Annotated in this window: 32 protein-coding genes (1 of these 32 running past the window's edge); 19 read left to right on the plus strand and 13 right to left on the minus strand. The window is 63.0% G+C overall.

The window, feature by feature from the left end:
* The 3 genes from BLO80_RS05305 to BLO80_RS05315 all read left to right on the plus strand — a co-directional run.
* On the plus strand, positions 1 to 5,533 hold a 5,533-nt coding region (locus BLO80_RS05305; protein ID WP_139196915.1), incomplete at its 5' end, for a non-ribosomal peptide synthetase.
* Entirely contained in the window at positions 5,533 to 18,021 is a 12,489-nt protein-coding gene (locus tag BLO80_RS05310; protein WP_256574130.1) for a non-ribosomal peptide synthase/polyketide synthase, read from the plus strand. The genes BLO80_RS05305 and BLO80_RS05310, both read left to right, overlap by 1 nt.
* A gap of 103 nt (positions 18,022 to 18,124) precedes the next feature.
* Entirely contained in the window at positions 18,125 to 19,087 is a 963-nt protein-coding gene (locus tag BLO80_RS05315; RefSeq protein WP_092331500.1) for an alpha/beta hydrolase, read from the plus strand.
* Positions 19,088 to 19,323: 236 nt separating this feature from the next.
* Here BLO80_RS05315 and BLO80_RS05320 read toward each other — a convergent pair whose 3' ends face one another.
* The 5 genes from BLO80_RS05320 to pvdM form a co-directional block, all read right to left on the minus strand.
* A complete protein-coding gene (locus tag BLO80_RS05320) occupies positions 19,324 to 21,774 on the minus strand; it encodes a TonB-dependent siderophore receptor (RefSeq protein ID WP_092331498.1) in 2,451 nt (816 codons plus the stop codon).
* 104 nt (positions 21,775 to 21,878) lie between these two features.
* The gene (locus tag BLO80_RS05325) at positions 21,879 to 23,528 is read right to left on the minus strand and encodes a cyclic peptide export ABC transporter (RefSeq protein WP_092331495.1); all 1,650 of its coding nucleotides are present in this window, start codon (positions 23,526 to 23,528) and stop codon (positions 21,879 to 21,881) included.
* A gap of 281 nt (positions 23,529 to 23,809) precedes the next feature.
* Positions 23,810 to 24,685: a dihydropyoverdine dehydrogenase gene (locus tag BLO80_RS05330; RefSeq protein ID WP_092331492.1), complete on the minus strand. Its 876-nt coding sequence runs from the start codon at positions 24,683 to 24,685 to the stop codon at positions 23,810 to 23,812.
* 33 nt (positions 24,686 to 24,718) lie between these two features.
* Positions 24,719 to 25,999, minus strand: coding sequence for a pyoverdine-tailoring periplasmic protein PvdN (locus BLO80_RS05335; RefSeq protein WP_092331490.1), 1,281 nt, complete (start codon positions 25,997 to 25,999; stop codon positions 24,719 to 24,721).
* Positions 25,996 to 27,366 (minus strand): pyoverdine-tailoring dipeptidase-like protein PvdM, encoded by a 1,371-nt coding sequence (pvdM, locus tag BLO80_RS05340; protein WP_092331487.1) that lies wholly within the window; start codon positions 27,364 to 27,366, stop codon positions 25,996 to 25,998. Before pvdM ends, BLO80_RS05335 begins: the two co-directional genes overlap by 4 nt.
* A 332-nt stretch (positions 27,367 to 27,698) precedes the next feature.
* On the opposite strand from pvdM, the gene BLO80_RS05345 reads away from it, so the two are divergent.
* Positions 27,699 to 29,315 (plus strand): pyoverdine maturation tyrosinase PvdP, encoded by a 1,617-nt coding sequence (locus BLO80_RS05345; protein WP_092331485.1) that lies wholly within the window; start codon positions 27,699 to 27,701, stop codon positions 29,313 to 29,315.
* A gap of 92 nt (positions 29,316 to 29,407) precedes the next feature.
* Here the strand turns inward: BLO80_RS05345 and BLO80_RS05350 are convergent, their stop codons facing one another.
* From BLO80_RS05350 to BLO80_RS05365, 4 genes are all read right to left on the minus strand, one after another.
* The gene (locus BLO80_RS05350; protein WP_092331482.1) at positions 29,408 to 29,734 is read right to left on the minus strand and encodes a DUF6124 family protein; all 327 of its coding nucleotides are present in this window, start codon (positions 29,732 to 29,734) and stop codon (positions 29,408 to 29,410) included.
* A gap of 702 nt (positions 29,735 to 30,436) precedes the next feature.
* Positions 30,437 to 31,831 carry an efflux transporter outer membrane subunit gene (locus tag BLO80_RS05355; RefSeq protein WP_092331480.1) on the minus strand — a complete coding sequence of 465 codons (1,395 nt, stop codon included), beginning with the start codon at positions 31,829 to 31,831 and terminating at the stop codon, positions 30,437 to 30,439.
* Between the two features lie 10 nt (positions 31,832 to 31,841).
* Positions 31,842 to 33,812 (minus strand): MacB family efflux pump subunit, encoded by a 1,971-nt coding sequence (locus BLO80_RS05360; RefSeq protein WP_092331477.1) that lies wholly within the window; start codon positions 33,810 to 33,812, stop codon positions 31,842 to 31,844.
* Positions 33,813 to 34,961, minus strand: coding sequence for an efflux RND transporter periplasmic adaptor subunit (locus tag BLO80_RS05365; protein WP_092331475.1), 1,149 nt, complete (start codon positions 34,959 to 34,961; stop codon positions 33,813 to 33,815).
* Between the two features lie 458 nt (positions 34,962 to 35,419).
* On the opposite strand from BLO80_RS05365, the gene BLO80_RS05370 reads away from it, so the two are divergent.
* The 8 genes from BLO80_RS05370 (at position 35,420) to BLO80_RS05405 (ending at position 45,796) form a co-directional block, all read left to right on the plus strand.
* The gene (locus BLO80_RS05370; protein ID WP_092331472.1) at positions 35,420 to 35,902 is read left to right on the plus strand and encodes a sigma-70 family RNA polymerase sigma factor; all 483 of its coding nucleotides are present in this window, start codon (positions 35,420 to 35,422) and stop codon (positions 35,900 to 35,902) included.
* Positions 35,903 to 36,048: 146 nt separating this feature from the next.
* Positions 36,049 to 37,383, plus strand: a complete 1,335-nt coding sequence (locus BLO80_RS05375; RefSeq protein WP_092331469.1) for a lysine N(6)-hydroxylase/L-ornithine N(5)-oxygenase family protein — start codon at positions 36,049 to 36,051, stop codon at positions 37,381 to 37,383.
* Between the two features lie 341 nt (positions 37,384 to 37,724).
* Positions 37,725 to 40,931, plus strand: a complete 3,207-nt coding sequence (locus BLO80_RS05380) for an ATP-binding protein (protein WP_092331468.1) — start codon at positions 37,725 to 37,727, stop codon at positions 40,929 to 40,931.
* Positions 40,932 to 41,198: 267 nt separating this feature from the next.
* A complete protein-coding gene (locus BLO80_RS05385) occupies positions 41,199 to 41,633 on the plus strand; it encodes a PleD family two-component system response regulator (protein WP_092331465.1) in 435 nt (144 codons plus the stop codon).
* 114 nt (positions 41,634 to 41,747) lie between these two features.
* Positions 41,748 to 42,362 (plus strand): response regulator transcription factor, encoded by a 615-nt coding sequence (locus tag BLO80_RS05390; RefSeq protein ID WP_092331505.1) that lies wholly within the window; start codon positions 41,748 to 41,750, stop codon positions 42,360 to 42,362.
* Positions 42,363 to 42,587: 225 nt separating this feature from the next.
* A complete protein-coding gene (locus BLO80_RS05395; protein WP_092257820.1) occupies positions 42,588 to 43,454 on the plus strand; it encodes a pirin family protein in 867 nt (288 codons plus the stop codon).
* A 184-nt stretch (positions 43,455 to 43,638) separates the two neighbouring features.
* Positions 43,639 to 45,081, plus strand: coding sequence for a mechanosensitive ion channel family protein (locus BLO80_RS05400; protein WP_092331463.1), 1,443 nt, complete (start codon positions 43,639 to 43,641; stop codon positions 45,079 to 45,081).
* 274 nt (positions 45,082 to 45,355) lie between these two features.
* Positions 45,356 to 45,796 carry a carboxymuconolactone decarboxylase family protein gene (locus BLO80_RS05405; RefSeq protein ID WP_060741412.1) on the plus strand — a complete coding sequence of 147 codons (441 nt, stop codon included), beginning with the start codon at positions 45,356 to 45,358 and terminating at the stop codon, positions 45,794 to 45,796.
* A 12-nt stretch (positions 45,797 to 45,808) separates the two neighbouring features.
* Here the strand turns inward: BLO80_RS05405 and BLO80_RS05410 are convergent, their stop codons facing one another.
* Positions 45,809 to 46,573 carry an AraC family transcriptional regulator gene (locus BLO80_RS05410; RefSeq protein WP_092331460.1) on the minus strand — a complete coding sequence of 255 codons (765 nt, stop codon included), beginning with the start codon at positions 46,571 to 46,573 and terminating at the stop codon, positions 45,809 to 45,811.
* A 98-nt stretch (positions 46,574 to 46,671) separates the two neighbouring features.
* On the opposite strand from BLO80_RS05410, the gene BLO80_RS05415 reads away from it, so the two are divergent.
* The gene (locus BLO80_RS05415) at positions 46,672 to 47,817 is read left to right on the plus strand and encodes an MFS transporter (RefSeq protein ID WP_092331457.1); all 1,146 of its coding nucleotides are present in this window, start codon (positions 46,672 to 46,674) and stop codon (positions 47,815 to 47,817) included.
* Between the two features lie 253 nt (positions 47,818 to 48,070).
* Here the strand turns inward: BLO80_RS05415 and BLO80_RS05420 are convergent, their stop codons facing one another.
* Together BLO80_RS05420 and BLO80_RS05425 are read right to left on the minus strand one after the other, a co-directional pair.
* Complete coding sequence (locus tag BLO80_RS05420) at positions 48,071 to 48,943, minus strand: LysR family transcriptional regulator (protein WP_092331455.1); 873 nt, start codon at positions 48,941 to 48,943, stop codon at positions 48,071 to 48,073.
* Positions 48,944 to 49,040: 97 nt separating this feature from the next.
* The gene (locus BLO80_RS05425) at positions 49,041 to 49,781 is read right to left on the minus strand and encodes an SDR family NAD(P)-dependent oxidoreductase (protein ID WP_092331452.1); all 741 of its coding nucleotides are present in this window, start codon (positions 49,779 to 49,781) and stop codon (positions 49,041 to 49,043) included.
* An 892-nt stretch (positions 49,782 to 50,673) separates the two neighbouring features.
* On the opposite strand from BLO80_RS05425, the gene BLO80_RS05430 reads away from it, so the two are divergent.
* The 5 genes from BLO80_RS05430 to BLO80_RS05450 all read left to right on the plus strand — a co-directional run bounded on the left by BLO80_RS05430 (position 50,674) and on the right by BLO80_RS05450 (position 57,242).
* Positions 50,674 to 51,324 carry an isochorismatase family protein gene (locus BLO80_RS05430; RefSeq protein ID WP_092331450.1) on the plus strand — a complete coding sequence of 217 codons (651 nt, stop codon included), beginning with the start codon at positions 50,674 to 50,676 and terminating at the stop codon, positions 51,322 to 51,324.
* Between the two features lie 462 nt (positions 51,325 to 51,786).
* Positions 51,787 to 53,499: a sigma-54-dependent Fis family transcriptional regulator gene (locus BLO80_RS05435; RefSeq protein ID WP_092331447.1), complete on the plus strand. Its 1,713-nt coding sequence runs from the start codon at positions 51,787 to 51,789 to the stop codon at positions 53,497 to 53,499.
* 619 nt (positions 53,500 to 54,118) lie between these two features.
* On the plus strand, positions 54,119 to 54,811 hold the full coding sequence (locus BLO80_RS05440) for a hydrolase (RefSeq protein ID WP_092331444.1): 693 nt from the start codon (positions 54,119 to 54,121) through the stop codon (positions 54,809 to 54,811).
* Between the two features lie 83 nt (positions 54,812 to 54,894).
* A complete protein-coding gene (locus BLO80_RS05445) occupies positions 54,895 to 55,167 on the plus strand; it encodes a XapX domain-containing protein (protein WP_092331442.1) in 273 nt (90 codons plus the stop codon).
* A 74-nt stretch (positions 55,168 to 55,241) separates the two neighbouring features.
* Positions 55,242 to 57,242, plus strand: coding sequence for an amidohydrolase (locus BLO80_RS05450; RefSeq protein WP_092331439.1), 2,001 nt, complete (start codon positions 55,242 to 55,244; stop codon positions 57,240 to 57,242).
* Between the two features lie 133 nt (positions 57,243 to 57,375).
* On the opposite strand, the gene BLO80_RS30170 is transcribed toward BLO80_RS05450, so the two are convergent.
* Entirely contained in the window at positions 57,376 to 57,507 is a 132-nt protein-coding gene (locus BLO80_RS30170) for a hypothetical protein (protein WP_256574133.1), read from the minus strand.
* A 110-nt stretch (positions 57,508 to 57,617) separates the two neighbouring features.
* On the opposite strand from BLO80_RS30170, the gene BLO80_RS05455 reads away from it, so the two are divergent.
* Positions 57,618 to 57,671, plus strand: the 5' end (the start) of a protein-coding gene (locus BLO80_RS05455) for a sigma-70 family RNA polymerase sigma factor (RefSeq protein ID WP_092331437.1). The gene runs 447 nt beyond the window's last position; the window shows 54 of its 501 coding nt (coding positions 1–54); the start codon lies at positions 57,618 to 57,620; the stop codon falls past the right edge of the window.

The following is a 57,671-nucleotide window of genomic DNA, read 5'->3' on the forward strand; positions in this document are numbered from 1 at the left end:
ACTGATCAACATGTACGGCATCACCGAAACCACCGTGCACGTGACCTACCGTCCGCTGTCGCTGGCGGACCTGGAGCAGGACGCCAGCAGCCCCATCGGCGAACCGATTGCCGACCTGTCGTGGTACTTGCTGGACGGCGACCTCAACCCCGTGCCGAAAGGCTGCGTCGGTGAACTGTACGTCGGTCGCGCCGGCCTGGCCCGGGGTTACCTGAACCGTGGCGATCTCACTGCGTTGCGCTTCATTCCCGATCCGTTCGGCGACAGCGGTGCACGCTTGTACCGCACCGGCGACCTGGCGCAGTACCGCAGCGATGGCGTCATCGAGTACGTCGGCCGCATCGACCACCAAGTGAAAATCCGCGGGTTCCGCATCGAACTGGGCGAGATCGAAGCGCGCCTGAACGCCCTGGCGGCGGTGCGCGAAGCGCTGGTGTTGGCCCAGGAAGGGCCGAGCGGCCAGCAACTGGTGGGCTATGTGATCCCGGCAGATCCCCACGAGGAGCAAGCCGGTTTGCGTGACCGGATCAAGGCCCAGCTCAAGGCCGATCTGCCGGACTACATGGTGCCGACGCACTTGCTGTTCCTCGAACAATGGCCACTGACCGCCAACGGCAAGCTCGACCGCAAGGCCTTGCCGAGCGCCGACGCCAGCCAGGTCCAGCAGGACTACGTGGCACCGCGAAGTGAGCTGGAGCAACAGATCGCAGCGATCTGGCAGGACGTGTTGAAGGTGGAGCGGGTCGGCTTGCGCGATAACTTCTTCGAGCTGGGCGGTGACTCGATTGTCTCCATCCAGGTGGTCAGCCGCGCCCGTCAGGCGGGCATCCGCTTTACCCCCAAGGACTTGTTCCAGCACCAGACCGTACAGACGCTGGCGAGCGTCGCCCAGACCGGTGGGCAGGCGCCGGGCATCGATCAGGCGCCGAGCCAAGGGTCCACGCCGCTGTTGCCGATCCAGCAGGCGTTTTTCGCCGAGGCGATTCCCGAGCGTCACCACTACAACCAGTCGGTGTTGCTGAAACCGGCCAGCCCGTTGCAAGCGTCCGTGGTGGAGCAGGCCTTGCAGGCGTTGGTGCTGCACCACGACGCCTTGCGTTTGTCCTTCAATGAAACCGCCGCAGGTTGGCGCGCCGAGCACCGTGAGGTGGCGGCGCAACAACAGGCTTGGGCGGGCCAGGGTTTGCTGTGGCAGCGTGAGGTGGCCGATGCCAGCGCGCTGGAAACCCTCGCCAATCAGGCCCAGCGCAGTCTCGACCTGCACGCCGGGCCACTGTTGCGCGGCGTCCTGGCGACCCTGGCCGATGGCAGCCAGCGCCTGTTGCTGGTGGTTCATCACCTGGCGGTGGACGGCGTGTCGTGGCGGATTCTGTTCGACGACCTGCAAACCGCCTACCAGCAACTGCTCGCCGGCCAAGCGCTGCAACTGCCGGCCAAGACCAGTTCGGTCAAGGTGTTTGCCGAGCAGTTGCAGGCCCATGCGCGCAGCGCGCAATTGCAGCAGCAATTGGCCTACTGGCAAGGGCAACTGCACGACGCGCCGACCGACCTGCCGTGCCTCGACCCCAAGGCGATCGGGAAAAACCGCGAGGCCGTCACCGTTCACACGCGACTGGATGCGCACTTGACCCGGCAGTTGCTGCAAGAGGCGCCAGCGGCCTATCGCACCCAGGTCAACGACTTGTTGCTCACGGCCCTGGCCCGGGTGATCTGCCGCTGGACCGGCCACGACAGCCTGTTGCTCCAGCTCGAAGGCCATGGCCGCGAAGAGCTGTTCGCCAATGTCGACCTGACGCGCACGGTGGGGTGGTTCACCAGCCTGTTCCCGGTCCGGTTGTCGCCGGCGGTGGAACTGGCGGATTCGATCAAGTCGATCAAGCAAGGGCTGCGGACGATTCCCGACAAAGGCGTGGGCTTCGGTGCCCTGCGTTACCTGGGCGACGACGCCAGTCGGGCGGCCCTGGAGGCGTTGCCGGTGCCGCGCATTACCTTCAACTACCTCGGCCAGTTCGACGGCAGTTTCGATCAGGCCCAAGGCGCCTTGTTCAGCCCGGCCAGCGAAAGCGCCGGTGACGAGCAAAGCCCGCTGACCACCCTGGGCAATTGGCTGACGCTCAACGGCCAGGTGTTCGATGGCGCGCTGCGGTTGGGCTGGACGTTCAGTGCGCAACAGTTCGAACCGGCGACCATCCAGGGCTTGGCCGATGACTATGCCCGTGAGCTGGCGCTGTTGATCGCCCATTGCTGCGACCCGACGAGCCAGGGCATGACGCCGGCGGATTTCCCCTTGGCCGGCCTGACCCAGGCACAACTCGATGGCCTGGCGCTGTCGGCGCGCGGGGTGGAAGACCTTTACCCACTGGCGCCGATGCAGCAGGGCATGTTGTTCCACAGCCTGTACGAAGCGGGCAGCGGCCAGTACATCAACCAGATGTGCCTGGACATCGAAGGCCTCGACCCACGGCGTTTCGAGGCAGCCTGGCAAGCGGCGGTCGATGCCCATGACAGCCTGCGTAGCAGTTTTGTCTGGCAGGGCAGCGAGCGCCCGGTGCAAGTGGTGCACAAGCAGGTGCGCGTGCCGTTTACCTCGCTGGACTGGAGCTCCCGCGCCGATGTCGGCCAGGCCCTGGCCGAACTGGCGGACGCCGAGCGCGAGCAGGGTTTCGACCTGGCCTGCGCACCGTTGCTGCGCCTGGTGCTGGTGCGTACCGCTGAGCAGCGATATCACCTGATCTACACCCATCACCACATCCTGATGGACGGCTGGAGCAACTCGCAGTTGCTCGGCGAGGTGCTGCAACGCTACGACGGCCAGGCCCTGCCACGCCCGGCCGGGCGGTATCGGGACTACATCGCCTGGCTGCAAGGCCGCGACGCCCAGGCCAGCGAAACCTTCTGGCTGGCGCAATTGCACAGCCTGGAGGCGCCGACCCGTCTGGCCGAGACCCGTGTCGCGCCGCTGCAATCGGCATTGGAAAGCAGCCACGCCAGCCACTATCACGACCTGACGCCTCAGCAGACCCAACGCCTGAGCGAGTTCGCCCGCCAGCAGAAAGTCACCCTCAACACCGTCGTCCAGGCGACCTGGCTGTTGCTGCTGCAGCACTACACCGGGCACGCCACCGTGGCCTTCGGCGCCACCGTGTCGGGACGTCCGAGCGAGCTCAAGGGGGTTGAGCAGCAGATCGGCCTGTTCATCAACACCTTGCCGGTGATCGCCAGCCCGCGCCCGGAGCAAGCGCTGAGCGCACTGCTGCAACAGATTCAGGGCCAGAACGTGGCCTTGCGCGAGCACGAGCACACGCCGCTGTTCGAAATCCAGCGCTGGGCCGGGCAGGGCGGTGACGGTTTGTTCGACACCTTGCTGGTGTTCGAAAACTACCCCGTGTCCCAGGCCCTGCAAGAGCAGGCGCCCTCGGGCTTGAGCTTCGGCAGCGTGGCCAGCCAGGAACAGACTAATTTCCCGTTGACCCTGGCCGTCAATCTAACTGACATCCTGAGCCTGCACTTCACCTATGCCCATGCTGCTTTCCCTACACACACCGTCGAGCGCCTGGCTGAGCAGGTGGCACACGTGCTCGCGCAGATGGTGAGCCTGCCGGCCGACGGTCGTGTGGGCGACATCCAACTGCTGGATGCGGTGACCCGCGACAGGCTGCTGCACGACTGGAACGCCACCTCGGTGGTGGAGCCGCCTCGGCGCCCGGTCCATCAATGGATCGAGGCCCAGGCCCGAAGCACCCCCGACGCGATCGCCCTGGTCAGCGAGCAGGAGACGCTCACCTACGCCCAGCTCAATACCCAGGCCAATCGCCTGGCCCATGGCTTGATCGAACGCGGCATCGGCCCCGACGTGCTGGTGGGCCTGGCGCTGTCGCGCAGCGTGCAGATGGTGATCGGCTTGCTGGCGGTGCTCAAGGCCGGCGGCGCCTACGTGCCACTGGACCCGGCCTATCCCCGGGATCGCCTGGCGTACATGGTCGAGGACAGCGGCATCGCCTTGCTGCTCACCGAGACCGATGTGCTGCCGCTGTTCGGCGACGCTGCCGTGGCCGCGCTGCTGTTGGATCAGCCCGGGCAATGGCTGGCCGGCTACAGCGAGCGCGACCCTGGCGTGGCCATCGACGGCGATCACCTCGCTTATGTGATCTACACCTCCGGCTCCACCGGCAAGCCCAAGGGCGTGACCCTTCGTCATGCCGCCCTGAGCAACCACATGGCGTGGATGCAGGGTTGCCTGAAACTGACGGCCGCCGACCGCGTCCTGCAAAAAACCGCGATCAGTTTCGATGCCTCGGTCTGGGAGTTCTGGCTGCCGTTGATGAGTGGCGCGCAACTGGTGCTCGCCAGCCCGCACCTGAACCTCGACCTGACCACCCTCTGGGCCGACGTGGCGCGGTGGCGCATCAGCGTGCTGCAAATGGCACCCTCGCTGTTGCAGGCCTTGCTGCCACTGGCGACCCGCGCGCAACTGGCCTCCCTGCGCCTGCTGCTGTGCGGTGGCGAAGCCCTCAGCGTGCACCTGTCGCGCCAGGTCATGGCGCTGTTCGATGGCGAACTGCGCAACCTGTATGGCCCGACCGAAGCGACCATCGACACCAGCAGCCATGCCGTGGTGCGCGGCAGCGAAGACGACGCCGAGCGGATCATCGCCATTGGCCGTCCCATCGATAACGTGCGCACCTACGTGCTGGACGCGGCGCTACAGCCTTGCGCCGTGGGCGCCGTGGGCGAGTTGCACATCGCCGGTGATTCCCTGGCCCGTGGTTACCACCAACGACCGGCACTGAGCGCCGAGCGCTTCATTCCCGATCCGTTCGCGCCAGCCCCGGGCGGCCGCCTGTATCGCACCGGTGACCTGGCCCGTTATGGCGCCGACGGGGTGATCGAGTACCTCGGCCGGATCGACCACCAGGTGAAGATCCGTGGCCTGCGTATCGAACTGGGGGAAATCGAAGCGCGCCTGCAGGCCGATGCCGATGTGCGCGATGCGGTGGTGCTGGCGCGGGACGACGTGAGCGGGCCGAACCTGGTGGCCTATCTGGTCGGCCAGGACAGCCCTCTCGACCAGGGCAGCCTGGGCGAGCGGCTCAAGGCGCGACTGGCGGCCCAGGTGCCGGACTTCATGGTGCCGACCCATTGGGTGTTCCTCGACCGCTTGCCGCTGACCCCCAACGGCAAGCTCGATCGCAAGGCCTTGCCGGCACCGGACACCCGCGCCCTGCAGCCGGCATACCTGGCACCGCAGAGCGACCTCGAATGCCGGGTCGCGGCCATCTGGCAAGACGTGCTCAAGGTCGAGCAGGTCGGGCTGGGCGACGACTTCTTCGAGCTGGGCGGGCATTCGCTGCTGGTGGTGAGCGTGGTCTCGCGCCTGCAACTGGAACTGGGCCTGACCTTGACCCCGCAACTGATTTTCCAATTCCCGGTACTCGGCGCGTTCGTGGCGCAACTCGAGCCTGCCGGCGAACCCATGAGTACGTCGAAATTGAGCAAGCTTGAAGCGCTGCTCGATGAATTTGAGGAGGTTTGATGGACACCGCTGTCGCACAACGTATTGCCAGGCGCTTCATAACGCTGCCGCTGGAAAAACGTCGCTTGTACTTGCAGAAAATGCTCGAAGAGAACGTTTCCCCGGCGAACCTGCCGATCCCGCCTGTCAGTGCCGAGTTCGACACACTGTCGTTGTCGTTTGCCCAGGAACGCCAATGGTTCCTCTGGCAGTTGGACCCCGAGAGCGCGGCCTACCACATGCCCACGGCCCTGCGCTTGCGCGGGCCGCTGGACATCGCTGCGCTGGAGCAGAGTTTCACGGCGTTGGTGGCCCGTCACGAGAGCCTGCGCACCACCTTCCAGCCCCATGGCGAGCAGGTCGTGCAGCAGGTGCACGCGGCGGCGCCAGTGCGTTTGCAGGCAGGCACCCTGGAACGGTTGCCGGACGAGACGCAGCTGCGCCAGTTGATCGAAGGGGAAACCCGCCAGCTCTTCGACCTGCAACAGGGGCCGCTGTTGCGCACGCGCCTGCTGCGGTTGGCGGCGGATGATCATGTGCTGATCGTGACCTTGCACCACATCGTGGCCGATGGCTGGTCGATGCAGGTGATGGTCGAGGAACTGGTCAACGGCTACGCCGCCTTCAGCCAGGGCCACGCGCCGCAATTGCCGGCGCTGCCGATCCAGTACACCGACTACGCCATCTGGCAGCGGCACTGGATGGAAGCGGGCGAACGCGAGCGTCAATTGGCATACTGGACCGCCCGCCTGGGCGGCCAGCAACCGGTGCTGGAACTGCCGACCGACTTCCCGCGTCCGGCGGTGATGAGCTATCGCGGCGCGCGGCTGGAACTGGCCATCGACGCGGTACTGGCCGGTGATCTCAAGCACATGGCCCAACGCGAAGGCGTCAGCCTGTTCATGCTCCTGCTGGCCTCGTTCCAGGCGCTGCTGCATCGCTACAGCGGCCAGAACGATATTCGCGTCGGCGTGCCGACGGCCAACCGCAACCGGGTCGAGACCGAGCGCCTAATCGGCTTTTTCGTCAACACCCAGGTACTGGACAGCAATGTCCAGAGCCAGGATTCGTTTGGCACCTTGCTGCAACAAGTCAAACAGACAGCCCTGGGCGCCCAGGCTCACCAGGAGCTGCCGTTCGAGCAACTGGTCGAGGCGTTGCAGCCTGAGCGCAACCTGAGCCACAGCCCGCTGTTCCAAGTGATGTTCAACCACCGGACCCAAGGCCCGGCGGGCGAGGGGCCGGTCGGTGCATTGAAAGTCGAGGAACTGCGCTGGGATTCGCATACGGCGCAATTCGACCTGACCCTGGAAACCGTGGAGCACAGTGAAGGGCTTTCGGCAGGGCTGATTTATGCCACCGACCTGTTTGGCGCCGAGACAATCGCGCGCCTGGCAGGGCATTGGCAGAACCTGTTGCGGGCGATCGTGGCCGACCCGACGCAGCGCATCGGTGAATTGCCGTTGCTCGACGCGGCCGAGCGCCAGGCCCAGCTCGACAACGGCCAGCGCACCCCGACGCCGGCGCCCGAGGCGGGTTTTGTTCATCAACTGTTCGAAAGACAAGCGGCGCGCACCCCGGACGCCCCGGCGCTGGTCATCGACGGCGAGCGCTGGAGCTACGGCCAACTCAATGCCCGGGCCAATCAGTTGGCGGGCAAGCTGCAGAGCCTCGGCGTGGGCCCGGATGTCCTGGTGGGCATCGCCGTGGAACGCAGCGCGCACATGTTGGTGGGCCTGCTGGCGATCCTCAAGGCCGGCGGTGCCTACCTGCCGCTGGACCCGGCGTTCCCCCAGGACCGCCTGGCCTACATGATCGAAGACAGTGGCATCGAGCTGCTGTTGACCCAAAGTTCATTGCTCGACCAGCTACCGCTGTCCTGTGGGAGCGAGCTTGCTCGCGATGGCGGTGGTTCAGTCAATATTGATGTTGAAGGTGAGGGCCTCATCGCGAGCAAGCTCGCTCCCACAGGGGATGGGATTGGCGTTAAGACATTGGTGTTGGACCAGGAGGGTGACTGGCTCGACGGCTATGCCTGCGACGCGCCGGCGCCGCGCCTGGATGCGGAGCACCTGGCCTACGCGATCTACACCTCCGGCTCCACCGGCAAGCCCAAGGGTGTGATGGTGCGCCACGGCGCGCTGACCAACTTCGTCGCGAGCATGGCCCAGGCGCCGGGCATGACGGCCCAGGACCGGGCATTGTCGCTGACCACGTTCTCGTTCGATATTTTCGGCCTGGAAATCTACGTGCCGCTGATGGTCGGCGCGTGCATCGTGCTGACCGGCCCGCACGTCGCCCAGGACCCGTACGCGGTGCTGGCGCTGATCGCGGCCGAGCAGGTCAACGTGGTGCAGGCCACGCCGTCGACCTGGCGCATGTTGCTGGACAACGAGCACGCCCAGGGTTTGCGCGGCTGCAAGTGCCTGTGCGGTGGCGAGGCGCTGCCCCAGGAACTGGCCGTGCGCATGCTCGCCCTTGGCGGTGAAGTGTGGAACCTCTACGGCCCGACGGAAACCACCATCTGGTCGGCCTTGCACCCGTTGCAAACCCAGGCCGCGCAACCCTGGCTGGGCGGGCCCATCGACAACACGGCGCTGTACATCGTTGGCGCCGACCTGATGCCGGTGCCCTATGGCGTGGCCGGTGAATTGCTGATCGGCGGCCAGGGGCTGGCCCGTGGTTATTTCCAGCGTCCGGCGCTGACCGCCGAACGTTTCGTGCCCCATCCGTTTGTCGCCGGCGAGCGCCTGTATCGCACCGGTGACCTGGCGCGCCAGCGGGCCGACGGCATCCTCGAATACCTCGGGCGCATCGACCATCAGGTGAAGATTCGCGGGTTCCGCATCGAACTGGGCGAAATCGAAGCGCGCCTGCTGGAACAGGACAGCGTGCGCGAAGCGGCGGTGCTGGCCCAGGAGGCACCGGGCGGCCAGGCGCTGGTGGCGTACATCGTTCCAACCGCCGAACTGAATGACCTGGACGCCGCCGCCCAGAGCGCCCTGCGCGACAGCCTCGCGGCCCGGCTCAAGGTCAACCTGCCCGACTACATGGTGCCGGCGCACATGGTGGTGTTGCCACGCTTCCCGCTGACACCCAACGGCAAGCTGGATCGCAAGCAGTTGCCCAAGCCCGATGCCAGCCAGTGGCAGAAAACCTACGTCGCGCCGCAGACAGCCGTGCAGCAGGCGGTGGCGACGATCTGGGCCGATATCCTCAAGGTGCCGCGGGTGGGCCTGGACGACAATTTCTTCGAACTGGGCGGCCATTCCTTGCTCGCCACCCAGGTGATGTCGCGGATTCGCCAGCAACTGAATATCCAGGTGCCGTTGCGCCTGTTGTTCGCCCATAACAGCCTGCGGGCGTTTGTCGAGGCCATGGGCACGGCATCGGCGCACGATGAACCGGGCATCCCACGCATTCCTCGCGACCCGCCGCTGGCGCTCTCGTTCGCCCAGCAACGGCAGTGGTTCCTCTGGCAACTGGACCCCACCAGCAGCGCCTACCACATTCCGGCGGCCCTGCGTTTGCGCGGCGCCCTCGACCGTGCGGCGCTGCAACAGAGCTTCGATGCACTGGTGGCGCGTCACGAGAGCCTGCGTACCCGCTTCGTGCTCGACCATGAGCGTCCCGTGCAAGTGATCGACGAACCAGCGCCGCTGGCCTTGGCGGTGGAATCGCTCGAAGCCAGCGTCGATGAACATGCCTTGCGCGGCTTGATCGAAGCCGAAACCCGGCAACCGTTCGATTTGCAGCGCGGTCCGTTGCTGCGGGTCAAGTGGCTGCAACTGGGCGCCGAGGACCATGTGCTGATCCTGACTCAGCACCACATCGTGTCCGATGCCTGGTCGATGCAGATCATGGTCGACGACCTGCTGCAGTTGTACGCAGGCTTCAGCCAGGGCCAGCCCGTGGCGCTGGCGCCGCTGTCGATCCAGTACGCCGACTACGGCCACTGGCAGCGGCAGTGGCTGGCGGCGGGGGAGCAGCAGCGTCAACTCGACTACTGGATCGAGCAGTTGGGCGGCGAGCAGCCGATTCTCGAACTGCCGACCGACCATCCGCGCCCGGCCCAGCAAAGCTATCGTGGCGCACGGTTGCCCATCGTCATCGAACCGTCCCTGGCCGAAGGCCTCAAGCGCTTGGCCCAGCAGCACAACAGCACGCTGTTCATGCTCTTGCTCGCCGGCTTCCAGGCCTTGCTGCACCGCTACAGCGGCCAGGACGACATCCGCGTCGGCGTGCCGATCGCCAACCGTAACCGGGTGGAAACCGAGCGTCTGCTGGGCTTCTTCGTCAATACCCAGGTGCTCAAGGCCGACATCGACGGCAACCTGCGATTCGACCAGTTGCTCGATCAGGTCAAGCAACGGGCCCTCGGCGCCCAGGCCCACCAGGACCTGCCGTTCGAACAGCTGGTGGAGCGGCTGGAGCCGGCGCGCAACCTGAGCCACACGCCACTGTTCCAGGTGATGTTCAACCATGCCAGCGATGCCCGCCGTGACCTGTCGGCATTGCCGGGCCTGAGCCTGGAGCAACTGACCTGGGACTCGGGCACCGCGCAGTTCGACCTGACCCTGGACACCTTCGAGTACGCCGATGGCCTCAGCGCCGCGCTGACTTACGCCAGCGACCTGTTCGAGCCGAGCACCATCGCCCGCCTGGGTGAGCACTGGCTGAACCTGTTGCGCGCCATCGTCGCCAACCCGACCCAGCGCATCGCCGAGCTGCCGATGCTGGACAGGGCGCAGCGGCGCCTGATCGTCGAGGACTGGAACCGCACCTACGCCGACTACCCGAACCATCTCCCGGTCCATCATTTGATCGAAGCCCAGGTCGAGCGTGATCCCCACGCCGAGGCACTGGTGTTCGAAGGGCAGTCGCTGAGCTATGCCCAACTCAACGCCCGCGCCAACCAGTTGGCCCACGCCTTGATCGAGCGCGGCGTCGGCCCGGACGTGCTGGTGGGCATCTCGGTGCAGCGCAGTGTGGAAATGGTGGTCGGGCTGCTGGCGATCCTCAAGGCCGGTGGCGCCTACGTGCCGCTGGACCCGGAATACCCACCGGAACGCCTGGCCTACATGATCGAGGACAGCGGCATCGAGCTGCTGCTGACCTGTGGGAGCGAGCTTGCTCGCGATAGCGGTGGTTCAGTCGATAGTGATGTTGAAGGCGAGGGCCTCATCGCGAGCAAGCTCGCTCCCACAGGAGGGGACCGTGTCACCACGTTGCTGCTGGATGGGGATGACGACTGGCTGCGTGACCATTCCACCGACAATCCGCCTGCCCGGGCCGTGGCGCAGAACCTGGCCTATGTGATCTACACCTCCGGCTCCACCGGCAAGCCCAAGGGCGCCGGCAACAGCCATGGCGCACTGACCAACCGTTTGTGCTGGATGCAACAGGCCTATGGCCTGGAGGCCGGCGACAGTGTCTTGCAGAAGACGCCGTTCAGTTTCGACGTGTCGGTCTGGGAGTTCTTCTGGCCGTTGATGACCGGCGTGCGCCTGGTCGTCGCGGCACCGGGCGATCATCGCGATCCGCAGAAGCTGGTCAGCCTGATCGAACGGGAAAACATCACCACCCTGCATTTCGTGCCGTCGATGCTGCAGGCGTTCGTGCTGGATGCCAACGTCAGCCGTTGCACCCGCCTGACCCGCATCGTCTGCAGCGGCGAAGCCCTGCCGGTGGATGCCCAGCAGCAGGTGTTCGCCAAGTTGCCCAATGCCCGGCTGTATAACCTGTACGGCCCGACCGAAGCGGCCATCGACGTGACCCATTGGACCTGCCGCGACGAAGGGCGCGATGCGGTGCCGATTGGCGAGCCGATTGCCAACCTGATGACGTACATCCTCGACGATGAACTGAACCCGGTGCCGAGCGGCGTCAACGGCGAGCTGTACCTCAGCGGCCAGGGCCTGGCCCGCGGTTATCACCGCCGTCCCGAACTGACCGCCGAGCGTTTCGTCGCCAGCCCGTTCATGGCCGGCGAGCGGCTGTACCGTACCGGTGACTTGGCGCGCTATCGCCCGGACGGGGTGATCGACTACATCGGCCGGATCGACCATCAGGTGAAGATCCGCGGGTTCCGCATTGAATTGGGTGAGATCGAAGCGCGCCTGCTTGAACAGGCGGCGGTGCGAGAAGCGGTGGTGGTGGCCCAGGACAGCCGCAGCGGCAAGGTGTTGAGCGGCTACGTGGTCGCCCAGGCCGATGACGCCAGCGACTGGCCGCTGTTGCGCGAAGCGCTGCTGGCCCATTTGCGCCTGAACCTGCCGGAGCACATGGTGCCGACACACCTGACCCGCCTGGAACACATGCCGCTGAGCCCGAACGGCAAACTCGACCGCAAGGCGCTGCCGGCACCGGACCTGGCCGAGCGCCAGGAAGCCTTCACGGCACCGGTCAACGCCATCGAGCGGGCACTGGTGGACATCTGGCAAGGGGTGCTTGGCGTCGAGCGGGTGGGCACCGCCGACAACTTCTTCGCCTTAGGCGGCGACTCGATCAACTCGATCCAGGTGGTCAGCCGGGCGCGTGCCCAAGGCATCGGCCTGACCCCCAAAGACCTGTTCCTGCACCAGAACATCCAGGCCCTGGCGCGGGTCGCCACGGCGGCCGACGAAGGCGTGATCGACCAAGGCCCGGTCACCGGCGACAGCCTGCTGGTGCCGATGCAGCATTGGTTTTTCGCCAGTGATATCCCGCACCGCGACCACTGGAACCAATCGGTCCTGCTGACCCCGCGCGAACCCTTGGACATCGCCCACCTGCAACAGGCCCTCCAGCACGTGGTGGCCCATCACGATGCCCTGCGCCTGCGGTTCACCGAGGCCGACGATGGCCGCTGGCACGCCAGCCATCAGGCTGTGGATAAGCAGCCGCTGGAGATCTGGCAGCGCACCGCGCAGGACGCCGTCGAGATCATCGCCATCGCCGACCAGGCCCAACGCAGCCTCGACCTGCGACACGGCCCGTTGCTGCGCTGCAGCCTGATCGCGGTGCAGGACGGCAGTTCGCGCCTGCACCTGGCGATTCATCACCTGGTCATGGACGGCGTGTCGTGGCGGGTGTTGCTGGAAGACCTGCAAAACGTCTACCGCCAGTTGAGGGCGAACCAGGCGCCGGCCTTGCCGGGCAAGTCCACGGCGTTCAAGGCCTGGGCCTCTCAGTTGCAGGACTACGCCCACAGCGAAGCCCTGAACAAGGAACTGGATTACTGGGTCGGGCAACTGGACCAGCCTCTGCCGCCGTTGCCACGGGCCCGTCCCGAGGGCAGCCAGGCCGCGGCCCATGGCCGTTCGGTGAGCACACGCCTGGATGCCACCCAGACCCAGCGTTTGCTCAAGCAGGCGCCGACGGCCTATCGCACCCAGGTCAACGATTTGCTGCTCAGCGCCCTGGCGCAAGTGGTCTGCCAATGGACCGGGCAACCGGCCTGCCTGGTGCAACTCGAAGGCCATGGCCGCGAAGAGCTGTTCGACGGCATCGACCTGAGCCGCACCGTCGGTTGGTTCACCAGCCTGTTCCCGGTGTTGCTGACGCCGGCCAGCGACCCGGCCGAGTCGATCAAGCGGATCAAGGAACAACTGCGGGCGGTGCCGAACAAGGGCCTGGGCTACGGCGTCCTGCGTTACCTGGGGGCCGAAGCGGTCCAGCAGCGACTGGCAAAACTGCCGCCAGCGCGCATCACCTTCAATTACCTGGGGCAGTTCGACCAGAGCTTCGATGAGCAGGCGCTGTTCGTGCCGAGCGAGGAGGGCAGTGGCGCCGGGCATGGCGATGACGTGGCCCTGGGCAACTGGCTGACCATCGATGGCCGGATCTTCAACGGCCAGTTGTCCCTCGACTGGACGTTCAGTGACGATGTTTTCGACGCGGCCACGCTCCAGTCGTTGGCCGATGCCTACGCCGTGGCGTTGCAACAACTGATCGATCACTGCTGCACCGACGGGCACTTGGGCCTGACACCTTCCGACTTCCCGCTGGCGCGCCTGAGCCAGGCGCAACTCAATGGCCTGCCGGTGCCCGTGGCGCAGGTGGAGGACATCTATCCGCTGTCGCCGATGCAGGACGGCATGCTGTTCCACACCCTGGCCGACGACAGCTCCGGCTTGTACATCAACCAGATCAGCTTGCCGGTGCATGGCCTGGACACCGAGCGTTTTGCCCGGGCCTGGACGTCGGTGATCGAGCGCGAGGACATCCTGCGCACCAGTTTCCACTGGCAGGATGGCTTGAGTGCGCCGGTGCAAATCGTCCATCGCCACGTCGAGTTGCCGTTGCAGATTGAAGACTGGCGTGGACAGGACATCAGCGAGCAGGCAATCAGCGCCCGGGCGACCGCCGACTACCTGGCCGGTTTCGACCTGAGCCGCGCGCCTTTGCAACGGGTGTTATTGCTGCGCCTGGAAGACGATCGCTACCAGATGATCTGGACCTGCCATCACATCCTCATGGACGGCTGGAGCAGTTCGCGGTTGTTCGGTGAAGTGTTGCAGTTCTACGCCCATGGGCAGGTGCCCAGCCGCAATGGTCGCTACCGCGAGTTCATCGAGTGGCTGCAACGCCAGGACCAGGGCGCGCTGGAGCGCTTCTGGCGCAGTCGCCTCGACACCTTGGAACAGGCGACTTCCCTCAACCAGGCGATGTTCCCGCGGCATGTCGAGGCATTGCCGGGGCACGAGGCGCTGTATTCGCGTTGGAACGTGGCACAGACCGCTCGCCTGCAACAGGCCTGCCGCGCCTTGCAGATCACACCCAATACCTTGATCCAAGGGGCGTGGCTGCTGTTGTTGCAACGTTTCACCGGGCAGAACACCGTGGTCTTCGGCGCCACCGTCGCCGGGCGTCCGGCGGGGCTGGTCAACGCCGACAACATTCTCGGCCTGTTCATCAACACCTTGCCGGTGATCCAGACCCTGGACCCCGAGCAGCCGCTGGATCAATGGCTGCAACAGCTGCAGGCCTACAACCTGGACCTGCGTGAGCATGCCCATGCGCCACTGGCGGACATCCAGCGCTGGTCGGGCCTGGGCGGGCAGGGCTTGTTCGACAGCATCATCGTGTTCGAGAACTACCCCATCGACGAACGCCTGGGCGACCAGCGGGAGACCGGCCTGAGCTTCGGCGAGTCACGCAATCATGACGTGACCAACTTCCCGATGGACCTGGCGGTCAACCTGGGTGAAACGCTGTCCATCGAGTACCTGTTCCTGCGTAATGCCTTCAGCGTCGACGCGGTGGAGCGAATCCGCCGCACCCTGGAAGACACCCTGGAAGCGATGATCGATGCGCCCCACGTGTGCCTGGGCAACCTGCAGCGCTTGTCGCTGGAACAGTGGCAGGCCTTCGCACACTGGAGCGCGGCGCCGAACGGCTGCTATCAGGCGCAGTTGCTGCCGGAGCTGATTGGCCGGCATGCCCAGTCGCGTCCGCAGGCCACGGCGCTGGTGTGTGGCGACGACTCGATGGACTATGGCGAACTGGAGCGTCGGGTCAACCGCCTGGCCCACCGCTTGATCGAACTTGGCGCCGGCCCGGAAGTGGTGGTCGGCGTGGCCCTGGAGCGGTCGGTGGACATGGTCGTGGCGCTGCTGGCGGTGATGAAAAGCGGTTCGGCGTATGTGCCGCTGGACATCGATTATCCACCCGAGCGCCTGGCGTTCATGATCGAAGATTCGGCCATGGCGCTGTTGCTGACCCACAGCCGGGTGCAGGCGCGCCTGCCGGAACTCGACGGTCTGGCGCGCCTGGCCATCGACGGTTTCGACAGCCGTGGCTACAGCGACTTGCCGCCCCACAGTGGTTTGCTCGGCGGCAACCTGGCCTACCTGATCTACACCTCGGGCTCCACCGGTCGCCCCAAAGGCGTTGCCGTGGCGCACGGGCCGATGAGCATGCATTGCCAGGCCATCGCCGGGCTGTATGACATGGACGAATACACCCGCGAACTGCATTTCATGTCGTTCGCCTTCGACGGCGCCCATGAACGCTGGCTGAGCACGCTGTTCAGCGGCGGCACCCTGGTGATTCGCGACGGCGCGCTGTGGACGCCGGAGCAGACCTTCGACGCCTTGCATCGCCACGGCATTACCATCGCCTGCTTCCCGCCGGCCTACCTCAAGCAACTGGCCGAATACGCCGCCAACAGCCAGTTGGCACCGCCGCCGGTGCGGGTGTACTGCTTCGGCGGCGATGCGGTGCCGGACCAGACCTTCGAGCAAGTGAAGGCGGCGTTGCGTCCGCACTTCTTCACCAACGGCTACGGCCCGACTGAAACCGTGGTCACGCCGATGCTGTGGAAGGTGCCGGCCAGCGAACGTTGCGAAGCCGCCTACGCGCCGATCGGGCGTGCGGTGGGTGAGCGCGCCTTGTATGTACTGGACGACAACCTCAACCCATTGCCGCCGGGCATTGCCGGCGAGTTGTACATCGGTGGCGCGGGCATCGCCCGTGGTTATCACCGCCGCCCGGACCTGAGTGCCGAGCGCTTCGTGCCGGATCCGTTCGGCCAGCCGGGCGATCGCCTGTACCGCAGCGGCGACCTGGTACGCCAGCGCGTCGATGGGGTGCTCGATTACGTCGGCCGTATCGACCACCAGATCAAGGTGCGGGGTTTCCGCATCGAACTGGGGGAAGTGGAGGCCAGCCTGCGGCAACTGGCCGACGTCAGCGATGCGGTGGTGATCGCCCGCGACAGTGCCTCGGGCAAGCAACTGATCGGCTACGTGGTCACCCCCGACGGCGTGGCCATCGGCGATCGGCTCAAGGCCGAGCTGCGGGCGCAATTGCCGGATTACATGGTGCCGGCCCAGGTCATCTGCTTGGAGGCGTTGCCGGTCACCCCCAACGGCAAACTCGATCGCCAGGCCTTGCCGGAGCCGGAATTCAAGGGCGCCGAGTATGTGCCGGGGCGTAACCGCGATGAGCAATTGCTGGCCGAAATCTGGGCCGAGGTGTTGCAAGTCGAACGGGTGGGCATCACCGACAATTTCTTCGAGTTGGGGGGGGATTCGATCCTCAGCCTGCAAGTGGTCTCGCGGGTGCGCAACCATGGGGAGCTGAAGATGGAGCTCAAGCTGCGGGACCTGATGCGCGGCCAGACCATCGAGGCGATTTTCGACCAGCGTTCGAACACGTTTGCCGTGACCGTTGAGGACGTGACCCAGGTGGCCGCCGAAGGGCAGTTCAACCTGATTCCGATCCAGCAGTGGTGGTTCGACCAGCGCATGAGCGAACCCCATCATTACAACCAGGCGTTGATGCTGCGGGCCCGCCAGGGGTTGAACCTGACGGCACTGGAATTGGCCTTGCGCGGCATGATGCAGCAGCACGACGCCTTGCGCCTGCGCTTCAGTGAGGTCGGCGGGCGTCACCTGCAGCATTACCAGGCGCTGGAGGAGATGCAGGCCCAGTGGGCCAACGAGCCTTTGCTGTGGCAGCACAGAGTGGCCGATGAAGCCGAGCTGGAGTTGTATGCCGAGCAGGTGCAACGCAGTCTTGATGTGCACAACGGGCCGGTGTGGCGCACGGCGCATGTGACCCTGGGCAGCGGTGAAATTCGCGTGCTGATGGTGATTCATCACCTGGTCATCGACACGGTGTCGTGGCGTTTGCTGCTGCAGGATTTGCAGACGGCTTATGCGGCCTACAGCGACGGCCATACGCCGAACCTGCCGATTCGCACCAGCAGCTACCGGGCCTGGGCCGAGGGCCTGCAAGCTTATGCGCGGGACTATCCGGCGCAGGAAAAAGCCTGGTGGCTGGAGCAGATCGACCAGCCGGGCAGCGAGTTGCCGTGTGACAACCTGCGGGGCAAGAACCAGGTGCAGTACCAGTCGGTGGCGCATTTGAGCCTGTCGGAGCAGCACACCCAGCAGTTGCTCAAACAGGTGCCGGCGGCCTACCAGACGCAGATCAATGACGTGTTGCTGGCGGCGCTGAGCCGGGTCTTGTGCCGCTGGAGCCAGCAGCCGTCGGTGCTGATCCAACTGGAGGGGCATGGGCGCGAGGACCTGGTCAAGGACATCGACCTGAGCCGCAGCCTGGGCTGGTTCACCAGCATGTTCCCGGTGCGCCTGACCCCGAGCCATGACGCCGACATCGGCACATCGGTGCGGGCGGTGCAACGGCAGTTGGCCGCCGTGCCGAACAAGGGATTGGGCTATGGCGTGTTGCGCTACATGAGTGGCGAGCCGATGGCCGCCACCCTGGGCCGCGCGCCCCAGGCACGGGTGACGTTCAACTACTTGGGGCAGTTCGACCAGAGCTTCGACGACAAGGCGTTGCTGGTGCCGGCGGCGGAAAGCTACGGCAGCTGCTACAGCCCCCATGCCGCGCTGGGCAACTGGCTGGAAGTGGTGGGGCAGGTGTACGACGGGCGGCTGGCGCTGCGCTGCATCTTCAGTACCCGCCGCTACCGTGCCGAGACCGTCGAGGGCTTGATGCGCGCCTACCAGGAGGAACTCGAAGCGTTGATCGAACACTGCGTGGCGCAGGCGGCTTAAGTCTTGCACCTGTGGCGAGGGAGCAAGCTCCCTTGCCACAGGGTTTTGCATGAGTCCGAGTGGCTCATCTTTTACCCATGGTTTTTCATAAGGAACCCCTGCGATGTCCCTGCATCCGGAACTCAACGCCTTCCTCGACCTGGCCGAAGAAAGCCAGGCCGACGGCCCCGGGCCGTTTCACCTGTCGACGCCGGCCCAGGCCCGCGAGGCGTTCGAGCGCACCACCGGGCAATTGCGCTGGGACGCTCCGGCGTATGTGCAGTGTGCCGCTCACGCATTCACTGCCCGTGACGGCGCGACGCTGGCGCTGCGTCTGTATCGTCCCGCCACGGCTTCGGCCCAGGCGCTGCCGGTGCTGGTGTACTTTCACGGCGGCGGCTATGTGGTCGGCAGCCTGGCATCCCACGACGGCGTCTGCCGCGAATTCTGCGCCCGGACACCGTGCGCGGTGTTGTCGGTGGGCTATCGCCTGGCTCCGGAGCACACCTTCCCGACCCCGCTGAACGACGGCGCCGACGCCCTCGACTGGCTGGCCCGGCAGGCCCGCGCCGAAGGCCTGGACGTCAGCCGCGTGGCGTTCGGCGGCGACAGCGTCGGCGCGACACTGGCGACGGTGCTGGCGCTGCAAGCGGCCCTGGAACCCGCTGCCCTGGCGATCCAGCCGTGTTTTCAATTGCTCTGTTACCCGGTGACCGATGCGTCCACCAGCAGCCCGTCCACCGAGCTGTTCGGCGAAGGCTATTTGCTGGAGAGCGAAACCCTCGAGTGGTTCTACCGGCACTACGCCAATGAGCCCACCGATCGCCTGGACTGGCGTTTCTCACCATTGCTGGCGCCCGGTTGCCCAGGCCTGGCCCCGGCCCTGATCGCCCTGGCCGGTCATGACCCGCTGCTCGACGAAGGCCGCGCCTACGCCCGGCGTTTGCAGGAGCAGGGGGTGAGCGTGGAACTGATCGAATACACCGGCCTGATCCACGATTACCTGCGCTTGCAGAGCGTGGTGCCGGAGATTGACGAGGTGTACGCGCAATTGAGCCAAGCCTTGCGGACTGCATTGACCGCCTGAAATACCACAAACTGCCTGAGGCACCACAATCCCTTGTGGGAGCGAGCTTGCTCGCGATAGCGGAGTGTCAGCCAAGATTATTTTGCTGATCCACCGCCATCGCGAGCAAGCTCGCTCCCACAGTTGTTTTAGGGTGATTTCAAGATTTGCATCTGCCACACATCCTCTGTGGCAGGGTTTCAGGATTGGCAGACACAAAAAAACCGGGCCAGGCCCGGTTTTTTGTGGGGTGTCGCCTAGAAGTCGTAGGTCACGTCCAGCGAGGCCACGCGTTCCTGGCCGTAGTAGCAGCCGAACGAGTAGTTGCAGTGGGACACGTACTCGCGGTCGAAGACGTTCTGCACGTTCAGGCTGGTGGTGACGCCGCGCAGGCTCGAGGTGGCCTTGCCCATGTCATAGCTGATGGTGGTGTCGAACACGGTGAAGGCCGGTACGTCGAACGAGTTGGCCGCGTCGCCCGGCTTGCGGCCGGTGTGGCGGGCGCCTGCGCCGAAGGTCAGGCCATTGAGGACGGCCTGGGTGAAGTGGTAGTCGACCCACAGCGTGGCGGAGAACGGTGCCTGTTGCTCGCTGCGGTTGCCCTCGTTGCCGTAGTTGTCCTTGGTGTAGAACGAGTCGAGGTAGGTGGCGGCGGCCATGACGTCGATGTTGTCGAGGGTGGATTTGACTTCCAGTTCAACCCCCCGTGAACGCACCTGGCCCGACTGGATCGAGTTCTGCGGATCGGCGGGGTCGGCGGTGACCAGGTTCTTCTGTTTGATCTGGAACACCGAGGCGGTAATCATCGTCTTGTCGAACGGCTGGTACTTCACGCCCACTTCGTATTGTTCGCCTTCGGTCGGCTTGAAGGCGTCGCCGCTGGCGTCCGTGCCCGTGGTCGGCAGGAAGGATTCCGAGTAGCTGATGTACGGCGCCAGGCCGAAATCGGTGACATAGGTCAGGCCCACCCGGCCGGTGAACTTGTTATCGCGCAGTGAGGAAACGGTGCCCGCCAGCAGGTCCTTGTTGTCCACTTCGGCCCAGTCCTGGCGGCCGCCCACGGTCAGGATCCACTTGTCCAGCTTGATCTGGTCCTGCAGGTAGACGCCGGTCTGGCGAACGGTGTTGTCCCACTTGGTGTCCAGCGTTGGGGTTACGCTGCCGGTGTCGTAGTTGTTGTTATTGCCGTACAGGTCGATCGGCGCGACGTTGTAGGCGTTGTAGCCATCGTACTTACGGTTGAAGTGACGATAGTCCACGCCCGCCAGGGTGGTGTGTTCCAGGGCGCCGGTATTGAATTTGTACTCCACGTTGTTATCGACGGTGTAGGCGGTGTTGTGCTGTTGCCAGTCGAGTTTTACGCGGTTGGCCTGGGTCTGGTCAGTGACGCCTCCGGTGGTGACGAAGCTGCGCAGGTAGAAGCCCCGGTACTGGTCGCGCACATCGGTATAACGCGCAGTGGAGCGGAATTTCAGGTCATCGGTGATGTTGTGGCTGAAGTCGTAGCCCAGGATGAACTGGTCACGCTTGTAGTCGTTCCAGCGCGTGTCGCCAGAGAAGAAGTCCCGGTCGATTCGCTGGCCGTTGGGGCCGCGCTCCAGGGAACCGATCCGCGGCAGCGCCTGGTAGTCTTCCAGGCCATCGTCGCGTTGGATCTGCGCCAGCACGGTCAGCGAGGTGTCGTCGCTGGGCGCCCAGGTCAGGCTCGGTGCCAGCAGCATGCGTTCGCTGTGGGTGTGATCGACCTGCTGGTTGCCTTTTTTCGCCACGCCGATGACGCGGTAGCTGAACTCCTTCTGGTCGTCGATCGGACCGCTGGTGTCGAACGCGCCGTTGACCCGGCTGTAGCTGCCCGCGCCCAGCTTGATCTGGCTGCGCTGTTCCGTGGTCGGGCGCTTGGAGACCATGTTGATCAGGCCACCGGGCTGGTTCTGCCCATACAGCACCGACGAAGGGCCCTTGAGCACTTCGATGCGCTCCAGGGTGTACGGATCGATTTGCGGCGCGCCGCCGAGGCTGCCGGCATAGGGCAGGTAGGCGCCGTCGAGGTAGAGCGGCGTGGGCGAGAAACCCCGGCTGGTGATTTCGTCAGCGATGGTGTTGCGGTCGGTGAAGCCGCCGGTGTTCAGGCCCGGCGTGTAGCGCAAGGCCTGGGTCAGGTTGCGCGCGCCCTGGGTGGCGACCTGCTCGGCGGTGACCACGTTGATGGTCTGCGGGATCTCCAGGATCGGCGTGTCGGTCTTGGTGCCGGTGGCGCTGCGGGTGGCGACGTAGCCGTCCACCGGGCCGTAGGCGGTTTCCGCGGATTTACCGGTGATGGTCGTGGCGCCCAGTTCCAGCGAATTCCCCGTTGTCCTGGCGCGCACGCTGACCGTGTTGCCCTGGATGGTGAACATGACGCCGGTCCCCGCCAGCATCTGCGACAACGCTTGAGCCGGCGACAACCGACCGCTGACCGGTTGGCTGCGCAGGCCCTGGACATCATCGGCACTGTAGAGCACTTGCATGTTCGATTGATTGCTCAATGCCTGCAGGGCGCTCGCCAGCGACTGCGCCGGAATGTTGAGGTCGACTTCCTGTGCCTGGACCTGTGCGCTGAACGGCATGGCCAGCGCCAGGCTGAATGCGCTGGCGCTGAAGCCTGGTTGCAGCAGGCGGCGCATGATCAGTGCCTTGGTAAAACGTGGAATCCCCGGAGTTGCTGGCATGTGTTTCACTCTTGCAGGTTTTAGTTTTAATAGGGGTGTAGTTGTCATCAATTCTTAATTAGGACGCACGACCCGGAAAAAACCAGAATGAGAATCGTGATTATTTACGCCGATTGCAGTTCGGTGACCACCCGGCCGGCTTCCATGCGCACCAATTGGTCGGCCACGTCGAAGTAACGGTCGTCGTGGGAAATCACGATGATGGTCTTGCCCAGGCGCTTGAGGTCCGGCAGCAGCTCGGTGTAGAAAATCCGCCGGAAGGTCGGGTCCTGGTCGGCGGCCCATTCGTCGAACACCAGCACCGGGCGTTCTTCCAGCCACGCATTGACCAGTGCCAGGCGCTTGCGCTGGCCGGTGGACAGGTCGGTGGTGGTGAAGGCGCCGTCGCGCACGCTGACCTTGTGGGCGATTTCCAGGCGTTGCAGGTATTTATTGGCGTCGTCCGGGATATGGGTGTCGCCCTGGACGATGTCGTCGAACAGGTAGTAGTCGGCAAAAATCGTCGTGAACAACTGGCGATAATCGTCGCGGGTCACGGCCGTCACCACGTGGTCATTGAGGCGGATTTCCCCTTGTTGCGGCGCGTACAGGCCCAGCAGCAGTTTGATCAGCGTGGTTTTGCCGCAACCGTTTTCACCCACGATGAACACAATGTCGCCCTGGTCGATCTTCAGGTTCACCGGTCCCAGGCGGAACGGCGTGGCGCCTTCCACCGCCGGGAAGCTGTAGGCCACGTTGCTCAGTTCCAGCGTCTGCACCAAGGTTTTCGGCTGGCCCTGGTCGTTGAGCAACAGGTGCGGTTCAGGGGATGAAAACTGCTCCGACAATTCGGCGATGCGGCGGAAGGCGATCTGGGCGCGGCTGACGATCGGCAGGGTGCCGATCAGGTGTTCCAGCGGGCCTTTCATGTACAGCAACACCAGCACGAAACCACTCATCACCGCTTTGTCGGCGCTTGGCCACAGCGATTGCAGGGCCAGGGCCAGGCCGATCACCACGAAGAACAGCATCGAGCCGAAGGTCTTGGCGATCACGAAAATGTTCACTGAGCGGATCTGAGTGTCGCAGATCTTGTCGGCGGTGTGTTCGATGCCCGAGACGAACATGCGTTGCCGCCGGGGGCGATGGATGCGCAGTTCCTTGGCGCCTTCGGCGATGGCGTTGTAGTGCTTCTGCAATTCGTCCTCGGAATCGCGAGCCTCCATGAAGCCCTTGATCCCACGACCGCGGGCGATGTACTGGACCACGGTGCCGATGACAATCGCCACGACCATCATCAGGAACATCGGCCACGACAGCATGGCCAGGTAACCCATGCAGCCGAGGGTGACGGTCAGGGAAATGGCCAGGGGAGCGAAGGCGAAGGCGAAATCGCTGATGGTGTCGACGTCGTGAGTCAGCACCGGGATCAGGCGATGGCTGCGGTAGCGTTCGATCTGCTGGATGGGCGCCGACAGGACTTTTTCCCCCAGCTCCTTGCGCAGCTTGGCGATGATCTTCTGGCCGACGTAGTTGGTGCCGATGTCGGAACAGATGGAACTGACCAGGGCCAGCAGGCACAACCCGGCGAACACGCCCACGACGGTGGCGCTCAGCCCACCTTCGGCGTGTAGCACCTTGTTGATGGTCGCCAGCAGCACGGTCACGCTCAGGCCACCGACCATGCCCAGCAGGATGGCGCCGATGACAATCAGCCGGAAGGGTTTGAGCAGGGTGAACAATTCATTGATCACCCCGCGTTTTGGTTGGCTCATGGAGGTTTCCCTGCTAGATGAAAGGGCGAAGGCCATCGCGGGGCATTCACCGCATGGGCTGGAGGACGGCGGCACGCCGGGTTGGGGCGCGCCCACCTGTAGAACGATTGGTAAGAGAGGGGATTTAACGAGGAATCGCCTGACACACATTATTGTGGCGAGGGAGCTTGCTCCCGCCGGGCTGCGAAGCGGCCCCAGGATTTTACGGTCGCTACGCAACCGAGCGGGAGCAAGCTCCCTCGCCACAAGATTCTGCTTTCAGCCGAATTGGCGAAGCGAACTCACATATCCCGCGCCACGCGAAAACCGATCCAGTCCCCCCGATTGCCCGGCACCAGCGCGTTGCGGTTGCCGGAGCGGGAGAACACCGGCGCTTCGCCCCAGTCGTTGCCGCGGATGCGTTTGAATTCGCACTTGCCGGTCAGCCAGGCGCTGCCGTCGCTCGGGGCGCCCACATAGTTTTCGTTGTAGCAATCGGCGGTCCATTCGTAGATGTTGCCGTGCATGTCGTACACGCCGAAGGCGTTGGGCGCGAAGCTGCCGGCCGGGGCGGTGAAGTTGTAGCCGTCGGCCGCGCCGTAGGTGTTGGCGTGCTGGGCGATGCTGTATTCCTTGCCTTCATCGAACGGGAAGGGGAACGGCCCGGTGCTGCCGCCGCGTGCGGCGTATTCGCGCAGGGACTCGCTGACCAGCCGGTATTGTTTGCCGGTTTTTTTCGACAGCCACGCCACGTAGGCATTGGCTTCGTCGAAGTCCATGCACACCGCCGGGTGCCGGTCGGTGTATTGCTTGCGCGGGTCGCTGCCCTGGTAGTCCGGGATGCCAGCCTTGCACGCTCGACCGGGACGCTCATCGCCGTCGGGCATGGTGTAGCCGGTGTCGCGCAGGTAGGCGAACCATTCGCCCTTGAGCACTTGGAAGCGACTGATCGCCACGGGCTTGGCGAATGTCACCGGGTGCATCGGCCCTTCATCGGGTTCGCGGCCGACTTCGTCGTCCGGGGTGCCCATCTGGAAGGTGCCGGTGGGCAGCACGACCATTTCCGGGCAATCCTTGCAGTCGCGAAAGACCTGGCCCGGTTGCGATGCCTGGGCGCCGGAGGGCAGCAGGGCGGCGAGGGCCAGTGCCGGGAGTAGCTTCAGCGAAAAACTGTTCATCCATCTCTCTCGATAAGGTCAAAAAGGTTCGGCTCAGAGCGTTTTGCCCAGCAACCCCATGAAGCGATCGATCTCGGCTTCGGTGTTGAGCAGCCCCGGCGCGGTGCGGACCACCGGTCCCGCATCGCGATGCACGGCGTCGGCGATCACACGGTTCTTCATCAGGTAAGCGGCGACCTCGTCGCTGTCGCGGCCCTTGACCCGGAAGAAGGTGAAACCGGCGGACAGCGCCGGGCTCATGGGGGTGATCAGCTCGATCTGCGGTTGTGCCACCAGCTGTTTTTTCAGGTAGCTGTTGAGGGCGTGGATCCGTTCCTGCACCTCGGCCTTGCCCAGTTGCAGGTGCAGCTTGAAGGCTTCGTCGGCGGCCCAGCGGTGCTCGAAGGCGTGATAGCCCCCCGGGGTCATGACGGTGGAGAACGTCGTGGCTTCGGAAAAGGTCGGAATGATCGGCGTGACGTACTTGAGTTCTTCACTGCGGCTGCACACCAAGCCGGTGCCCCGTGGGCCGAACATCCACTTGTGGGTGCCGGCAATGAAAAAGTCGCAATTCATGGCGGGGAAGCTGAGGTCTTCGACGCCGAAACCGTGCACGCCGTCCACCACATAGATGATCCGCTGCTCATCGCTGCGGCCTTGGTTGTGCTTGTCCACCAGGGCACCGATCTTGTCGATGGGCAGCTTCACGCCGCTGCCCGAGTGCACCCAGGTCATGCCCAGTACCCGGGTTTCGGGGCGGATGTTGCGGTCGATGGCCGTGAGGATCTGCTCATGGCTGGCGTCGTGGGCGTTCTCGAACAGCTTGATCTTGCGCACCCGTGTGCCGCTGCGTTGAGTGCGCAGGTCGAGGATGGTGTGGGTGGCGTAGTGTTCGTGGGCGGTGGTGAGGATTTCCTGGTCGGCCGCCACGTGGACGCCGCCATAGATGATCGACAGGCCTTCGGTGGTGCTGCCGGTGAGGGCGATTTGCTTGGGCGAAGCTTGCAGGTAGCGGCCGGCCCAGGTGCGAACGTTTTCCTCACGCTCTTCGGTGACGCCCAAGTCCCAGTCCATCAACAGCCCCGGGTTTTTATCCAGGGCGGCGCGGTGCCGGTCGATGGCCTCGCGCACCGGGCGCGGGTGGGTGGTGACGAGGAAATTGGAGAAGTGCAGGTAGTCCGGATCCTGGTTGAACAGCAAGCGCAATTGCGCCCATTTATCCTTGGGCAGCGGTGGCAGCGGATCGGCGCTGGCCGTGGCGGGCATGCTGGCGGCCAGGGGCAGGCCGGCGGCGAGGATCCCGGCCTGCTTCAGGAAGGTGCGACGCTCATTCATGGCTGGGCCGCCTTCTGGGTCGAGGCGATGGCGGGGCGGGCGGCTTTCTGCACCTGATCCCAGACCCGCAGGAAATTGCCGCCCCACAGTTTGGCGATGTCGGCTTCGGAGTAGCCGCGGGTCAGCAGTTCGGCGGTGACGTTGCGGATGTCGCCGACGTTCTCCCAGCCTTTCACGCCGCCACCTTCGTTGAAGTCCGAGCTGATGCCGACGTGGTCGATGCCGATCTTGCGCACGGCGTAGTCGATGGCGTCCCCCAGGTCCTTGAGGCTGGCCTTGGGTTCTTCTTCGAGGATGCCGTAGAGCTGGCCGGCGTATTCGCCGAACTTCTGTTCCGGCCAGGCGGCGATGATCGGGTCGCCGGGCATCAGCGCCATCGCCAGGTTGGGCAGCGGCGGCAGGTCGAAGCGTTCGCGCAGGGCGTTGAGTCTGTCCTGGGTCTTTTGCGTCAGTGGGCGCAGGTACTGGGAGAAACCGACGATCTGCACCACGCCGCCGCTGGCCTTGATCAGTTGCATTTCCTTGTCGCTGAGGTTGCGCGGTATGTCCACCATCGCCCGAGGTGCCGAATGAGAGGCCACCAACGGCGTGCGACTCAGTTGCGCGACTTGCTCCAGGGCCAGGGTCGACATCTGCGATACGTCGATGATCACGCCCAGGTCGTTCAGGCGTGTCACCGCTTGCTTGCCGATGTCCGACAGGCCGCCCAGGGCATCGGGCGAGTCGTTGAAGAACGGCAGTGGGCGGGAGGAGTCGGCCCAGTCGTTGTTGCCGATGTAGCTGAAGCCGAACATGCGCATGCCCCGCGCCGTCCACAGGTCCAGCAGGCTCAGGTCATGGCCGAGGGGGTAGGCGTTGAGCATGCTGATGAAAATCGCGAATTTTCCTTCGCCGTGCAGACGGCGGAAATCATCCGGGGTGTAGGCGATGGCGACCTGGTTGGGAAAGTCCCGGACCAGGCCGGTGATGATCTTGTAGCGCACTTCCTGCTGGTTGCGCGCTTCCTCGACAAAACCGGCGGTGGGCTTGTGCGGCGCGTTGGGCCCGTTCCACAACTCGGGCCAGCCGAACACCGTCAGGGCCGCGCCGGACAGATGGCCGCGGTTGGCTTTGACCAGGTCGAACTGGCCGCTGCCGTCCTTGTCGGCCTCATTGCCGGCGGTGCCGAAATCGAGCGGCACGGTGATGTGGCTGTCGAAGGACAGCAGGCGTTCGTGCAGTTCCCTGGCCTCTTTCATCACTTTGACCGGGTAGCCGGGGTTGTCCCGCCACCAATGGTCCCAAGCCGCGACGCCCGCACCGACGGCCAACGCCAGGGCCAGGGGCAGGCCGATGAAAAGAGCCTTTTTCGAACGAGGTGTTGTCATTGCCGATCTCAGTCAGGTTCGCCTTGGAAGGACAGGCGCGGGGCCTTTGCTATCTGGGGAGAACGAGTGATCGGGCGGGAAATTTAGGCGCTCTCGGGGCCGCCATCGCGAGCAAGCTCGCTCCCACAATTTGGAATGCGCTCACCTGTGGGAGCGAGCTTGCTCGCGAAGGCGGCCTTGAAACCAACCTGATTTTTGGGAATGTACGCAAATCCATTGTGGGAGCGAGCCTGCTCGCGATGAGGCCTCCACTGCCTCCCTATAAATTTGTCAGCCCACCCCTCGTTCTAGCTTGGATAAAGCCCGCTCCAGGGCTGGACACAGGTAAGGCAATGACGATTTCTCGACGATGGTTCATGGCAGGCCTGGCGCTGACCGGTGCCGCCGTGCCTGCGGTGTATTACGGGCATCGCGAACTGACCCGGCCGGACCCGACCATTACCCCCGGCGAGGCCTCGTTCGACGTGGCTGACGTGGCGGGCCAGCGCCGGGCCGATACGTTGCGGGGCATCTGGACGATCCGTTTCACCGGCCGCGACGCCGGTCTCGAAGGCCTGCCGCAGGACGATCTGCAGATCTTCCTCGATATCGGCCAGAGGGGCCGTGGCCTGGTGGGGTACCTCGACAGCGCCGAACGCTTGCGCGGCGTCGAAGAGCCGCATTATCGGGTGTTGGGCGACCTGGCCGGAACCGACCCGAAACAACTGAGCTGGCGGTTGATGGGGGCTCGGCATGACGCGCCGGACTATGAATTCATCATGACCCTGGACGAAGTCTGGGCTGGTTTCGGCAATGCCGGCAGCGCCACCCTCAGCGGCCGGGTGTTGCGCCTGGACCGCCCCTTGGCGTTGCCTGAACAGGACAATCATTTCATCGCCGTCAAGCAGCGCTTTCCCGAGGCGCGGGAGCGCACGCCGCTGAGCCCGGCGCTGCTGGCCTGGCTAGTGTCACCCGAGCATCGGCTGTTCCACCAGCTCTGGCACGCCTCGCGGGACAAATGGCACACCTTGGACGAAGACAAGCGCAACGCCCTGCGCGGCATCGGCTGGCAGCCCGGCCCACGGGACCAGGAGCGTGATGCCCGCGGGCCGCGCAAGGATCGCAATGGCTCGGGCGTGGACTTCTTTTTCATGCACCGGCACATGCTCGGCACCGCTCGATCGTTCCAGGCGCTGCCGTCGTGGCCACGCTTTCCCTTGCCGCAACCGGAGCTGGAGCGCGATCGCCAGGGGTTCGCCCGCTACCTCGATAACCACGATGGCACGTCCTTGCCGCCGACCTGGTTGGCCGACGGCGACGAGCAGTACGCCCAGTGGGTCAGCGACATCAAGACCGCCGAGACCTACCACAGCAATTTTCAGGTCTGGGAATCGCGCTACCGCGACCCGCGCTACCTGTCGAAACTGACCCTGGGCCAGTTTGGTTCGGAAGTGGAACTGGGCCTGCACGACTGGCTGCACATGCGCTGGGCCTCGGTGCCGCGCGACCCGTCCAACGGCCACCCGGTGCCGTTCGCCCGCGACCCGGCGGACTTCGCCCAGCGCTGGTACGCCCCGGAGAATGACTTTCTCGGCGATCCGTTTTCTTCCCACGTGAGCCCGGTGTTCTGGGCCTTCCACGGCTGGATCGACGACCGCCTCGAAGACTGGTTCCGTGCCCACGAGCGTTTCCACCCGGGGGAAGTGAGCCGGCTCGAGGTCAACGGCGTGCCCTGGTTCGCCCCGGGCCGCTGGGTCGAAATCGCCGACCCCTGGCTGGGCCCGGACACCCACGGTTGCAGCACCACCCCAGGGCTGCAGGTTGGGCGCTCGGTGGAGATGGACCCGGAAACCATGAAGCTGGCGTTGCGCATCACCTTCGGCAGCGATGACAAAAAGCTCTCCGAACTGTTCCGCCGGGTGCCGCAACGGCCGTGGTATGCGCGTCATCTCAAGAGTAAGCCGGTGTAAATCCCGCCATCCCAAAAAGCTGAAGTGAACGCAGTTGTGGCGAGGGAGCAAGCTCCCTCGCCACGGATGTCACTCGGCTTGAGGATGTGCGTTTAGCGCGGCGCGGCGATGTCCAGGGCGCGGTTTGCCAACAGTTCTGCCAACTCGATCATTTGCTGAATGCCCAGCGCAAAATGGCGCCGCGGGCCTTCCAATTCAAAGGCCTGCTCGCTGGCCATGACGTTGACCGAAGCGAGGGTCTCGCTGAGGTTGGCCAGCAGGCATTCCATGTCCGCGCCTTCTGCCACGGTGAACAACTGGCCCGGTGGTGGGTTGGGTTTTTCGGGTTTGGGGTCGAGGTAAAAGGCGAGGGCGCGGTCGGCGGCATCGTTGAGTTTTTTGGACTCGTCTTCGGGGGGATTGGGGGTGATCTTGAACATGGTGTAACTCCTAGTATTCATTTTCAGGAGCCGACACCATCGCTACCAAACGATTGGGTGGCGGCCGTACGCGGGTTGGTAGACCGGAGCACTAGGAACCCGGCGCGCCCGAAGACGCCCTGCGCACGGCCACCATGAAACAGACACCGAGAGAGCGTCTGTAGGAGGTGGCGCTTGCGCCTAGTTGACTCGCGGGCTACCAAACCCGATCGCTGAAATCAGCGACCCGGAAACAGTAAAAGCCACGAGCCAGGCGCACAAGCCGGCGGATTCTGGCGTAGTTGTAGGCAATGACGCAAGGCAACGTAGCCTCGCTCGGGAGTCCTACATGGCCGGATAAACAGAACCAAAGCCGACTCCCATTTATGAAGCGTGGGACTTATCTGTGGCGAGGGAGCTTGCTCCCGCTGGGGCGCGAAGCGGCCCCAAACCAGCCCCCTCAAAACCTCTGTCCCACCGAGGTGCCGGCCATTGGGGCTGCTGCGCAGCCCAGCGGGAGCAAGCTCCCTCGCCACAGGTATCACTCAGCTCGGCCATCTGCTGGATCCCCAGGGCAAAACTGTGGGAGCAAGGCTTGCCCGCGATGCAGGCACCTCGGTCCCCGGAAACCGTGTCGCCTTGATTGCGGGCAAGCCTTGCTCCCACAGAAGATAAGTTTCCCTCTCTTTCATTTGTCACTTGGCTTGAAGGTGTGTTCGAGGCCTACATCACCCGCCAACCCCCACCCAACGCCTTGTACAACGCCACGCTCGCCTGTACCCGCGCCAACCTTAACTGCACGTTCATGTCCTGGGCAGCGTACAGCGTGCGCTGGGTTTCCAGTACGGTGAGCAGGTCTTCGGCGCCGGCCTGGTAGCGGCGCTGGGCGATGTCGAAGGCGGTCTGGGCCTGGTGCAGTTCTTCGCTTTGCCATTGCCGTTGCTGGTCCAGGCCGTGGATGCCGTTGAGGGCTTTTTCGACGTCGGCGAAGCCGTTGATGATGGCGGCGCGATAGAGCTCCAGCAGTTCTTCCTGGCGGGCGGTGGCTTTGTCCCGTTCGGCACTCAGGCGGCCGTTGTTGAAGATCGGGGCGGCCAGGCCGGCGCTGAGGTTGTAGACGTTGTTGCGCAGCAACTGGTCGGCGATGTCGGCGCCGGTGGCCAGGCTCAGGCCCAGGGTCATGGTGGGCAGCATGGCGGCGCGGGCCACGGTGATGTCGGCCTGGGCGGCAGCCAGGCGCGCTTCGGCGGCGGCGATGTCCGGGCGGCGGCGCAATAGTTCGCTGGGCACGCCGGCGTCGATGGCGGGCCAGTGCAAGCGGTCGAAACGGTCGTCGTCGAGCCTGACCGATTGCACCGGTTGCCCCAGCAGCGTCGCCAGGGTGATCACGGCCTCCCGGGCCTGTTGCTGCACTTGGGGCACGCGGCGTTGCTGGGCCGCCACCAGGCTTTTTTGCTGGGACAGTTCCAGGGCCGTGGCGCTGCCGGCGTCGTAGCGGGTCTGGACCAGGTCGAGTACGCGTTGGGCGTTGTCCAGGTTCTGTTCGGCGATGCGTTGTTGCTCGCGCAGGGACAACGCCTGGGTGTAGCTGTTGGCGACGCCGCTGAGCAGGGTCAACTCCACGGTCGCCCGGTCGAACTGGCTGGCCGACAGCGTGCTCAGCGCACTGTCCCGGGCCGCCCGCTTGCCACCCCAGAAGTCCAGCTCATAGGTGGCGCTGAGGTTGGCGTCGTAGTAGTCGATGGTGCGGTTGTCCCGATCCACGTCCAGTTGGCTGTAGCCTTTGCCGTGCAACAATTCCTGGCGATTGCCGTTGAGCCCGGCCGTGACCGCCGGCAGCAACGGCGCCCCGGCGATCACTGCGCTGGCCTGGGCCTGGCGCACCCGGGCCATGGCGGCGGCCAGGTCGTGGCTGTCCCGGCGCGCCTGTTCAATCAGGCGGTCCAGCTGGGGGCTGCCGAAGTGCGTCCACCATTGCTGGTTATCCGTTTGGGCGCTGGGTGTATCGAGGTGCTGCCAGGCCGGTGGCGGCTGGATGCCGCTGTCCGGTGCCGACGCCGGGGTGGCGCAGGCCACCAGCAACAGGCTGGCGGCCAGGAGGGTCAGGTGCGCTTTCATAGGGTGGGGTTCATTCACTGGTGAGGGCCGCGACGGGGTCGAGGCGGGCGGCCTTGCGGGCGGGCATGAAGCCGAAGACAACGCCGGTGACCAGGGCGCAGCCGAAGGCGCCGAACACCGCCAGCCATTCGAAGGCCACGGCGATCTTGCCCAGCAATAAGGCGCCACCCACCAGCAGGGCCAGGCCGATACCGGCGAGCCCGCCAACCACCGAGAGCATCACCGCTTCGGTGAGGAATTGGCGCAGGATGTCGCGCTGCCGGGCGCCGGTGGCCATGCGGATACCGATCTCCCGGGTCCGTTCGCGCACGGTCATGAGCATGATGTTCATCACGCCGATGCCGCCCACCAACAGCGAAATCGCCGCGATGGCCCCGAGCATCAGCGACAGCGTGCCCTGGGTGCGGGCCTCTGCCTGGATCATCGCGGCGTTGTTGGTCAGCTCGAAATCCTGCTTGCCGTCGTGCAGGCGCAACAGGGTGCGGGAGACCGCCTGTTCGGCCTCCTTGACCTTGCCCGCGTCACGGGCGGCGATCACCACGTATTCGGGATGGCGCGTGCCGAACAACCGCACGCTGGCGGCGGAGTAGGGCACGGCGATGCGATTGTCGGCGTCCGAATCCCCGGAGCTGGCGCCTTTTTCCGCCAGTACGCCGACCACCTGGAACGGCATGTTCTCGATCAGGATGTAGCGGCCGATGGGGTCGGCGACGTCCTTGAGCAGTTTCTGCCGGACCTTGTGGCCGATCACCGCCACCGCCGCGGCGCCGCGTTCATCGGCGTCGCTGAAGTAACTGCCTTCGGCCACCGGCCAATTGAAGATGGCCGGGAAATTCGTGTCGTTGCCGCCGACGTAGCTGGTGTGGTCGAGGTTGCCGAAACGCACGCTGGCTTCGGCGCCGTTGACCGGCATGATGCGCTGCACTTCGGGCAGGTCGGCGAGGGCGGCCAGGTCGTATTCGCTGATGATACCCTTGGCGGCTCGCGGTGTGGGCGCGCTGCCGTTGAGGTAGATGATGTTCGAGCCGAACGCGCCCATCTGGGCCATGACCTGACGCTTGCTGCCTTCGCCCACGGCCAGCATCACCACCACCGAGGCCACGCCGATGACAATGCCGAGCAGGGTCAGGGCGGTGCGAAAGCGATTGATCCACATCACCCGCCACGCGGCCTGTACCGCGTCCACCAGTTCGCCTTTCCAGGCGCCGTTGTGTTCGCTGCCGGCGCTCAGGCGCTGGCGCAGGTCCACGGCTTGCAGGGCCTTGGGATTGGCGTGTACCTCGTGTGGCGAAGAGGGGGCGCTGTCACTGATGATCAGCCCATCGCGGATCTCGATGATGCGCTTGGCCCGGGCCGCCACTTCGCGGTCATGGGTGATCAGGATCACCACGTGGCCCTGGCTCGCCAGTTCGTCGAGCAACGCCATGACCTCGATGCCGCTCTGGCTGTCGAGGGCGCCAGTGGGTTCGTCGGCGAGAATGATGTGGCCGCCGTTCATCAAGGCCCGGGCAATCGACACCCGCTGCTGCTGACCACCGGAGAGTTGATGGGGGCGGTTGCCGGTACGGCTGGCCAGGCCCAGGCGGTCGAGCAGGGCACCGGCCCGGGCGTGGCGCTCGGCGGCGGAGGTGCCGGCATAGATGGCCGGCATCTCGACGTTTTCCTGGGCGGTGCCGGACGGGATCAGGTGATAGCCCTGGAACACGAAGCCGAACGCTTCGCGCCGCAGCCAGGCCAGCTCGTCACTGCCCAGGCCGGCGACGTCTTCGCCGGCGAAACGGTACTCACCGCTGGTGGGGCGGTCGAGGCAGCCGAGGATGTTCATCAGGGTGGATTTACCGGAGCCGGACGCCCCGACAATCGCCAGGAATTCCCCGGCGTGAATGGACAAATCGATGCCGCGCAGCACCTCCACCCGAGGGCTGTCGCCGCCGCCGTAGGCCTTGCGAATGTCCCGCAGTTCGATCAGGGGCGTGTTCATTCAGCCTCCGCTGCCGCCGGCCGGGCCGATCAGCACCCGGTCGCCTTCGCTCAGGCCGTCGACAATCTGCGTGCGCAGCCGATCGCTGACGCCGGTGCGAACGGTGCGCGGCTGGACGTCGCCATTGTCGGCCAACACCCGCACCTGACCGGCGTCCTGCAGGGCGGCGATGGGCACGGTCAGCACGTCCTTGGCCTGGGCGGCGACGAAAAACACCTGGGCGGTCATGTCGGTCATCAGCGCGCGGTCGGCGTTGTCGACGTCCAGCAACACGGTGTAGAGCACCACCCGCTCGCTGCCGCTGCGGCCTCCGGTGGGGCTGCCGCCCTGGCTGGCCTCCAGCGGGCGTGGCGGCATGGGGAGGATCTGGCGAACGGTGCTGCTCCAGCGACGGCTGCCGCCGGCCAGGGTGGTGAAGTAGGCGGTCATGCCCGGCTTGACGTGGCCGATGTCGGCTTCCGAGACTTCGGCCCAGACCGTCATCGGCGACAGCCGGGCGATGCGCAGGATCAGCGGGGTTTGCTGCTGGGCGTTGAGGGTCTGGCCTTCCCGGGCACCGACGGCGACCACGGTGCCGCTCATCGGTGCATAGATGCGCGTGTAGCCCAGCTCGGCCTCGTCGCTGCGCAGGCTGGCCTGGGCCTGGCGGATCTGGGCCTGGAACATGTCGATGCGCGCCTGGGTCGCCCGCACTTCGGCCTGGGCGGTCTGCACGTCTTCCTCGCGGGTGGCGCCGCCGGCCTTGAGTTGCTGCTGGCGGCGGAATTTCTGCTGCGCCAGGTCGTGCTGGGCACGCTGTTCCTGAAGCTGGGCCTTGAGGTTCTCGATCGAAAAACGCCCGGCGTCGAGCCTGGCTTTTTGCGTGGACGGGTCGATCTCCACCAGCAGTTGGCCTTCGCGCACTTCGTCGCCGGCCTCCACGTGAATCTTCTGGATCTGCCCGGACGCCTGGGCGCCGACGTCGACATAACGCCGCGGTTGCAAGGTGCCCAGGGCGGTGACGCTGTTTTCGATATCGCCACGGGTGACGGGGGCGGTGACCAGGGGCGCACGGCTGGGCACCACCGCTTGCCACGCGGCGAAAGCCACGGCCGGAAGCAGGGCGAAGGTGAGAAGCCAGGCGCGTCGGGTAGGGCGGGGACGTTTCATGCAGGGTTCCGGCCGGTGATATCGGGCCCGTCCCAGGAAGGGCAGGGATGGGGGGCTGTCTGGTAAACGAGCGCTTTGGACGGGAATTTACTGGCTTGAAACACTTGGTAGCAGGTTGGCGAATCAGCCGAAGCGACCCCGAACCCTGTGGCGAGGGAGCTTGCTCCCGCTGGGCTGCGCAGCAGGCCCGAAAAAGACGCCTCCTTGAACCTGGAGGATCCGGGACTCAGGTTTCAGGGCCGCTTCGCGCCCCAGCGGGAGCAAGCTCCCTCGCCACAAAAGCCAGGGGCCGACGCCTCGTCAACTGAACGAATCAACCCCGATACAAACCAACGCTTTAAATCTATATGAGAATTACTATAAATTACGCGATCGAATTTGCCATTATCGTGCCATGCCCTTTTCAGGCTTGCCGGGTGGCACAGGGATAGCTGGCGCGGCCATTGCGCACGGGAGTCATGTTGGAAAACTACTATCGCGAGCTGGTGTGTTTCCTGAACGCCAAGCTAGGCAACCGCCAGGCGGCCGAGGATGTGGTGCATGACGCCTATGTGCGGGTGCTGGAGCGTGCCAGCGACACGCCCATCGAACAGCCTCGGGCGTTCCTCTACCGCACGGCGCTGAACCTGGTGATCGACGGGCACCGACGCAACGTCCTGCGCCAGGTCGAATCCCTGGATGTGCTGGACAGCGAAGAGCGCTTCTTCACGCCATCGCCCCACACCAGTCTCGACCATGGTCAGCGCCTGGACATGCTGCAACGGGCCCTGGCCGAGCTGTCGCCGCTGTGCCGCGAGAGTTTCCTGCTGCGCAAGCTCGAAGGCCTATCCCACCCGCAAATCGCCGAGCGCCTGGGCATTTCCCGGGCACTGGTGGAGAAGCACATCGTCAACGCCATGAAGCACTGCCGCGGTCGCGTGCGTCAGTGGGACGCGCCCTGATTCGAGCGTCGCCGGTCACCCGACGGTAAATTTTTTTTCACTGTCCTCGTTCCTCTCAACAGACGACTTGCCGGCGCCTCCAGTGCCGGTCAGGTTCCCCAGGCTTTTCGTGCCCTGTTGAGGGGCTTTTCCAGAGGACACTGGACATGACACAGGCAATTGCATCGCCCATCGTTCACGACTTGATCGGCATTGGTTTCGGCCCTTCGAACCTGGCGCTGGCCATCGCGCTGCAGGAGCGGGGGCCGGTCCAGGGTGAACTGGACGTGCTGTTCCTCGACAAGCAGGCCGACTACCGCTGGCACGGCAACACCCTGGTGACCCAGAGCGAGTTGCAGATTTCCTTCCTCAAGGACCTGGTGACCCTGCGCAACCCCACCAGCCCCTATTCGTTCGTCAATTACCTCAAGCACCATGGCCGCCTGGTGGACTTCATCAACCTCGGCACCTTCTACCCGTGCCGCATGGAGTTCAATGACTACCTGCGCTGGGTGGCCGGGCACTTCAGCGCACAGAGCCGCTACGGCGAGGAAGTGCTGCGCATCGAACCGGTGCTGCACAACCAGCAGGTCGAAGCGCTGCGGGTGATTTCCCGCGACGGCCAGGGCGAAGAGCTGGTCCGCACCACCCGCTCGCTGGTGGTCAGCGCCGGCGGCACCGCGCGCATTCCCGAGGCGTTCAAGGCGTTCAAGGATGACGCGCGGGTATTTCACCATTCCCAGTACCTGGAGCGCATGGCGGGCCAACCGTGCGTGAAGGGCCAGCCGATGAAGATCGCCATCATCGGCGGAGGGCAGAGCGCGGCCGAGGCCTTCATCGACCTCAACGACAGTTTCCCTTCGGTACAGGTCGACATGATCCTGCGCGGCTCGGCCCTCAAGCCGGCGGACGACAGCCCGTTTGTCAACGAAGTGTTCTCGCCGGAATTCACCGACCTGGTGTTCCAGCAACCCCACAGCGAGCGCGAGCGCCTGGTCAACGAGTACCACAACACCAACTATTCGGTGGTGGACATCGACCTGATCGAGCGTATCTACGGGATTTTCTATCGCCAGAAAGTCTCTGGCATCGCCCGCCATGCATTCCGCACCCTCACCACGGTGGAGAAAGCCACGGCCACCGACGCCGGTGTGGAACTGGCGGTGCGCAACAACGCCACCGGCGAGCTGACGGTACGCCGTTATGACGCCGTGGTGCTGGCCACCGGTTACGAGCGGCAGATGCACCGCACCCTGCTGGAGCCGCTGGCGCAGTACCTGGGGGATTTCGAGGTGGACCGCAATTACAAGCTGATTACCGACGAGCGCTGCAAGGCGGCGATCTACATGCAGGGCTTCTGCCAGGCCAGCCATGGCCTGAGCGATACGCTGCTGTCGATCCTGCCGGTGCGTGCCGATGAGATTGCCGGCTCGCTCTATGAGCACGGGAACAATCGCGGGCAAGCGCGTCCGGTGCGCGACTTGCTGTTGGCCGCTGTATAGGCCCTGTGGGAACGAGTCACTCGCCGGACATCCATCAACCAACGCAACCCCTGTGGGAGCGAGCTTGCTCGCGATGGCGTCAGTTCAGCCAATATTGAAGTGACTGACACTACGCCTTCGCGAGCAAGCTCGCTCCCACAGGTCATAGGCCCGCTCTCTGGTCACTCGCAGGAAATTCTTCAGAAATTTCCTACACTCACTTCACAGCCTCCTGCTGTTTGAAAGGCTCGGTTCGCTGTTCCCTCGTATTGGCAGTCTGAACCCTCAGCCGGTCCACCCTGACTGAATGTACAGTCGAAGGTGCGCCGGGCCGACTACGCCAAGCGAAACACCCTGACCAGATGATGCTGCTTTTACGCACAGGCCTGGTGGCGCTGTTGCTGGGCTCATTGAGCGTGGCGCCACCGGTAGGCGCGACCCCTGAGTCGTTGCAGGTGCTCGGGCGCTCCAATGTGGATGATTATTCGGTGTCCCTGGATACTGCCGACTGGGCCTGGCTGCGCCAGAAGGGCACGTTGCTGCTGGGCGCCTCGGCGCCGGACTATGCGCCTTTCAGCATCACCGGCAATGGTCGCGACTACGAAGGCCTGACTGCCGACTATGCGCAACTGCTGGGGCAACTCTTGCACGTCAAGGTGCAGGTCCAGCGCTATCCGTCCCACGCCGAAGCGCTCCAGGCCCTGCGCGGCGGCGAGATCGATCTGCTCGGCACCGCCAACGGTTTCGAAGCCGCCGATCCGGACCTGGCGATGTCCCAGGCCTATGCCGATGACCTGCCCACCCTGGTGGCCCGCATCGACGACAGCCAGGACTTGCCCACGGACCTGGCGGGCAAGCGGGTGGCCATGCTGTATCACTATTTGCCGCCGGAGACGGTCAAGGGGTTTTATCCCGAGGCTTCGTTGCAACTGTTCCCCTCCACCTTGAGTGCCATCGGCGCCGTGGCGTTTGGTCAGGCCGATGTCTACCTGGGGGATTCGATCAGTTCCAACTACCTGATCAGCAAGAACTACCTGAACAATGTGCAACTGGCCGATTTCTCGCGGATGGAAGTGCAGCCGTTCGCTTTTGCGGTCAGCCGCGACAACGGGCGCGTGTTGCGCATCGTCAATGCCGCGCTGCATGCCATTCCCGCCAGCGAACGCATGATCATCCTGCGGCGTTGGAGCGCCGGCGGGGCGAGCATGCCCGGTCAGCAGGCGCTGCATTTCAGCGTCAACGAACAGCGTTGGCTGGACGCCCACCCACGCATCAAAGTCGCCGCCAATGAAAACTTCCTGCCGCTGACGTTCTTCGATGAACAAGGCCATTTGCGCGGCATCGGCGCCGATGTGCTGGCCCGGATCAGCTTGCGCACCGGTTTGAAGTTCGATGTGCAGCGGGGCGACTCGGTTGACGATTTGATCGGGCAGATCAAGAGCGGCAAGGCCGACGTCCTGGCAACCGCCATACCCAGCGCCGAACTCGAGGACGAGTTGCGCTTCACCCGACCCTACCTGACGAACCCGTTCGTGTTGGTGGTGCCGATCAGGGCCAGAGCGCTGACCTTGGACCAGATGGCGGGCAAGCGCGTGGCGCTGGTGCGTGGCAACGTGCTGCGCGAGTTCTTGCTGGAGCAGTTCCCCCGCGTGCAGTTGGTGGCGGCGCAGAATGCGGCCGACGCCATGGCCATGGTCGCCGCCGGCACGGCAGACGCAGCGATCAATCCGCTGATCAGCGCCCGCTACATGATTTCCCGCCAGTACCGCGACACGCTGCAAGTCACCAGCACCGTGGGCACCTTGCCCGCGCACATCGCCCTGGCGACGAACCGGGGCGCATTGGCGCTTTACTCGATTCTGGACAAGGCGCTGTTGAGTATTTCCCCGGAAGAAATGGACGAGCTGACCAACCGCTGGCGCAGTGAGGTGGTGATCGACGACAGTTATTGGCTGCGCAACCGCACCACGATCCTCCAGGGGTTCGCCGTTGCTGCGCTGCTGTTGCTGGTGGCCTTGGGCTGGGGCATTTATCTGCGGCGGCTGTTGGAACAGTTGCGCGTGGCCAAGGAAAGCGCCGACGAGGCCAATCGGGCCAAGACCACCTTCGTGGCGACCATGAGCCATGAGATCCGCACGCCGATGAATGCGGTGATCGGCCTGCTGGAGCTGGCCCTGAAAAAAGCCGACCAGGGCGTCGTCGACCGATTCGCCATCGAGGTCGCGTCGGGTGCGGCCCATGGCATGCTGGACCTGATCGGCGACATCCTCGACATCGCCCGCATCGAGTCGGGCAAGTTGTCGCTGGCGCCGCAACGGGCCAATCTGCATACGTTGATCGAGTCGGTGGCGCGGATTTTCGAGGGCCTGGCCTGGCAGAAACACCTGCGCTTGCATTGGGTGCTGGATGCCGGACTCGACCGCGACGTGTTGATTGATCCATTGCGTTTCAAGCAGATCGTCTCGAACCTGTTGAGCAACGCCATCAAGTTCACCGACCAGGGCGAAGTGCGCCTGAGTGTGCGCGGCGAGCCGGCTCCCGGGCACGACCGCCTGGGTCTTTGCCTGCGGGTGGAGGACACCGGTTGCGGTATTTCCCCCGAGGATCAGCGCCGCCTGTTCAGCCCCTTTGCCCAGGCCGGACAGCACCCGCAGTCGGCTCGCAGCGGTTCCGGGTTGGGGTTGGTCATCAGCCGGACGTTGTGCGAAATGATGGGGGGCACCCTGGTGTTGCACAGCGTGCCGGGGGAGGGCACGCAGGTCGAGGTTCTGCTGGACTTGCCCTTGCTCGATGCACTGCCGGCGGCGCCTGCCGAGGTCGAGGCGCTGCTGCCGGTCCCGGCGCTGAGTATCCTGGTGGTCGACGACTACCCGGCCAACCGTTTGCTGCTGTCCCAGCAATTGGGCTACCTGGGCCATCGCGTCCGGGAGGCACAGAACGGTGTCGACGCTCTGCAGGCCTGGCGCAGCGAACCCTTCGATGTGGTCATCACCGACTGCAACATGCCCTTGATGAGCGGCTACGAACTGGCCCGTACCGTTCGCGCCGAAGAGCGCGATCGTAGCCTGTCGCCAGTGGTGATCCTGGGGTTCACGGCCAACGCCCAGCCCGAGGAAAAGCAGCGCTGCGTCGAAGCCGGGATGGACGATTGCCTGTTCAAGCCCATCGGCCTCAAGGCACTCAATGCGTGCCTGGCTTCGGTCATGCCGGATGCGCGGGCGCCCCAGTCCAGCGATGGCCTGGACCTGAGCGGCCTGGAGCAACTGACCGGTGGCGACACCAGTGCGATCAGGGCGTTGCTGGAGGAACTGGTCAGCAGCAATGCCGAAGATCAAGCGCGGCTGCTGGACTTGGCCACCCGACAGGACTTGCCGGGCCTGGCGGACCTGGCGCACCGGATCAAGGGCGGGGCGCGGATCATCCAGGCGCAACGCCTGATCGCCGCCTGCGAGGCGCTGGAAAGCGCGTGTCGAGGGAACGACACGGTGCTGCTCGCCGAAGCCGTGGAAGACCTTCGCCAAGCCATCGAGCACCTGGCGGAACGACTGAAAACCCACCTGGAGGAATAGGCGCTATAGGAACTTTATGAACTGACGAGTGCAACGAGGCTGGGATCTTTCCAAAGCTCCTTGAATCCCAAGCGAACGATCAAGATCGCAGGCTTCGCCAGTGCCTACAAAGTGCCTAGGGGGATAAATTCCCTCGCCATAGGGGCTGTGTCTGTCCTTATTTTAGGAATAGTCCTACATCGCCCTTCAAACGCTTCCTCTAGCCTGAGCGCCCTGAATGTTCTTGAGCCGGTGCCTACCTGGCGCGTTGCTATTGGAAAGCTTGCCATGCCGAACAAAGCACTCCGTATCCTGATTGCCGACCCACAACAGACCCATCGAATCGTGCTGGAACGTCTGTTCAACCAACAGGGCTACCACCGGATTGTCCCCGTGAGTCATTTGCAGGAATTGCTCACGCTGGTGGAGTACGGCAGCGAGCCGTTCGACCTGATTGTCGTCAACGGGGCGTTGGCGGACGGGGCGTTGGACCTGCACGATTTTGTCATCTACAACCCGCAGGTGCGTCACGGGATGATTTACAACGCGCAACCGGCCAGTCAGTCGCCGGTGCCAGTGGCGCGTCGATCGAACGTGCATCTGAGCCAGGCGCCACTGCCAGATCTCGCGTCACTGCGACGCCTGATGGAGCGGGTCGATCCTCATGTCCATGAGCCGCTGCAAGCGTGGGGGCGCCCCCTCAGGCAGGGGCATGGACACTGAACCAGACCGTTGGTCCGCACTGTCAGGTTTGACAGGTGGCAGGGCCTGGCACTTGTGCAAGAGTCCGGTGCGGTCATGGCACCGGTGCCGTTTGTATTGTTTTGGGGAGCTGCCTTGAAAGACGTGTTGATCGTGGATGACCACCCTGTCATAAGAGGGGCGCTGCGGCTCATTTGCCAGAATGAGGCGTTCACCCACATCCGGGACGCCAGCGGCGCGGCCGATGCCAGGGGCATTATCAAGGAGCGCGCGCCAGACCTGGTGATCCTGGATCTGGTGATGAACGGCTTCGATGGCCTGGACCTGCTGGTCTGGATCATGGCGCAGTTTCCTGAATGCAGCGTGCTGGTGTTCACGTCCCAGGATGCGCAGCACTTCTGCAACCGCTGCATCTCGGCCGGGGCCCGGGGCTTTGTCACCAAGAAAAGCGATCTTAAGGAACTGACCAAGGCCATCCAGGCGTTGAAGTCTGGTTATGCCTATTTCCCTCAGATGCCCGTCAGGCTGGATTTCCAGCAACGCAGCGAACAACAGGCCCTGGAAAGCCTCTCCACCCGCGAGCTGTCCATCTTGCGCATGCTGGCCATGGGCATGCGCGGCAAGGACATCGCCGAAAGCCTGTTCCTGAGTCCAAAAACCGTCAGCACCTACAAGAGCCGTCTGTTGGAAAAGCTGGGGCTGCAATCCTTGGTGGGGTTGTCGGAGTTTGCCAAGCGCAATCACCTTTGAATGAGCGAGACCCGACCCTGTGGGAGCGAGCTTGCTCGCGATAGCGGTCCGCCTGTCGATGCATCTTCGGCTGATACCCCGTCATCGCGAGCAAGCTCGCTCCCACAGGTTCTTGGTCGTTCTCCAAATGGAACGCTAAGGCCGGTTTTTGCCGTCTAGTGCTTCAAGGGTGTCGGTTTTAAGCTATGTCCATCAAATCGCAGTCCCTGATTTTGGAGACATGGCATGAAAAACATCATTGGCCTCTACACCAGCCCACGGCCCCACTGGGTCGGCGACGGTTTCCAGGTGCGCACGCTGTTTTCCTATGACAACCTGGGCAAGCACATCAGCCCGTTCCTGCTGCTGGACCACGCCGCCCCCACCGAATTCACGCCGACCAGCGAGCGCCGCGGCGTCGGCCAGCACCCCCATCGTGGGTTCGAAACCGTGACCATCGTCTACCAGGGCGAACTGGAACACCGTGACTCCACCGGCAGCGGCGGCAAGATCGGTCCCGGCGATGTGCAATGGATGACCGCCGCTTCCGGCATCATCCACGAAGAGTTCCACTCTGAAGCGTTTGCCCGCCAGGGCGGGTTCATGGAGATGGTCCAACTGTGGGTCAACCTGCCCGCCAAGGACAAGATGGCCCCGGCCGGCTACCAGACGATCCTCAAGGGCGACATTCCGAACATCGCCCTGAAGGACGACGCTGGCAGCCTGCGCCTGATCGCCGGGCGCTTCGAAGGGCATCAAGGCCCGGCACGGACCTTCACCCCCATCGATGTCTGGGACATCCGCTTGAATGCCGGGAAAAACCTCACCCTTGACCTGCACGAAGGCCACAACACCGCCTTGGTGGTGCTGCGGGGCTCGGTCCAGGTCAATGGCCGCGAACGGGTCGAGGCCGGGCAGATGGCCCTGTTCGACCGGGCCGGCGATCAATTGAGCCTGCAAGCCAATAACGACGCGGTGCTGTTGCTGCTCAGTGGCGAGCCGATCGACGAACCCATCGTTGGCCATGGTCCGTTCGTGATGAACAGCGAACAGGAAATCCACCAGGCCTTCAATGATTTCCACTCCGGGCGCTTTGGCCGGATGGACGATTGACGCTAGTACGCAGGGCCAATGTGGGAGCGGGCTTGCCCGCGAAGGCAGTGTGTCAGTGAAGTAAATGCCCGCTGACACTCCGCCTTCGCGAGCAAGCCCGCTCCCACAGGGAGTTTTGCGGGGATCTCTACAGCGTGTTCAATCTGTGCCAATCTTCGCCAATCGCCCACCTGGAGCTGTCCCGATGCTGTTTCTGATCTCCGAGCACCCGCTGCTCTGTGCCCTGGCGCTGCTGGTGCTCGACCTACTGATGTGGCATCTGGTCAGTGCGGATCGGATCTACTGGAAAGTCGGCGCAAGGCTGGTGATTTTCTCGTTGTTCAGCGTGCTGCTGTTCAACGAAGGCCTCAACCCCATGGTCCCGGCGCAGTGGGTCGACGATGTGCCGCGGCACCTGGCCGCTACCGGTTTGCAGATCACCTGGTGGCTGTTCGCCGCGCGAACCCTGACGGTGATGATCGTGGCAGCGATGATGCAACGGGTCGGCCACACCGGGCGGTTGTTGCAGGATTTGCTCGGCGCGGTGATTTTCCTGATCGCCGTCATCGCGGCACTGGCCTACGTGCTGGATTTGCCGGTCAAGGGCGTGCTGGCCACGTCCGGCGCGATGGCGATCATCGTCGGCCTGGCCTTGCAGAGCACCCTCAGCGACGTGTTCTCCGGGATCGTGCTCAACACCACCAAGCCCTATCAGCTCGATGATTGGATTTCCATCGACGGCACTGAAGGCCGGGTCACCGACATCGACTGGCGGGCCACGCGCTTGCAGACCGCCCAGGGCAGCATGGCGGTGATTCCCAATTCGTTGGCGGCCAAGGCCAAGGTCATCAACTTCAGTCGCCCCAGCGATGTCCATGGCCTGTCCATCAGCATCCAGGTCAGCCCTCACGCGCGGCCACAAACCGTGATCGACGCGTTGGAACGAGCCATGATCGGCTGTCGTTCCCTGCTCGCCACCCCGGCCCCCAGCGTCGCCCTCAAGAGCAGCGACAGTGGCGGGGCGGAGTATGAAATCAGCGGGTTCGTCGCCTCCATGGCCCTCAAACGCACGGTGCGCAACCAGTTGTTCGACCTGGCGTTCCGGCATCTGCAGGCGTCGGGCGTGAGCCTGCTGTCCACCAGTGAAAGCACCACGCCCCAGGCGGTGTCGCGGCCCCGGGCATTGCTGGAAAGCTCGAGCATTTTCTCCACCCTGCGCCAGGATGAGAAAGACACCTTCAGCCAGAACATGACCCTGCAAACCTTCCGCGCCGGCGATGTGATCCTGGCGGCCGGGGAGGTCAGCGATCACCTGTTCATCATCGAGTCAGGGGTGGTCAGCGTTACCCTCATGCGCAACGGCCAGCCACTCGAGGGCGGACGCATGGGGCCGGGGGAAGTGATCGGCGAAGCCGGGATCGTCGCCGAGCAGGCGGCCCTGGCGACTTTTTCCGCCAAGACGTTCTGCACCCTGTACCGCATCGAAAACAGTTACCTCAAGCCGTGCCTCGAGGCCCGTCGCGATATCAACGAGGCGATGAAAAACCTGCTGGACGTGCGCATGCACCTGGCCCAGAACCTCACCCGCGACCTGCCCAAGCCCGTCGTCAAGAAACGCTTCCTGCAGTGGCTGCGCAGCCGGGCCTGAAACCTATCCCCTGTGGCGAGGGAGCTTGCTCCCGCTGGGTGGCGCAGCCGCCCCAAAAGGCCTGACACCGGTTCCCTGGCGGACTGCGTCGGTTGGGTTACGACTGCTTCGCAGCCGAGCGGGAGCAAGCTCCCTCGCCACAAGCCTTCAGCCCTCCTTCCGGTAAACCCCGACGCGTTCCCATTGGCCACCCGAACTTCCCAACAATTGGCTATTTGTCCCGCGCCACTGCACGGCTAACGTAGCGCCACACCCCATTGTTCTGGAGTTCACCATGCAACCGCGTATCGATTTCTACACCGCGTCCCCTGACGCTTTCAAAGCCATGCTGGCCCTGGAAAACGCCGCCTCGAACCTGGGCCTGGAGAAGTCCCTGCTGGAGCTGGTCAAATTACGTTCCTCGCAGATCAACGGCTGCGCCTTCTGCATCGATATGCACACCGCCGACGCCCGCAAGGGCGGCGAGACCGAACGTCGCCTGTACGCCGTGACCGCCTGGCGCGAAGCGCCGTTCTTCACCGGCCGCGAGCGTGCCGCACTGGCCTGGACCGAAGCCCTGACCCGCCTGAGCGACACCCACGCGCCAGACGCCGACTATGCCCTGCTGAGCGAGCATTTCAGCCCTAAGGAAATGGTCGACCTGACCGTGGCAATCAACGCCATCAATGGCTGGAACCGTCTGGCGGTGGGCTTTCGCAAGATGCCTGAGGCGTAAGCCGGCCGGCAATCAATCCAAGTAGGCTTTTGGCGTAAAGCCGGTCATTTGCTTGAAGAAGGCGATGAAGGCGCTGTCGCTGGCAAAGCCCAATTCGAAGGCGCTGTAACTCAGGCTGCGGCCGGTGGCGAGCAGTTCAATGGCGCGCATCAGGCGCCATTGTTGCCGCCACTGTTGATAACCCATGCCGGTTTCCCGTTGAAAGATCCGGCCAATGGTTCGGCCACTGGCCCCGATTTGTGCTTCCAGTACGTTCAATGTCGGCGGCAAATGCTGCAGTGCCGCGAGCAGAGGTGCCAGGCGTTTGTCCTGAGGCAGCGGCAGCAGCATCGGCTGTTGCCGTGCCTCGCGGATTTCATTCAGGCACAACCCCAGCAGGTGCATGTTACGGCCTTGTGTCCAGTCGCTGTCGAACGCTGCGTCGGTGATCGGCTCAAGTACGGCGCGTAGCAATGGTGATACGTCAATGATGCACACGTGTGAAGGTAAGTCAGCGCACAGCGATGCTGTCAGGTAAATCGATCGATAGTCCACGCTCTGTTGCATCACGGCGCGATGGGAGGTCAACGGTGGAATCCAGGCCGCTCGCGATGGCGGCAGCAGGCACAGTTGCTGCGCCAGGGTAATACGTGTGCAGCCCTGCCGTGTGAACAATAGTTGCCCGCGCTGATGTCGATGCACGCCGGAATCATGGCGATCCAGCGTTGCCGCGAGACCGATCACCGGCGCGTCGTGGCGGTCGGGGTCGAATAGGGCATGAGCGTCGAGCCAGGCCATAACTTGTCCGATTTCAAGGATTATTTGTCGAGCTTCGGATAATACGACAGTCATGGCTTCATAGACTGGTCGCCCTTCTTGGAACGAGCTTGGCTTGCATGATTTCGCGACCTTTCCTTTGCCTGGCAATTGCCTTGGTGATATTTCCGCAAATTGCCCAGACCCTCTACAGCCCAGCGTTGGCAGACATCAGCGCGAGTTTTGCCGTCAGCGCAGAAATGGCCGCGCAGTTGTCATCCACATTTTTCTTGGGGTTCGCCCTGGGGGTAGCGGTGTGGGGACGGCTGTGTGACCGCATCGGTCGTCGACCCGCCATGTTGAGCGGGTTGGCCTTGTATGCTGCAGCGACGATGCTGGGGTTGAATGTCGACACCTTCGATGCGCTGCTGACCGTTCAGGCCCTGGCTGCGTTTGGGGCGGCAGTCGGTTCGGTGGTGACCCAGACGGTCCTGCGTGATCGTTACCAAGGCGTACAGTTGGGCCAGGTTTTTTCAGTGATCGGTATTGCCCTCGCCGCCAGCCCGGCGATGGGGTTGTTCAGCGGCGCCAGCCTGGTACGACTCTTTGGTTACCAGGGCGTACTCGGCGGCCTGTTGATGTTGTCATTGATTTTACTGGTGTGGTGCGCACGGGCCTTGCCCGAAACCCTGCCGGCCCGTCTCCCTGCACAAGCCTTATCGAAGACGCTATGGCGCATGCTCAAGGATCCATTCATCTGGCGTTCGTCATTTCTAGTCGCCGCCTTCAACGTCGCGCTGTTCAGTTACTACAACCTTGCGCCGTTCCAGTTCGAACGACTTGGACTGAGCCCTGAGTGGTTTGGCTACAGCGGCGTGATCCTGGCGCTGGGCTCGGGCTTGGGGGCTTGGCTGAACAAGCGCTTGCTGGCACAGGGATTCGATGGCAACCGATTATCGGCGATGGCGGCAGTGGCGCTGCTGATCGGTGGGATGAGCGTTCAGGCCTTACTGGACAGGGGTGGTTTTGTTGTGGCGATGCTATTGGTCGTGCTGGCGTTTGGCATGGCGATACCCAACGTGCTGGGCGCCGCGCTGGTTCGCTATGGCGACTGCATGGGCACCGCCGGTGCGTTGTTTGGCTTGTTCTATTACCTGTTGATCGGCGGCGCGTTGATGCTCGCCGCCTGGTTTCAGGCGCTGGGTTGGACCTTGATCCTGTGTGGCGTTCTGGCGGTGTGCTTGACGTGCGCCAGACCTGGTCCAGCCAGAGGCCAGTCCATTTGACCTGTGGGAGCGAGCTTGCTCGCGATAGCGGACTGACTTTCAACAATGAGGTTGACTGATGCACCGCCATCGCGAGCACGCTCCCTCAGGCGTCCGTCTTCGGATTGACCCTTTTCAGAAGGTTGCCCCCCTTCGATCTGCTCTCGCGAGTCAAACGGTGTCGCAAGAAAAGGGAGCGCTTGGGGAGATCAGTGCGCCATTGGGTCATGGACTGAGGATGACCGCTAGCTTTTTAAAGGCAGTTGGCGCTGCACTAGCTCGCGTTTCCGAACCACTCGACCAGCATGTCCGTCAGCACCCGTATCTTTCGCGCGGGGTGCTGGCTTTGGGGGCGAACAATGTAAATGCCAGCCGGCATGGGGGGATACCTGAGCATTACGGATATCAGCGCGCCAGATTTGATGTGCTCGTCGATGACGCTATCAGAAAGATACCCAAGACCCAGGCCAGCAACGGCTGCCGCGGCGAGCGCGACAGGATTGTCAGCCTTGAAGCGCCCCTGGGGATTGACCATGATGAGCTTTTCGCCGTCCATGAAACGCCAGGTTTCCGCACCTTGCATAAGAGATTCATGTTCAAGAAGCTCGTGGGGGGCCTCCGGCGCTCCATGTGTTTTCACATAGTCCGGGCTCGCTACGAGTTTGCCGTAAATGCTGCCCACACGCTTTGCGATGAAATTGGAACTCTGTAAATGGCCGACCCGAATAGCGCAATCGTAGCCTTCGCCAATCAGATCGACGATTCGATCGCTGTAGCTCGTATGAATGTGCAGGAGAGGGTGGCGTCGCCCCATTTCTGCAAGCACGGGAGCAATATGTGTCGGGCCGAACGAGATCGGTGCTGCGATCCGGAAGCGGCCTCGAAGGTCTCCAGCTGGAACAATGGCGTCCCTGGCCGCGTCAAACTCAGCGACGATCCGTGCGGCATACTCTCGCAAGGCGGCTCCCGCTTCAGTGACAGCAGCACCACGAGTCGTTCTGGCCAATAGCTGCACGCCCAGTTGGGTTTCCAGCCTTAGAAGCCTGCGGCTTATTATCGATTTCGCGACACCCATACGCCGGGCCGCGGACGAAACGCCGCCCGCGTCAGCGACCTCGACGAAGGTTCTAAGATCCTCAATATCCAATGCTTCCTGCCTCTGCAAACGGCCACAAGTGCGCTTCAGCCCCTGACCGACAGTCCGTGGCAGGCGACTGCCGCGGGCAGTCGCCTGAGTGCGTTGCTTAAGCGATCGCACCGCCATCCACAGTCAGGATGGCGCCCGTGATCAGGCTCGCGGCAGGACTCGCCAGATAGACCACCGCACTTGCAACCTCGTGAGGCTTGCCAAAACGCCCCAGGGACGACAGGCTCCGTTGAAAATCGGCCGCAGGACCGTCTGCTGGATTTGCGTCGGTGTCGACCGACCCCGGCTGGACAAGATTTACGGTGATGCCGTTGGGGCCGAGTTCGCGCGACAGACCTCGGGTGAAGGAGAGCAGCGCCGACTTCGACATTGCATAGGCTGTTACACCCGCAAAGGGCACCCGCTCTGCCAATCCCGAGCCAATTGAGATGATTCGTCCGCCATCGGACAGATGCGGGATGACCGCCTTTGCGAACAGCACGGGGCCTCGCACGTTTATATCCATCAGCGCCTGATAGTCGTCCACATTAATGTCGACGATCATTCCGCTTAAGCCGATAGCCGCGCTATTGACGAGAATATCGAGGCCGCCTAGCGTCGAGGCGGCCTGCGCGACAGAGCGCTCGATGGCTTCTGGGTTGGCACTGTCGGCTTGAATTGCGATGGCGCGACGCCCTTTTTCACCGATGGATTTGACCACTGCCTCAGCTTTTTCCGTCGAGTGCTGGTAGGTGAATGCGACATCGGCGCCACTCTCTGCCAGTGCTACTGCGATAGCGGCGCCGATCCCGCGAGCTCCTCCCGTCACCAGTGCACGTTTCCCATCCAAATCCATCATTACTCACCTATCGGGTATGCAGTTATTTGGCCGCGCGCCTTCACCAAGGATGGGGCGATCGCGCCGATACGGGGGCGGATATTAGGGTTCCAGTTCCTTCGTTTGTAGCCTCATGGAGTGCTTTACTGTGTCGCACAAATCGGAACATCTAATTGGGTGCTGGCCTTATTCACGAGAGTGAGATTGAAGTCTTTCGATAAATATTCGAGCGCACTGATTGGGTCGTATTTACCCCACCAGTTCTGTTGCACCCATAAGTAAGCCCAGCATCAATGCTGGGCTTTTAGGTTCACTTGGGGCAGTTTGCAAACCCAGTCTTGGTGAGCTCATGGCTGAGTGGGAGATGAAGGCAAAACGGCTGTTACTAAGCAATAAACAAGGCGGACGCAGAGGAAGTAACAAAATATTCAGTCATCCTGACTACCCAGGTTAGAGGCAGGAAACTTGTAAGTTAATTACTGTTCCCGCTACCTCATGGAGCGCCGGATATTTTTATGGAAGTGGTGATTCGCTATCGATCACGCTGTACTTCGCAGTTATGTATGCGTAGTCGATGGTTTTACAGTCGGCCAACGGCACTTCTGTGGCGCTGATTTAAAAAATCCGGGTGGTGGAGACCGGCAGCTTTATCCAAGCGGGCGCTACGGTGATCGCCGTCGCCAGCGGCGCGCAACGGCGCGTCGTCATGAAGCCGTGAAGCCCAACGCCCGGGAAATGGCAGCAACGACCGTAGCGTTCCTCATTCCGCGACACAGTTAGTCGCCGGGCGCTACTACCCGAAGGTTTGAGGGCCCTGCACAGTGCACTAGGCATCGTCGCTCATAAGGCGCGCTGCGCGAGAACTGATCCCGCTAATAATCGCGCTAACCAACGGCAACAAGAGGATGGATTAATGGCTTTTCGTAACGGACTTGCTTCGCTTCTTCGTCCTGAAGACTCTGTATTGGTGCTGATCGACCACCAGCCTTTCCAACTCACCAATCTGAATAGCCACGATCCGCACGCAGCGGTCAACTGTGCGACGGCATTGGCGAAGGCCGCGAAGGCGTTTAACGTCCCCACCATTCTGACCAGTGTGATCGCCGAGCGCGGCGGTTGGATTTTTCCGCAAATCACCGACGTTTTTCCCGGCCAAGAGGTGATTGACCGAACCCTGATCAACACCTGGGAAGACAAGAAGGTAGTGGACGCGGTCAAGGCGACAGCTCGCAAGCAATTGGTCCTCGCTGGCCTGTGGACTGAAGTCTGCGTCGCCATGCCAGCGATTCAAGCACTGGGGGAAGGTTGGGACGTGACCGTGGTCACCGACGCGTGCGGTGGCGTTTCGGTCGAGGCCCATCAAGTCGCCATCCAACGCATGGTCGGCGCCGGGGCAAATGTCATGACTTGGTTGGCAGTCATGGCTGAATGGCAGCGCGACTGGGCACGCCTCGATACCGCAGGCGCTGTAACCGACGTGCTTCTCCAACACGCAGCCGGTAGCGGCATTGCGTATCTGTGGGAGCAGCAATTGCTCAACACGCCGGTACCCGCTGAAGGTTGATCCGCATGGGGATGAGGGGCCAGTTAAGTGCCGCTTTGCCAGGGAGGCGCCCCCATCCCCGCTTTCATGCCCCATCGGTATGCCTAACGGCTTTGTGCCTGCGCAACCGACGTCCTCTCGCCATTGACCCTAATAAAGGCCCCCTGGCGAGTTCATTCGGCTGATCAAGCATTAACGTCGCAGATGGCCGAGCGCGGATGGGGCCGGATCATCAACATCACGTCGGACTGTGACGATCATCGCGCAGGCTTTGTGATCAGCTCTCAAAGTTGGCGCCTGATAAATGCGTTGATGGTCCCGTGAAGCCCGTGCGCCGTGGTGGCTTTGCTTCGTGAGGCCCGGCCGGCTCTACGTAGCCAATGGACTAAAATCCCGTGATATCGCGATTGATCGTTTCGGTGCTTTCATTCGGCGTCATAGCTTAATCAAGACCGCTTAAAACATTAATCGAGGTCTCTCTCAATGGCTGTCAGATACAACCCTGAGCTCCACTATTCCGGCTTTCAGGACCTGAGCGATCAGGTCCGCTTTCAAAGCACGGAAGGCAAGATCTGGTTCGGTGAGCAGCGCATGTTGTTGATGCAGGTGTCGGCGATGGCTAATTTTCGCCGTGAACTCATCAATAGCCTCGGCGTCGACCGCGCCAAGGGGTTCTTCCTGCGTCTCGGCTACCAGTCTGGACTCAAGGATGCGGAAATGGCCCGCAAGCTAAGGCCAAACAGTCCGGAATTGGAGATGTTCCTGGTTGGACCGCAGCTGCACTCCCTCAAAGGCATGGTCAATGCGAAACCCATCCAGTTAGAGGTGGATCAGGAGACCGGCCATTTTTACTGCGAGCTCGAATGGATTGACTCCTTTGAGGTCGAGAACTGCCTGACTGAGGTCGGCCTGATGGCGGCGCCAGTTTGTTGGTCCTTGCTGGGCTACGCCTGTGCGTACAGCTCTTCATTCATGAAACGCGAAATCATCATCCAGGAAACGACCTGTCGCGGATGCGGCGATGAGCGCTGCATCATTATTGGTAAACCCGCTGAGGAATGGGAGAACGCCGCAGCGTTCAGACAGTACTTTCAAGCCGACCCAATCATCGAGGAGCTGTATGAACTGCAATCACAGATCAGCTCTCTGCGCAGAAGCCTGGAGAAGCAGGAAACTCAGTTCTATGGAGTAGGACGCTCCCCTGCTTACTTGAAGGTATGCAAGACAATCGACAAGGCAGCCAAGGGCAAGATTTCGGTCCTGCTGCTCGGAGAAACTGGCGTCGGCAAGGAGGTCATCGCACGGAGCGTGCATCGTCGCAGCGATCGCGCCGAGCAAGCGTTTGTCGCGGTGAACTGTGCGGCCATTCCGCAGGACCTGATTGAAGCCGAATTGTTTGGCGTCGAGAAAGGCGCTTTTACCGGGGCCAATCAGACCCGCCCAGGGCGCTTCGAACGCGCCAACGGAGGGACCATCTTTCTGGACGAGGTGGTAGAGCTGACGCCCAGAGCGCAGGCGACGTTACTTCGGGTACTGCAAGAGGGTGAACTCGAACGGGTAGGCGATTCACGGACCCGCAAGATCAATGTGCGCGTAATCGCTGCTACTAATGAAAGCCTCGCTGACGCCGTCAAAGCGGGCCGATTTCGCGCTGATCTTTATTATCGCTTGAATGTGTTTCCGGTGCAGGTTCCCCCGTTGCGCGAGCGGCTTGAGGATCTGCCGTTGCTGGCCGAGCACTTTATAAGCAAGTTTCACCTGCAATATCACAAGCGTACGCTGGGTTTATCAGACAAAGCGCTTGAACTGTGTCGCCATTACGCCTGGCCTGGAAATATTCGCGAATTGGAGAATGTGATTGAACGCGGCGTCATCCTGACCGACAGCAACGAAACCATAGGGCAAGAGGCACTTTTCGCGGTCTTCCCAAAAACAGGCAATTCGCACGGTGATCGTCTCAACGCGGATGGTGCATTGGTCCAGGCCACCGATGCGGACCCCCACCCCGATTGGGTCACGCAGATCTTTGAAAGAAACATCAGCCTAGACGCTGTGGAAGAACGGCTGATGCGACGCGCTATGGAGCTTGCGCGGCAAAACGTCTCGCAAGCCGCTCGCATGCTCGGCCTGACCCGACCGGCACTGGCTTACCGTCTGAAGAAAAGCGGCTTATTCGACGACACTGGCGCCGCCTGACTTCACGTGGCCGCCCAGGCGGGTCGCTGTCGGCCATGCTTGAGCTGCATTGATCAAATCAGCAAGGCATCGCCAATACTTACCAAATGATCAAACAAGCCCCTCCGATAAACGCCGGGTCCGATACCCCGTTGTGTCGGTTTTAAATCCATATCCTATTGATAAACATGAGTTTTATATAGCTTTCGGGAAAGTGGCATAGCCGTTGCTCTTGTACTCCTTGTCGCTTTCGACGCGTTGGAACCCCGCAGCATGGGTTGGATCAGTGCGAATCGAAAAATGGTACTCAGGAACGGAGAGCTCATGATTACTCGAAGAATCAAATCGATCACTGCAGCAATGGTGCTCGTCTCATGCTTATTAACAGTTACTCCTGTGTCGGCACAGTCAGCTACGCGAGCGGATTGCAGGCCGTTCAAGTAAGGCCTTGTCAGCAGTCCGAAACAGACACCCCACGCCACTGGGTAAGTCCTGCATTCATAAAATCACGGGGCTTTTCGGCAACCCCTGAACTCGCCCGGAAAGTGGCCCTTACGCCTACCGGGACGGGTAGCGTGCTGCTTGCGCAGCCACGCACAACGCCGCTTTCGCACAGGTCTACCGACTAAGGAAATCCGCCATGTCCAACAAGTTCCTAGAGATACTGACCCCGCAAAACAGCCAGGTCATTTTCATCGACCAGCAGCCACAAATGGCCTTTGGTGTGCAGTCGATAGATCGTCAGGTGTTGAAAAATAACGTCGTGGGGTTGGCCAAGGCTGCTAAAGCGTTTGGCATACCTACGACCATCACGACCGTGGAAACCGAAGGTTTCTCTGGCAATACATACCCTGAGTTGCTGGCGGTGTATCCGGAAAACAAAATCCTCGAGCGCAGTTCGATGAACTCTTGGGATGACCAAAACGTTCGTGACGCCTTGGCAAAGTCCGCAACGGCTGGCCGCAAGAAGATCGTCGTATCTGGCCTGTGGACCGAGGTCTGCAACACTACCTTCGCACTGTCCTGCCTGCGCGACACGGACTATGAAATCTACATGGTAGCCGACGCCTCGGGTGGCACCTCGGTTGATGCGCACAACTACGCCATGGATCGCATGATTCAGGCCGGTATCGTACCGGTGACCTGGCAACAGGTGCTGCTCGAATGGCAGCGGGATTGGGCGCGCAAAGAGACCTATGACGCCGTGATGGCGATCGTGCAGGAGCACTCCGGCGCCTACGGCATGGGTGTGGATTATGCCTACACCATGGTGCATAAGGCTTCTGAGCGCGTGCAACACGGCGAGCACATTGGTCCGAATCCGGCCAAGTAAGCCCGTTATGCAAGAGCTATCGCGCACCGTTGACGCGATAGCTCCACCCCATCGCCGTTATTGTCCAAAACACGAGGTGGAGCATGAAAATGTATGCATTGTCCGTGGCCGCCGGCCTGCTCGTTGGTGTCGTCTATAGCCTGCTGAGCGTGCGCTCTCCCGCACCGCCGCTGGTGGCTTTGGTCGGGCTGCTTGGAATCCTGGTCGGTGAACAGATCATCCCGATAGGCAAGCACTTGTTGTGTGGAACCGCGTTCAGCGCCGCCTGTGACAAAACCCACGCCGTGAGTCATGTATTAGGTCAATTGCCTGGTCGGGCTGCGGAGCAGCAGGTGCAAGAGTCCAAGCAGACGTGAGCAACCGGTTCTGGCGTCCGGCTATTCCCTGAAGGCCCGGGAGACGGGCTTTGTATCTGTGAGGACCACAACCTATGACATCGCGCCGAAAATTTCTCGAGGCCGCTTCCACCCTGGCGTTAGGTAGCGTCTTTGGACACAACGCTTTTTCCGAAACTCTAAGAAAGGAAGGGCTCAATATGACCGATTCCATTCCGGATATCATTTTCCACAATGGCGAGATCACTACACTGGATCGCACCAACCCTGTCGCCAACGCCGTTGCAATCAAAGATGGCAAGTTTCTGGCCGTAGGGTCAGACCAGGAAGTCATGGCGCTGGCTGGCTCAGCCACAAAAGTTGTCGACCTCAAGCGCCGTCGTGTACTGCCTGGCTTAGTCGACAACCATGCCCACATGATCCGCGGCGGTCTTAACTACAATCTGGAATTGCGCTGGGACGGTGTGCGTTCGTTGGCTGACGCCATGGACATGCTCAAGCGCCAAGTGGCTAACACGCCAGCACCGCAATGGGTTCGCGTGGTCGGTGGCTTCACCGAACACCAGTTCGTTGAAAAGCGCTTGCCAACCATCGGCGAGATCAATGCGATCGCGCCCGATACGCCTGTATTCCTGCTGCATCTCTATGACCGGGCCTTGCTCAATGGTGCGGCCTTGCGTGCGGTCGGCTACACCCGAGATACCCCCGAGCCACCAGGCGGGCAAATTTACCGCGATGCCAGTGGTGCTCCTACGGGCCTGCTGTTGGCCAAGCCCAACGCGACGATCCTTTACGCCACGTTGGCCAAGGGGCCGAAGTTGCCCCTCGACTATCAGATCAACTCCACCCGCCATTTCATGCGTGAGCTCAATCGCTTGGGTGTGACAGGGGTTATTGATGCGGGCGGCGGTTTCCAAAACTATCCCGACGATTACGCAGTGATCCAGAAGTTGGACAGCAATGGCCAAATGACGGTCAGGTTGGCCTACAACCTGTTCACTCAGAAACCTGAGGAAGAGAAGAAGGATTTCCTCGAGTGGACCTCCAGCGTCAAGTACAAGCAGGGCAACGACTACTTCCGTCACAACGGCGCGGGTGAAATGTTGGTGTTTTCCGCTGCCGACTTCGAGGATTTCCGCCAGCCGCGACCGGACCTGCCACCCGAGATGGAGGGCGAACTGGAGGAAGTCGTGCGCATCCTCGCGCAGAACCGATGGCCGTGGCGGTTGCATGCCACCTACGACGAAACCATCACCCGTGCGCTGGATGTATTCGAGAAGGTCAACGAAGACATTCCCCTCGCTGGCATCAATTGGTTCTTTGATCATGCCGAAACTATCTCGGACAAATCGATTGACCGTATCGCTGCACTTGGCGGTGGCATCGCCGTTCAACATCGCATGGCTTATCAGGGGGAATACTTCGTCGAGCGCTACGGCGCCCGCGCGGCTGAAGCAACCCCGCCCGTGGCGCGCATGCTGGAAAAAGGCGTGAAAGTGTCTGCGGGTACCGATGCCACCCGCGTCGCCTCTTACAACCCCTGGGTTTCGCTGTCTTGGATGGTCACCGGTAAAACTGTGGGCGGTCTGAATCTGTATCCCCAACGAAACCTGCTTGATCGCGAAGCAGCGTTGCGCATGTGGACAGAGAATGTCGCCTGGTTTTCTAACGAAGAGGGCAAACGCGGTCGCATCCAAACCGGTCACTTTGCCGACCTGATTGTGCCGAGCAAAGACTACTTCACCGTGCCTGAAGACGAGATTTCTTTTCTCACCGCCGATATGACCGTGGTGGGGGGGCGCGTGGTCTACGGTGCCGGCCAATTCGCCCCGCTTGACGACAACCCGCTACCGCCCGCGATGCCCGACTGGTCGCCGGCGCGTACCTTCAAAGGTTATGGCGCCTGGGGAGACCCAGAGGGTGCAGGCAAAAACTCGCTGGCTCCGCTGCGCGCCCAAGTCGCGGCTTCGTGCGGCTGCGCAAGCTCTTGCAGCCTGCACGGTCACGATCATGCCGGTGCATGGGGATCTGATGCTCCAGTATCGGACCCACGAAGTTTCTTTGGTGCCCTGGGCTGCTCCTGTTGGGCCGTATAAGAAGAGTGATTGACCTTCGACCTTGTGATGGACTTGTTTCGCACTGCGGGTTGCATCGCTGCAAAAGGGCGAGCACCCGCTGATTCACGCCATCGTGATTTTAAAGGTCACGACTTATTGATTGGTCCGAGCTTTATTTCCTGGCTTGTCGGGTTTGCTCGACGACGTTTTCCACCACTACGGCAATCCGATGCACGCTGCGGTTCACCTCTTCGGAGACTGAAGTCTGCTCTTCGGCGGCGCAGGCAATCTGCGTGTTCATCATGTTGATGGTAGAGATCAGTGAAAACCTACAGCCAACAGGCGTCGTAATAGGTTTGCTTTACGTGAATAGTAACCATTACTATTCACGCCCCGTTTCCACCGCGTGCCGTGATGACCCCCAAGCAGCCCCGCAGACCCGGCTTTTTCGAGCATTACGAAGAGTTG

The sequence above is a fragment of the Pseudomonas sp. NFACC56-3 genome (assembly GCF_900100025.1).
GTDB lineage: Bacteria > Pseudomonadota > Gammaproteobacteria > Pseudomonadales > Pseudomonadaceae > Aquipseudomonas > Aquipseudomonas fluorescens_AA.

Bases quoted from the DNA above. Each gene is read 5' to 3' on its own strand.
- BLO80_RS05435 (WP_092331447.1), top strand. From the start codon at position 51,787: ATGGCTGTCAGATACAACCCTGAGCTCCACTATTCCGGCTTTCAGGAC.
- BLO80_RS05360 (WP_092331477.1), bottom strand. From the start codon at position 33,812: ATGAACACGCCCCTGATCGAACTGCGGGACATTCGCAAGGCCTACGGC.
- BLO80_RS05345 (WP_092331485.1), top strand. From the start codon at position 27,699: ATGACGATTTCTCGACGATGGTTCATGGCAGGCCTGGCGCTGACCGGT.
- BLO80_RS05395 (WP_092257820.1), top strand. From the start codon at position 42,588: ATGAAAAACATCATTGGCCTCTACACCAGCCCACGGCCCCACTGGGTC.
- BLO80_RS30170 (WP_256574133.1), bottom strand. From the start codon at position 57,507: ATGATGAACACGCAGATTGCCTGCGCCGCCGAAGAGCAGACTTCAGTC.
- BLO80_RS05415 (WP_092331457.1), top strand. From the start codon at position 46,672: ATGATTTCGCGACCTTTCCTTTGCCTGGCAATTGCCTTGGTGATATTT.
- BLO80_RS05440 (WP_092331444.1), top strand. From the start codon at position 54,119: ATGTCCAACAAGTTCCTAGAGATACTGACCCCGCAAAACAGCCAGGTC.
- BLO80_RS05430 (WP_092331450.1), top strand. From the start codon at position 50,674: ATGGCTTTTCGTAACGGACTTGCTTCGCTTCTTCGTCCTGAAGACTCT.
- BLO80_RS05405 (WP_060741412.1), top strand. From the start codon at position 45,356: ATGCAACCGCGTATCGATTTCTACACCGCGTCCCCTGACGCTTTCAAA.
- BLO80_RS05320 (WP_092331498.1), bottom strand. From the start codon at position 21,774: ATGCCAGCAACTCCGGGGATTCCACGTTTTACCAAGGCACTGATCATG.
- BLO80_RS05325 (WP_092331495.1), bottom strand. From the start codon at position 23,528: ATGAGCCAACCAAAACGCGGGGTGATCAATGAATTGTTCACCCTGCTC.
- BLO80_RS05370 (WP_092331472.1), top strand. From the start codon at position 35,420: ATGTTGGAAAACTACTATCGCGAGCTGGTGTGTTTCCTGAACGCCAAG.
- BLO80_RS05310 (WP_256574130.1), top strand. From the start codon at position 5,533: ATGGACACCGCTGTCGCACAACGTATTGCCAGGCGCTTCATAACGCTG.
- BLO80_RS05450 (WP_092331439.1), top strand. From the start codon at position 55,242: ATGACATCGCGCCGAAAATTTCTCGAGGCCGCTTCCACCCTGGCGTTA.
- BLO80_RS05375 (WP_092331469.1), top strand. From the start codon at position 36,049: ATGACACAGGCAATTGCATCGCCCATCGTTCACGACTTGATCGGCATT.
- BLO80_RS05315 (WP_092331500.1), top strand. From the start codon at position 18,125: ATGTCCCTGCATCCGGAACTCAACGCCTTCCTCGACCTGGCCGAAGAA.
- BLO80_RS05335 (WP_092331490.1), bottom strand. From the start codon at position 25,999: ATGAATGAGCGTCGCACCTTCCTGAAGCAGGCCGGGATCCTCGCCGCC.
- BLO80_RS05350 (WP_092331482.1), bottom strand. From the start codon at position 29,734: ATGTTCAAGATCACCCCCAATCCCCCCGAAGACGAGTCCAAAAAACTC.
- BLO80_RS05445 (WP_092331442.1), top strand. From the start codon at position 54,895: ATGAAAATGTATGCATTGTCCGTGGCCGCCGGCCTGCTCGTTGGTGTC.
- BLO80_RS05380 (WP_092331468.1), top strand. From the start codon at position 37,725: ATGATGCTGCTTTTACGCACAGGCCTGGTGGCGCTGTTGCTGGGCTCA.
- BLO80_RS05385 (WP_092331465.1), top strand. From the start codon at position 41,199: ATGCCGAACAAAGCACTCCGTATCCTGATTGCCGACCCACAACAGACC.
- pvdM (WP_092331487.1), bottom strand. From the start codon at position 27,366: ATGACAACACCTCGTTCGAAAAAGGCTCTTTTCATCGGCCTGCCCCTG.
- BLO80_RS05355 (WP_092331480.1), bottom strand. From the start codon at position 31,831: ATGAAAGCGCACCTGACCCTCCTGGCCGCCAGCCTGTTGCTGGTGGCC.
- BLO80_RS05425 (WP_092331452.1), bottom strand. From the start codon at position 49,781: ATGATGGATTTGGATGGGAAACGTGCACTGGTGACGGGAGGAGCTCGC.
- BLO80_RS05365 (WP_092331475.1), bottom strand. From the start codon at position 34,961: ATGAAACGTCCCCGCCCTACCCGACGCGCCTGGCTTCTCACCTTCGCC.
- BLO80_RS05410 (WP_092331460.1), bottom strand. From the start codon at position 46,573: ATGGCCTGGCTCGACGCTCATGCCCTATTCGACCCCGACCGCCACGAC.
- BLO80_RS05330 (WP_092331492.1), bottom strand. From the start codon at position 24,685: ATGAACAGTTTTTCGCTGAAGCTACTCCCGGCACTGGCCCTCGCCGCC.
- BLO80_RS05400 (WP_092331463.1), top strand. From the start codon at position 43,639: ATGCTGTTTCTGATCTCCGAGCACCCGCTGCTCTGTGCCCTGGCGCTG.